This window comes from Pseudomonas sp. 14P_8.1_Bac3 (genome assembly GCF_025466085.1).
In the GTDB taxonomy this organism is placed as follows: Bacteria; Pseudomonadota; Gammaproteobacteria; order Pseudomonadales; family Pseudomonadaceae; genus Aquipseudomonas.
Window position 1 is genome coordinate 1 of the sequence record NZ_JANLOD010000002.1, and the last position, 56,511, is coordinate 56,511.

The 56,511-nt window shown below is 61.1% G+C and carries 53 protein-coding genes; 21 read left to right on the forward strand and 32 right to left on the reverse strand.

All coding sequences use genetic code 11. The features are described from left to right. Positions 1-54 precede the first annotated feature (54 nt). The 9 genes from NTD84_RS00335 to NTD84_RS00375 all read right to left on the reverse strand — a co-directional run bounded on the left by NTD84_RS00335 (position 55) and on the right by NTD84_RS00375 (position 10,600). On the reverse strand, positions 55-819 hold the full coding sequence (locus NTD84_RS00335) for an ABC transporter ATP-binding protein (protein ID WP_262162628.1): 765 nt from the start codon (positions 817-819) through the stop codon (positions 55-57). A 13-nt stretch (positions 820-832) separates the two neighbouring features. Beyond that, positions 833-1,951 (reverse strand): succinylglutamate desuccinylase/aspartoacylase family protein, encoded by a 1,119-nt coding sequence (locus NTD84_RS00340; protein ID WP_262162629.1) that lies wholly within the window; start codon positions 1,949-1,951, stop codon positions 833-835. A gap of 26 nt (positions 1,952-1,977) precedes the next feature. Next, positions 1,978-2,688 carry an ABC transporter permease gene (locus NTD84_RS00345; protein WP_262162630.1) on the reverse strand — a complete coding sequence of 237 codons (711 nt, stop codon included), beginning with the start codon at positions 2,686-2,688 and terminating at the stop codon, positions 1,978-1,980. After that, positions 2,685-3,413, reverse strand: coding sequence for an ABC transporter permease (locus NTD84_RS00350; protein ID WP_262162631.1), 729 nt, complete (start codon positions 3,411-3,413; stop codon positions 2,685-2,687). The genes NTD84_RS00345 and NTD84_RS00350 overlap by 4 nt, the downstream gene beginning before the upstream one ends. Positions 3,414-3,469: 56 nt before the next feature. Then, on the reverse strand, positions 3,470-4,252 hold the full coding sequence (locus NTD84_RS00355; RefSeq protein ID WP_262162632.1) for a transporter substrate-binding domain-containing protein: 783 nt from the start codon (positions 4,250-4,252) through the stop codon (positions 3,470-3,472). 217 nt (positions 4,253-4,469) lie between these two features. Then, positions 4,470-6,158: an ATP-dependent DNA ligase gene (locus NTD84_RS00360; protein ID WP_262162633.1), complete on the reverse strand. Its 1,689-nt coding sequence runs from the start codon at positions 6,156-6,158 to the stop codon at positions 4,470-4,472. After that, a complete protein-coding gene (locus tag NTD84_RS00365) occupies positions 6,155-7,189 on the reverse strand; it encodes a ligase-associated DNA damage response exonuclease (protein WP_262162635.1) in 1,035 nt (344 codons plus the stop codon). Before NTD84_RS00365 ends, NTD84_RS00360 begins: the two co-directional genes overlap by 4 nt. 179 nt (positions 7,190-7,368) lie before the next feature. Then, positions 7,369-9,819: a penicillin acylase family protein gene (locus NTD84_RS00370; RefSeq protein WP_262162636.1), complete on the reverse strand. Its 2,451-nt coding sequence runs from the start codon at positions 9,817-9,819 to the stop codon at positions 7,369-7,371. Between the two features lie 136 nt (positions 9,820-9,955). Next, positions 9,956-10,600 carry a glutathione binding-like protein gene (locus NTD84_RS00375; RefSeq protein WP_262162638.1) on the reverse strand — a complete coding sequence of 215 codons (645 nt, stop codon included), beginning with the start codon at positions 10,598-10,600 and terminating at the stop codon, positions 9,956-9,958. A gap of 146 nt (positions 10,601-10,746) precedes the next feature. Here NTD84_RS00375 and NTD84_RS00380 point away from each other — a divergent pair, with 146 nt between their 5' ends. Then, positions 10,747-11,298, forward strand: a complete 552-nt coding sequence (locus NTD84_RS00380; RefSeq protein ID WP_262162640.1) for a cysteine hydrolase family protein — start codon at positions 10,747-10,749, stop codon at positions 11,296-11,298. Between the two features lie 147 nt (positions 11,299-11,445). On the opposite strand, the gene NTD84_RS00385 is transcribed toward NTD84_RS00380, so the two are convergent. From NTD84_RS00385 to NTD84_RS00400, 4 genes are read right to left on the reverse strand one after another with little or no spacing between them, the layout of a single operon-like run. Next, on the reverse strand, positions 11,446-11,655 hold the full coding sequence (locus tag NTD84_RS00385) for an SEC-C metal-binding domain-containing protein (protein WP_007906737.1): 210 nt from the start codon (positions 11,653-11,655) through the stop codon (positions 11,446-11,448). Next, positions 11,652-12,146 carry an LEA type 2 family protein gene (locus tag NTD84_RS00390; RefSeq protein ID WP_262162641.1) on the reverse strand — a complete coding sequence of 165 codons (495 nt, stop codon included), beginning with the start codon at positions 12,144-12,146 and terminating at the stop codon, positions 11,652-11,654. Before NTD84_RS00390 ends, NTD84_RS00385 begins: the two co-directional genes overlap by 4 nt. Before the next feature lie 46 nt (positions 12,147-12,192). Beyond that, complete coding sequence (locus NTD84_RS00395; protein WP_262162642.1) at positions 12,193-12,669, reverse strand: YchJ family protein; 477 nt, start codon at positions 12,667-12,669, stop codon at positions 12,193-12,195. Positions 12,670-12,673: 4 nt separating this feature from the next. Continuing rightward, positions 12,674-13,171 carry a DUF6231 family protein gene (locus tag NTD84_RS00400; RefSeq protein WP_262162643.1) on the reverse strand — a complete coding sequence of 166 codons (498 nt, stop codon included), beginning with the start codon at positions 13,169-13,171 and terminating at the stop codon, positions 12,674-12,676. Between the two features lie 189 nt (positions 13,172-13,360). Here NTD84_RS00400 and NTD84_RS00405 point away from each other — a divergent pair, with 189 nt between their 5' ends. From NTD84_RS00405 to NTD84_RS00420, 4 genes are all read left to right on the forward strand, one after another. Next, entirely contained in the window at positions 13,361-14,056 is a 696-nt protein-coding gene (locus NTD84_RS00405; RefSeq protein ID WP_262162644.1) for an OmpA family protein, read from the forward strand. A 91-nt stretch (positions 14,057-14,147) separates the two neighbouring features. Beyond that, complete coding sequence (locus NTD84_RS00410; protein WP_262162645.1) at positions 14,148-14,867, forward strand: OmpA family protein; 720 nt, start codon at positions 14,148-14,150, stop codon at positions 14,865-14,867. Positions 14,868-15,013: 146 nt separating this feature from the next. Then, positions 15,014-15,292 carry a DUF1145 domain-containing protein gene (locus tag NTD84_RS00415; protein ID WP_262162646.1) on the forward strand — a complete coding sequence of 93 codons (279 nt, stop codon included), beginning with the start codon at positions 15,014-15,016 and terminating at the stop codon, positions 15,290-15,292. Beyond that, the gene (locus NTD84_RS00420) at positions 15,285-16,043 is read left to right on the forward strand and encodes a collagen-like protein (RefSeq protein WP_262162647.1); all 759 of its coding nucleotides are present in this window, start codon (positions 15,285-15,287) and stop codon (positions 16,041-16,043) included. Before NTD84_RS00415 ends, NTD84_RS00420 begins: the two co-directional genes overlap by 8 nt. Before the next feature lie 95 nt (positions 16,044-16,138). On the opposite strand, the gene NTD84_RS00425 is transcribed toward NTD84_RS00420, so the two are convergent. Beyond that, positions 16,139-16,603 (reverse strand): CopD family protein, encoded by a 465-nt coding sequence (locus tag NTD84_RS00425; RefSeq protein ID WP_262162648.1) that lies wholly within the window; start codon positions 16,601-16,603, stop codon positions 16,139-16,141. Between the two features lie 99 nt (positions 16,604-16,702). Here NTD84_RS00425 and dinG point away from each other — a divergent pair, with 99 nt between their 5' ends. From dinG to pdxH, 5 genes are all read left to right on the forward strand, one after another. Then, complete coding sequence (dinG, locus tag NTD84_RS00430) at positions 16,703-18,847, forward strand: ATP-dependent DNA helicase DinG (protein WP_262162650.1); 2,145 nt, start codon at positions 16,703-16,705, stop codon at positions 18,845-18,847. A 96-nt stretch (positions 18,848-18,943) separates the two neighbouring features. Then, a complete protein-coding gene (locus NTD84_RS00435; protein ID WP_262162652.1) occupies positions 18,944-21,451 on the forward strand; it encodes a beta-galactosidase in 2,508 nt (835 codons plus the stop codon). Between the two features lie 240 nt (positions 21,452-21,691). Next, positions 21,692-22,837, forward strand: a complete 1,146-nt coding sequence (locus NTD84_RS00440) for a serine hydrolase domain-containing protein (protein ID WP_262162656.1) — start codon at positions 21,692-21,694, stop codon at positions 22,835-22,837. 113 nt (positions 22,838-22,950) lie between these two features. Further along, entirely contained in the window at positions 22,951-24,060 is a 1,110-nt protein-coding gene (locus NTD84_RS00445; protein ID WP_262162657.1) for an OmpA family protein, read from the forward strand. A 24-nt stretch (positions 24,061-24,084) separates the two neighbouring features. After that, positions 24,085-24,732 carry a pyridoxamine 5'-phosphate oxidase gene (pdxH, locus tag NTD84_RS00450; RefSeq protein ID WP_262162658.1) on the forward strand — a complete coding sequence of 216 codons (648 nt, stop codon included), beginning with the start codon at positions 24,085-24,087 and terminating at the stop codon, positions 24,730-24,732. A 5-nt stretch (positions 24,733-24,737) separates the two neighbouring features. On the opposite strand, the gene NTD84_RS00455 is transcribed toward pdxH, so the two are convergent. Further along, positions 24,738-24,974 carry a hypothetical protein gene (locus NTD84_RS00455; RefSeq protein WP_262162659.1) on the reverse strand — a complete coding sequence of 79 codons (237 nt, stop codon included), beginning with the start codon at positions 24,972-24,974 and terminating at the stop codon, positions 24,738-24,740. 167 nt (positions 24,975-25,141) lie between these two features. Between NTD84_RS00455 and NTD84_RS00460 the strand changes: the two genes are divergently transcribed. Then, complete coding sequence (locus NTD84_RS00460; RefSeq protein ID WP_262162660.1) at positions 25,142-25,606, forward strand: glycine zipper 2TM domain-containing protein; 465 nt, start codon at positions 25,142-25,144, stop codon at positions 25,604-25,606. Positions 25,607-25,919: 313 nt separating this feature from the next. Here the strand turns inward: NTD84_RS00460 and nhaA are convergent, their stop codons facing one another. Further along, complete coding sequence (gene nhaA / locus NTD84_RS00465) at positions 25,920-27,107, reverse strand: Na+/H+ antiporter NhaA (RefSeq protein WP_262162661.1); 1,188 nt, start codon at positions 27,105-27,107, stop codon at positions 25,920-25,922. A 238-nt stretch (positions 27,108-27,345) separates the two neighbouring features. Here nhaA and NTD84_RS00470 point away from each other — a divergent pair, with 238 nt between their 5' ends. After that, the gene (locus NTD84_RS00470; protein WP_262162663.1) at positions 27,346-28,440 is read left to right on the forward strand and encodes a PLP-dependent cysteine synthase family protein; all 1,095 of its coding nucleotides are present in this window, start codon (positions 27,346-27,348) and stop codon (positions 28,438-28,440) included. Between the two features lie 117 nt (positions 28,441-28,557). Here the strand turns inward: NTD84_RS00470 and NTD84_RS00475 are convergent, their stop codons facing one another. From NTD84_RS00475 to NTD84_RS00485, 3 genes are all read right to left on the reverse strand, one after another. Next, entirely contained in the window at positions 28,558-30,171 is a 1,614-nt protein-coding gene (locus tag NTD84_RS00475; RefSeq protein ID WP_262162665.1) for an NAD(P)/FAD-dependent oxidoreductase, read from the reverse strand. Positions 30,172-30,266: 95 nt separating this feature from the next. Next, positions 30,267-30,920, reverse strand: coding sequence for a COG3650 family protein (locus tag NTD84_RS00480; RefSeq protein ID WP_262162667.1), 654 nt, complete (start codon positions 30,918-30,920; stop codon positions 30,267-30,269). Positions 30,921-31,015: 95 nt separating this feature from the next. Beyond that, a complete protein-coding gene (locus NTD84_RS00485) occupies positions 31,016-31,615 on the reverse strand; it encodes a short chain dehydrogenase (protein WP_262162668.1) in 600 nt (199 codons plus the stop codon). A gap of 105 nt (positions 31,616-31,720) precedes the next feature. On the opposite strand from NTD84_RS00485, the gene NTD84_RS00490 reads away from it, so the two are divergent. Continuing rightward, on the forward strand, positions 31,721-32,629 hold the full coding sequence (locus NTD84_RS00490) for a LysR family transcriptional regulator (RefSeq protein WP_262162669.1): 909 nt from the start codon (positions 31,721-31,723) through the stop codon (positions 32,627-32,629). A 182-nt stretch (positions 32,630-32,811) separates the two neighbouring features. Here NTD84_RS00490 and NTD84_RS00495 read toward each other — a convergent pair whose 3' ends face one another. The 5 genes from NTD84_RS00495 to NTD84_RS00515 form a co-directional block, all read right to left on the reverse strand. Then, on the reverse strand, positions 32,812-33,513 hold the full coding sequence (locus tag NTD84_RS00495; RefSeq protein WP_262162670.1) for an ABC transporter ATP-binding protein: 702 nt from the start codon (positions 33,511-33,513) through the stop codon (positions 32,812-32,814). Next, positions 33,514-34,281: a high-affinity branched-chain amino acid ABC transporter ATP-binding protein LivG gene (gene livG / locus NTD84_RS00500; protein ID WP_262162671.1), complete on the reverse strand. Its 768-nt coding sequence runs from the start codon at positions 34,279-34,281 to the stop codon at positions 33,514-33,516. It abuts the gene before it with no gap. Continuing rightward, positions 34,278-35,534, reverse strand: coding sequence for a high-affinity branched-chain amino acid ABC transporter permease LivM (locus NTD84_RS00505; RefSeq protein ID WP_262162672.1), 1,257 nt, complete (start codon positions 35,532-35,534; stop codon positions 34,278-34,280). Before NTD84_RS00505 ends, livG begins: the two co-directional genes overlap by 4 nt. Then, on the reverse strand, positions 35,531-36,454 hold the full coding sequence (livH, locus tag NTD84_RS00510; protein ID WP_262162673.1) for a high-affinity branched-chain amino acid ABC transporter permease LivH: 924 nt from the start codon (positions 36,452-36,454) through the stop codon (positions 35,531-35,533). The genes NTD84_RS00505 and livH overlap by 4 nt, the downstream gene beginning before the upstream one ends. Before the next feature lie 232 nt (positions 36,455-36,686). Next, positions 36,687-37,814, reverse strand: coding sequence for a branched-chain amino acid ABC transporter substrate-binding protein (locus NTD84_RS00515; RefSeq protein WP_262162675.1), 1,128 nt, complete (start codon positions 37,812-37,814; stop codon positions 36,687-36,689). Positions 37,815-37,994: 180 nt separating this feature from the next. Here NTD84_RS00515 and NTD84_RS00520 point away from each other — a divergent pair, with 180 nt between their 5' ends. Both NTD84_RS00520 and NTD84_RS00525 read left to right on the forward strand, forming a co-directional pair. After that, positions 37,995-38,156 carry a hypothetical protein gene (locus NTD84_RS00520; RefSeq protein ID WP_262162676.1) on the forward strand — a complete coding sequence of 54 codons (162 nt, stop codon included), beginning with the start codon at positions 37,995-37,997 and terminating at the stop codon, positions 38,154-38,156. Next, the gene (locus NTD84_RS00525) at positions 38,153-38,458 is read left to right on the forward strand and encodes a DUF2288 domain-containing protein (RefSeq protein ID WP_262162677.1); all 306 of its coding nucleotides are present in this window, start codon (positions 38,153-38,155) and stop codon (positions 38,456-38,458) included. The genes NTD84_RS00520 and NTD84_RS00525 overlap by 4 nt, the downstream gene beginning before the upstream one ends. Positions 38,459-38,756: 298 nt before the next feature. Here the strand turns inward: NTD84_RS00525 and NTD84_RS00530 are convergent, their stop codons facing one another. Next, positions 38,757-40,958: a hypothetical protein gene (locus NTD84_RS00530; protein WP_262162679.1), complete on the reverse strand. Its 2,202-nt coding sequence runs from the start codon at positions 40,956-40,958 to the stop codon at positions 38,757-38,759. Positions 40,959-41,156: 198 nt separating this feature from the next. Here NTD84_RS00530 and NTD84_RS00535 point away from each other — a divergent pair, with 198 nt between their 5' ends. Further along, positions 41,157-42,053, forward strand: coding sequence for an NAD(P)-dependent oxidoreductase (locus tag NTD84_RS00535; RefSeq protein WP_262162681.1), 897 nt, complete (start codon positions 41,157-41,159; stop codon positions 42,051-42,053). On the opposite strand, the gene NTD84_RS00540 is transcribed toward NTD84_RS00535, so the two are convergent. Then, positions 41,944-44,226: a putative bifunctional diguanylate cyclase/phosphodiesterase gene (locus NTD84_RS00540; RefSeq protein WP_262162683.1), complete on the reverse strand. Its 2,283-nt coding sequence runs from the start codon at positions 44,224-44,226 to the stop codon at positions 41,944-41,946. The genes NTD84_RS00535 and NTD84_RS00540 overlap by 110 nt on opposite strands. A 290-nt stretch (positions 44,227-44,516) precedes the next feature. On the opposite strand from NTD84_RS00540, the gene NTD84_RS00545 reads away from it, so the two are divergent. Continuing rightward, positions 44,517-45,866 carry a spinster family MFS transporter gene (locus NTD84_RS00545; RefSeq protein ID WP_262162684.1) on the forward strand — a complete coding sequence of 450 codons (1,350 nt, stop codon included), beginning with the start codon at positions 44,517-44,519 and terminating at the stop codon, positions 45,864-45,866. Between the two features lie 160 nt (positions 45,867-46,026). Here the strand turns inward: NTD84_RS00545 and rapA are convergent, their stop codons facing one another. Continuing rightward, a complete protein-coding gene (gene rapA, locus NTD84_RS00550) occupies positions 46,027-48,873 on the reverse strand; it encodes an RNA polymerase-associated protein RapA (RefSeq protein ID WP_262162686.1) in 2,847 nt (948 codons plus the stop codon). A 255-nt stretch (positions 48,874-49,128) separates the two neighbouring features. Here rapA and NTD84_RS00555 point away from each other — a divergent pair, with 255 nt between their 5' ends. After that, entirely contained in the window at positions 49,129-49,470 is a 342-nt protein-coding gene (locus NTD84_RS00555; RefSeq protein WP_262162687.1) for an aspartate-semialdehyde dehydrogenase, read from the forward strand. On the opposite strand, the gene NTD84_RS00560 is transcribed toward NTD84_RS00555, so the two are convergent. The 3 genes from NTD84_RS00560 to NTD84_RS00570 all read right to left on the reverse strand — a co-directional run bounded on the left by NTD84_RS00560 (position 49,467) and on the right by NTD84_RS00570 (position 52,082). Next, a complete protein-coding gene (locus NTD84_RS00560) occupies positions 49,467-50,654 on the reverse strand; it encodes an aminotransferase class V-fold PLP-dependent enzyme (RefSeq protein WP_262162688.1) in 1,188 nt (395 codons plus the stop codon). The genes NTD84_RS00555 and NTD84_RS00560 overlap by 4 nt on opposite strands. Next, positions 50,651-51,121: a RidA family protein gene (locus NTD84_RS00565; RefSeq protein WP_262162689.1), complete on the reverse strand. Its 471-nt coding sequence runs from the start codon at positions 51,119-51,121 to the stop codon at positions 50,651-50,653. Before NTD84_RS00565 ends, NTD84_RS00560 begins: the two co-directional genes overlap by 4 nt. An 88-nt stretch (positions 51,122-51,209) precedes the next feature. Continuing rightward, positions 51,210-52,082: a LysR substrate-binding domain-containing protein gene (locus tag NTD84_RS00570; protein ID WP_262162690.1), complete on the reverse strand. Its 873-nt coding sequence runs from the start codon at positions 52,080-52,082 to the stop codon at positions 51,210-51,212. 186 nt (positions 52,083-52,268) lie between these two features. Here NTD84_RS00570 and NTD84_RS00575 point away from each other — a divergent pair, with 186 nt between their 5' ends. Then, complete coding sequence (locus NTD84_RS00575) at positions 52,269-52,430, forward strand: hypothetical protein (protein ID WP_262162692.1); 162 nt, start codon at positions 52,269-52,271, stop codon at positions 52,428-52,430. Between the two features lie 145 nt (positions 52,431-52,575). Then, a complete protein-coding gene (ccoM, locus tag NTD84_RS29865; protein ID WP_315975554.1) occupies positions 52,576-52,692 on the forward strand; it encodes a cytochrome c oxidase subunit CcoM in 117 nt (38 codons plus the stop codon). 155 nt (positions 52,693-52,847) lie between these two features. On the opposite strand, the gene NTD84_RS00580 is transcribed toward ccoM, so the two are convergent. Both NTD84_RS00580 and NTD84_RS00585 read right to left on the reverse strand, forming a co-directional pair. Then, positions 52,848-54,323, reverse strand: a complete 1,476-nt coding sequence (locus NTD84_RS00580; RefSeq protein WP_262162695.1) for an inorganic phosphate transporter — start codon at positions 54,321-54,323, stop codon at positions 52,848-52,850. A 377-nt stretch (positions 54,324-54,700) separates the two neighbouring features. Beyond that, a complete protein-coding gene (locus NTD84_RS00585; RefSeq protein ID WP_007935837.1) occupies positions 54,701-54,901 on the reverse strand; it encodes a hypothetical protein in 201 nt (66 codons plus the stop codon). A 658-nt stretch (positions 54,902-55,559) separates the two neighbouring features. Here NTD84_RS00585 and pcaR point away from each other — a divergent pair. Then, positions 55,560-56,402, forward strand: coding sequence for a pca regulon transcriptional regulator PcaR (pcaR, locus tag NTD84_RS00590; protein WP_262162698.1), 843 nt, complete (start codon positions 55,560-55,562; stop codon positions 56,400-56,402). Positions 56,403-56,511: the final 109 nt, after the last annotated feature.

Consider the following 56,511-nt stretch of genomic DNA (forward strand, 5'->3'; position numbering starts at 1 on the left):
CAAAATCCACCCCCCCCCCCCCCCCCAACCCCGGGCTCCTGCAGGGTCGGCGTATTACTTGAGATTGCCGCTGAGGAACTGCTTCAACCGCTCGCTCTTCGGGTTGCCCAGCACGTCTTCCGGCGCGCCTTCCTCCTCGACCAGTCCCTGATGCAGAAATAGCACCTGACTCGACACCTTGCGGGCGAAACTCATTTCGTGGGTCACCATGATCATGGTCCGGCCTTCTTCAGCCAGGCCCTGGATCACTCGGAGCACCTCGCCGACCAACTCCGGATCGAGCGCCGAAGTGGGTTCGTCGAACAGCATCACTTCCGGTTCCATCGCCAGGGCGCGGGCAATCGCAACCCGTTGTTGCTGGCCACCGGAGAGGAACGCCGGGTACTGGTCCGCGACCCGTGCCGCCAGGCCGACCTTGTCCAGATAACGGCGAGCACGGTCTTCGGCTTCCTGCTTGCTGCAACCCAGCACCCGGCGAGGCGCCATGGTGATGTTTTCCAGCACAGTCATGTGGCTCCACAGGTTGAAGTGCTGGAACACCATGGCCAGGCGGGTGCGGATCCGTTGCAGTTCATCGGCATCGGCCACGTGCATGCCGTGGCGATCCTTGATCATGCGGATGTTCTGGCCGTCCAGGCTCATCGAGCCGTCGTTGGGTTGTTCGAGAAAGTTGATGCACCGCAGGAAGGTACTTTTACCCGAGCCGCTGGCGCCGATCAGGCTGATGACGTCGCCCGTGTTGGCCTTGAGGGAAACGCCTTTGAGCACATGGTGATCGCCATAGCTCTTATGCAGGCCTTCGATGGTCAGTTTGTACATGGGGCATGCATCCTCAAGGCGAAAGTAGATAACCGCTGCGATAGGCTTCGGTGCCCGCGACGTGGGCGATCACCATGCCGGCAGTGGCCATGCGCCGTAGCGAGCGGGCGTACATCAGCCCGGCGACGGTGCAGTGAATGGGGGTGACGCGATCGTTGATCGGATCGATGACTTCGGCGATCAGTTGCCCGGCTTCCAGGTGTTCCCCCGGCAGCGCGGTGAACACCAACAACCCGCCCACGGGCGTGGCCACCGGTTCGACGGCGGCCAGCGGCGTGGCGGGATACGGCAGTGTCGGCAAAGGCGCCGATACGCCGGCAATCGCCCCGAAGTGAATCAGGTAGTCGAGCAGCGCCTGGCAATCAAGGCTGGCCAACGGATGATTGACGTCGCCCTGGCCGCGCAATTCGACCGTGACTGAAAAACCGCCCAATGGGATGTTGAAATGCTCGCCGAAGCGTTCTTTCAATTCCCACCAGAGCAGGGTGAAGCATTCGTCGAACGACTGACCGCCAGAGTCAGTGGCCAGCAGGCTGGCTTCGGCACCGATGTAGCGCGCCAGGGGCTCGACCTGCGGCCAGGCCTCGGGCGTGGTGTAGAGGTGCGCGACCGCTTCGAAATCGCAATGCAGGTCCAGCACCATGTCGGCATCACAGGCCAGGCGCTGCAGGATCAGGCGCTGGGATTGCAGTTGCGTGCTGGCGCTCTGCCGCGCGAGCGCATGGCGCAGGCTGCTGCGGATCAGTTCGAGGTTATGGTGCGGGTCGTCGCTGAGCTGGCCTTCAATCTCGTTGCCGACTTCTTCGCTAAGGTCGACGAACCAGCGGTTGAAGTTCTGTCCGCTTTCCAGTTCGTAGCGGCCCAGCGGCACATCCATCAGCACTTGTTCGAGGCCGATCGGGTTGGCCACCGGCACCAGCACGATTTCGCTGCGCAGGCGGCCGGCGGCTTCAAGCTCCGCCAGACGCTGCTTGAGGTGCCAGGCAACCAGCATGCCGGGCATTTCATCGGCGTGCAGGGACGCCTGGATGTAGATCTTGCCTTTGGCCGACTGCGGGCCGAAGTGGAAGCTGTGAATCTGTCGTGCTGTCCCCGGCAGCGGGGCCAGCAGGTCATGTTTCTGGTGGCGCATTTGTCTTATTCCAGGAAGCTTGGGCCCTAGTGCGTCGGCCCGAGGAAGGCCAGCCATCGGCGTTCGGCGAGGCGGAACAGTCCGACCAGCGCAAAGGTAACGGTCAGGTAGATCAGCGCGGCGATGCCGAACGACTGGAAGGTCAGGAAGGTCGCCGAGTTGGCGTCCCGCGCGACTTTCAGGATGTCCGGGATGGTTGCGGTGAACGCCACGGTGGTCGAGTGCAGCATCAGGATCACTTCGTTGCTGTAATACGGCAACGAGCGACGCAGGGCTGACGGCATGATCACGTAGGCATACAGCTTCCAGCCGGTCAGGCCGTAGGCCTTGGCCGCTTCGACTTCACCATGGTTCATGCTGCGGATCGCCCCGGCGAAAATCTCCGTGGTGTAGGCGCAGGTATTCAGGGCGAACGCCAGGATGGTGCAGTTCATCGCGTCGCGGAAGAAGCTGTCGAGCAGCGGCTGTGCCCGCACCGCCGCCAGGCTGTAGATCCCGGTGTAGCAGATCAGCAACTGGATATACAGCGGCGTACCGCGGAACAGGTAGGTGTAGAACTGCACCGGCCAGCGAATGTAGAAGTGCGGCGACACCCGGGCGATGGACAGCGGGATCGACACCAGAAAACCAAAGAAGATCGAGGCGCTGAGCAGCCACAGGGTCATGGCCAGGCCGGTGATGTTGTTGCCGTCGCTGTAGAGGAACGGTCTCCAGTATTCCTGCAGAAGTTCGATCATCGTACGGCCTCCCGGGCACCGGCGGCGTAACGGCGTTCAAGCCAGCGCAGGATGACGTTGGAGGCACTCGTGATCAGCAGGTAGATGACGGCCGCCAGCACCAGGAAGTAGAACAGTTGATAAGTGCTTTTGCCGGCATCCTGGGCGGCCTTGACCAGGTCGGCGAGGCCGATGATCGACACCAGGGCCGTGGCCTTGAGCATGACCATCCAGTTGTTACCGATGCCCGGCAGGGCGAAGCGCATCATCTGCGGGAACACCACGATCCAGAAACGCTGGCCGCGCTTGAGGCCATAGGCCGTGGCCGCTTCGATCTGACCCCGTGGTACCGCGAGAATCGCGCCACGGAAGGTTTCGGTGAAATACGCACCATAGATGAAGCCCAGGGTGATGACCCCGGCGCTGAACGGGTTGATCTCGATGTATTCCCATTCCATTAAATCGGTGAACGACGTCAACCAGGTTTGCAGGCTGTAGAAAATCAGCAGCATCAGCACCAGGTCCGGCACGCCGCGAATCAGCGTGGTGTAGACCTGCGCCGGCACGCGCACCAGTTTGACTTTGGACAGTTTGGCACTGGCGCCGAGCAGGCCGAGCAAGACGGCCACCAGCAGCGACAACGCCGATAATTTGATGGTCATCCAGGTGCCTTCCATCAGCAACGGGCCGAAGCCCTTGAGGCTGAAGGCAGAGAGCCCCAGATTTTGTAAGAGGTTTTCGAACATAAATCAGCAACCTGATCGGATGAAAAAAGCGCCCATCGCGAGATGGGCGCCGGGCATTATTTGCCGCTGTACAGATTCAGATCGCCAAAGTGTTTCTTCTGAATGGTGGCGTAGGTGCCATCGTCGTGTAACGCTTTGATACCTTTATCCAAAAGTGCCTTGAGGTCTTTGTTACCTTTAGAGATACCGATAGCTGTTTTGGCTGGCAGCAGGGCATCGTCAAGCGGCTTGCTGACGTCGTAGTCGGCACCTTGTGGCGACTTCAAAAAGCCCAGTTCGGCTTGCAGCATGTCCTGGATGCCGGCGTCGAGACGACCGGAAGTCAGGTCGGAATACACCTGATCCTGGTTCTGATAGGCCTGGGTTTTCACCCCAGCCTTGTCCAGAACGGCCTTGGCGTAGGCTTCCTGGATGGTGCCTTGCTCGTAGCCAACGGTTTTGCCCTTGAGCGAAGCAACGTCGGCAGTGATGCCCGAGCCTTTCTTCGACACGTAGGCGGTTGGGCCGGAGAACAGTTCGCTGGAGAAGTCGATGACTTTTTCGCGGGCCGGGGTGACGGTCATCGAAGAGATCACACCGTCGAATTTATTGGCCTTGAGGCCCGGAATCATGCCGTCGAAATCGCTTTCGACCCATTTGCACTTGACCTTCAGCTCGGCGCAAATCGCGTTCCCCAGATCGATGTCGAAGCCCACCAGGCTGCCGTCGGCCGCTTTCGACTCGAACGGTGCGTAAGAAGGGTCAACGCCGAAACGCAGTTCCTTGTATTCCTTGGCCAGCGCGGAGCCGGCAGCCATGCACAACGCCAGTGCAGAAAGGGTCAGCAATGCTTTTTTCATTATTCAATCCCTAAAAACCAATATGAGCGCTTGTGGCGCAGAATTATTGTTACTGGAAAGCGTAAGACCCATTGAAAGTAGCAATTTCCGAACCAGAGTGCCGAACAAGTGTTTTAAAAGCGATTCAAGAAATGGCTGGGCGGGATTTATGCACGAAAACGGGCGAAGGGAAATAGCTGCACCAAATTCGAGCCTGTGACTCCTGCAGGAGCGCGTGTCAGCCAAGCAAATCCTGCAAAGTCGCGAGGTTGTCGGCCTCCTCGACGGTTTTGTCCCGGCGCCAGCGCAGCATCCGCGGAAACCGTACGGCAATCCCGCTTTTATGACGCTTGGACAGGGCGATCCCTTCGAATCCCAGTTCAAACACCAGGCTCGGCTTCACGCTGCTGACCGGGCCGAATTTTTCGACCGTGGTCTTGCGCACGATGCTGTCGACCTGGCGCATTTCTTCATCGGTCAGCCCCGAATACGCCTTGGCGAACGGCACCAACGTGCGCTCGCTGGCGTCGGGCGGCCCGTCCCACACGGCGAAGGTGTAATCGCTGTAGAGACTGGCCCGGCGACCGTGGCCGCGTTGCGCGTAAATCAACACCGCGTCGACGCTGAACGGGTCGACTTTCCATTTCCACCACACGCCCATGTCCTTGGTCCGGCCGACGCCGTACATCGCGTCCCGAGCCTTGAGCATCATGCCTTCGACGCCGAGGCTGCGGGAGGCTTCGCGCTGGCGGGCGAGGTCCAGCCAGTCTGTGCCGGTGAGCACCGGGGAGGGCAGCAACACCGGGTTGTTGCAGGTCGCGATCACCTGCTCCAGCTGGGCGCGGCGCTTTTCCTGAGGCTGGTTGCGCCAGTCCGCACCCTGCCATTCCAGCAAGTCGTAGGCGAGGACGACCACCGGCACTTCATCGAGGATTTTCTTGCCCAACGTTTTGCGACCGATCCGCTGTTGCAGCAGTGCGAACGGCTGCACCGCGGGTGTCGTGGGCGCCAGGGGATCGAACGCGTCTTCAGTGTTCGGCTGTGGGCTTTTCCAGACTACGATCTCGCCGTCGATCACCGTACCGTCGGGCAGGCCGTGGACCAGACTGTCGAGTTCGGGAAAACGCTCAGTGACCAGTTCTTCACCACGGGACCAGACCCACAGTCGCCCGTCGCGCTTGACCACTTGCGCGCGGATGCCGTCCCACTTCCATTCCACCTGCCAATGGCTGGCCGGACCGAGCAGCGTTTCGAACTGTTCGACCGGTTGCGACAGCGCATGGGCGAGAAAAAACGGGTACGGCTGGCCACCGCGCTGAGCATGTTCATCAGAGGATTCGGCGGCGATCAGCTTCTGGTAGCTGGCCGCGCTCGGGCGGTTGGACAGGTCGGTGTATCCCACCAGCCGCTGGGCCACGCGTTTGCTGTCGAGCTGCGCCATGGCGGCCAGGGCACGGGTGACCAATAACTTGGAAACGCCGACGCGAAAACTGCCGGTGATGAGTTTGATGCAGAGCATCAGGCTGGAGCGGTCCAGCTGCGACCAGAATTCGGGCAGGCGTTGCGCGAGTATTTCCGGGGCTTCGCCGCGCAGGGGCAGCAGCTTGTCTTCGATCCACACCGCCAGGCCGTCGGTGGAACTGTGAGACGCTTCGGGCAGGACCAGCGAGATGGTTTCCGCCAGGTCGCCGACCGCTTGATAACTTTCTTCGAACAGCCACGGTGACAGGCCGGAATATGCCACGGCGAGTTCACGCAGGACCCGCACCGGCACCAGTTGCCGAGGGCGCCCGCCAGACAGAAAGTACACCGCCCACGCTGCGTCTTCCGGCGCGGCTTGCGCGAAATAGTGTTGCATCGCCGCCAGCTTGGCGTTGCTCGACGTCGTCGCGTCGAGTTCGGCATACAGCTCGGCGAAAGCCTTCATGGCAACACCTCGGCGCGTTCCGGCTCGGCACTGGCGTTGTCTTCCTCATCGTCGCCGTATTCGGTGGTGAACCCTTGGGCGTCGAGGCCTTGTTCGCGCAAATGGCGGACCAGCACGGCCACGGAACCGTGGGTGACCATGACCCGTTCCGCGCCGGTCTGCGCAATCGCCCAGAGCAGGCCTGGCCAGTCGGCGTGGTCGGACAGCACAAAGCCACGGTCGACACCGCGCCGCCGACGGGTGCCGCGCAGGCGCATCCAGCCGCTGGCAAAGCCATCGCTGTAGTCGCCGAAGCGGCGCATCCAAGTACTGCCGCCGGCCGAAGGCGGCGCGAGGACCAGCGCCTTGCGCATCATCGGATCAGTTTTTTTGACGTCGCCGGCGTAGATCGTTGGCGGCAGGTAGACACCACTGTCGCGGTACACCCGGTTGAGCGGTTCGACCGCGCCATGCACCAGAATGGGACCGAGGCTGGCGTCGATGCCGTGAAGAATCCGTTGGGCCTTGCCGAAGGAGTAGCAGAACAGCACGCAGGCTTTGTCTTCAGCGGCATTGGCTTGCCACCACTGATTGATCTCGGCGAAGACTTGCGCCTGCGGCTGCCAGCGGTAGATCGGCAGGCCGAAGGTCGATTCGGTGATGAAGGTGTGGCAGCGCACCGGTTCGAAGGGCGCGCAGGTGCCGTCGGGTTCGATCTTGTAATCCCCCGAGGCGACCCAGACTTCGCCGCCGTATTCCAGGCGCACTTGCGCCGAGCCGAGCACATGGCCGGCGGGATGAAAACTCAGGGTGACGCCGTGATGCAGCAAGCGCTGGCCATAGGGCAGGGTTTGCAGGTTGATGTCCTGACCCAGTCGCGCACGCAGGATGCCTTCGCCGGGCGCGGCCGCCAGATAGTGCTGGTTGCCGCCACGGGCATGGTCGCCGTGGGCGTGGGTGATGACCGAACGCTCGACCGGCCGCCACGGGTCGATATAGAAATCCCCGGCCGGGCAGTACAAACCTTCGGGACGCGCGATAACAAGGTCCATGGATTGACCAGAATGGAGGACTTGTTAGCTATGAGATTGGCGCGAGGGCAGAAGTTCTATCGAGATGTACGGCGATCCCCTGTGGGAGCGGGCTTGCTCGCGAAAGCGGTGTATCAGACACATGAACGTTGACTGACACACCGCTTTCGCGAGCAAGCCCGCTCCCACAGGGCGTTGCGTTATTTCCCGGGTGTCAGCGTCAACCGCTTGGTCCCATACACCTTGTCGAAGTTCTGCGGCTGCATCGGCAAACTCACGTATTGCCCTTTCAGCCACGGTTCGACGCTGTCGAGGTAATTCGGGCTCGCCGGGTTGCCCGACTGGCCGGTGCCGTTCTGGCCCATCAACGGTTCGGCCTGGCCGAAGTCGACGATGAAGCGCATGGCCGGTGCCAACGTGGTGTTGAAATCCTGGCCCCAGGCAAACGCCGCCGTGTTCAGGGTCGTGTGATCGCCACCCGCCGCGACAGGACCGCGCACGGTTTGGCCATTGGCATTCTTCCACTCGTAACGGTGCAATTTGCCCCATTGCCAGGCCTTGTGATCGCCGCCCAACAGGCTGTCGCCCGTGGTAATGGCCGCCGCCAGGCTGCGGGCGAGAATCGCCGGTTTGTCTTCTTTCTGCGGTGTGCGCACGTCATCCCAGAAAGGGCTGTCTTCGCGGCCCAGCAGGTGATCGGCTTGCGCCGCGTAGGACAGCTGACCGTTGGCGATAAAGGCCTTCCACGCCGGGCTGCTTTGCGGGCCGAGCTCGTCGAGGAATATCTGCCGGGTGCTTTCCTGCAGGAATAATTCGTAGATCGCCGCATCGGCAGAGGTCGGTGCCAGTTTGCCGTCGAACGCCATCAGGCGGGTCAGCGCTTCCCGCGCCTTGCCGCGATCGGCCACCGGCAACGCTTCGATTGCTTGCTTCAGCGGCTGGGCCATACCCGGTGCTTCGAACATTTTTTTCAGTTTGGCGGCGAAGGTAGTGGTCTGGTCGTATTGCATGGCGATCAGGCTGCGGGTGTCGTGTTTGCCCACGCCGGCCAGTTCGGCCATGCGTTCGCCACGCTCCGGTGCCGCCCACGAGTTGGACAACTGCATGCCGTAGCCATGGGGAATGACCCGTTGGTTGGCCGTGCCGAGCCAGCCTTGGGCCGGGTCCTGATCGTAGGGGTGCAGCATCGGGTCGGCGTAACCGTCCCAGTCGTAGCGACCTTCCCAGCCCGGCGACGGCAGCAGGCCTTCGCCTTCGCGCCGGTTCGGGTAACGACCGGTGACCTGCCAGCCGATGTTGCTGGCGTCGGCGAAGACCAGATTCAGGGTGATCGCACGGATTTCCCGGCTGGCGTCCGAGGCTTTCTCGACGTTCTGCGCGCGGGACAGGTCGAAGAACGCGTCCAGCGATTTGTCATCGGCCAGGCTCGGTGTCTGCAACGCAAGGCCGAAGCCGTTGCCCAGCGCGGTGCCCTGGGCACTGTTGAGCAGCGGCCCGTGGCGGGTTTCATACACCGCTTCGCGAACCGGCCGCTGGCCTTTGATGAAATAGGTTTCGTTGCGAACGATGACCGGTTGCCATTTGCCGCATACTTCGTAGGTCAGGCCGTTGCCCTGGCGTTTGATTTTTTCCAGGAACAGGTCCTGGTTGTCGCCCATGACTGAGGTCATGCTCCACGCCACTTTGCCGTTGAAACCGCCCAGCACCATCGGCAAACCGGCGATAGTCACGCCGGACGCCTGGTATTTCGGTGCGCGGATCTGCACGTAACTGAACAGCGACGGCACCCCCAGCGGGCCGTGGCTGTCGCTGGCCAGCAGGCTTTTGCCGCTGCGGCTGCGTTGCGGGGCGATCGCCCAATTGTTCGAGGAGGTGGCGCCCAGCAGATTCAGCTCGGACAGCTGGCCGGTGGCTTTGCTGATTTCACTGAGGCCCGGAATGGCGCCGTTGAGCTTGAGGCCCTGCCATTTCTCGGCTTCGGCCACCGGCAGTTTTTCGTCAGGGGCGGATGGGGTCAGCCAAGGCAGTTTGTCGGTGCTGACAGTCTGGGCCAGCACCAGCGAGGCAATTTCCTCGGGCAGGTTGGCCGACTGGCTGAAGTTCAGCAGGCAGAAAATCAGCGCTGAATCTTCCGGCTTCCAGTATTCGGGCTTGTAGCCGCTGGCGGCGAGGTCGGCCGGCAGCTTGTCGCGGTAGCGGAACAGGTAGGCGTTGACCCCGCGGGCGTAGACCTCGAAGAAACGTTTGAGGCGCGGTGAAGAGGCCTTGTACAGCTCGTCGGCGCTTTTCTTCAGGTTGACGGCGCGCATGTAGCGGTCGGCGTCCAGCCGATCCGCACCGGACATCTCCGACAAACGGCCCTGGGCCAGCAGGCGCAGGGTGACCATTTGCGTAATGCGGTCGGTCGCGTGTACGTAGCCGAGCGTGAACAGCGCGTCGTGGAAGCTGTTGCTTTCGATCAACGGCATGCCCATGGCATTGCGTCGCACCGATACGTTCTGCGCCAAGCCCTTGAGCGGTTGCACGCCGGTGGTCGGCGGAAGAGTGTCCTGGGCGTCCCAGGTCTGACAACCGGTCAGGCTCAAGACACCGGCCACTGCTGCGGCAACGCCGAACCGGGGAAGAAAATGTGTGAGGGCTGGCGAGGCCATGGCAAAGCTCCTGCGGGGGGTAGCGTCAGTAAAGGCGCTACGTTAGTGAGCAGGAGAGGGCCGCGCAAGCGGCGGCGGGGTTATTTCTTTACCGGTGATCGTTCCCGCGCAGCGCAGGAACGACCTTCGAGAACACTCAGGACTTCGGCGGATTGATCTTCGCCGCCAAGGCATAGGCCTTCACCGTCGCCGGGCGGTTCTGGATGTGGGTGAACCAGCGCAGCACATTCGGGAAATCCTCGAGGTTCTGGCTCTGCCACTTGTGGGAAACGATCCACGGGTAGATCGCCATGTCGGCGATGCTGTATTCGTCACCGGCGACAAACGTGTGGTTGGCCAGCTGTTTGTCGAGTACGCCGTACAAACGTGCGGTCTCGTCGATGTAGCGCTTGATCGCGTAAGGGATTTTTTCCGGCGCAAACTGGCTGAAGTGATGATTTTGCCCGGCCATCGGCCCCAACCCGCCCATCTGCCAGAACAACCATTGCAGCGCCAGCTGACGACCACGCAAATCCTTGGGCAGGAATTGACCGGTCTTTTCCGCCAGGTACAACAGGATTGCCCCGGATTCGAACACCGATAGCGCCGCGCCCCCATCGGCCGGCTCATGATCGACGATGGCGGGAATCTTGTTGTTCGGGGAGATTTTCAGAAACTCAGGCTGAAATTGCTCGTTCTGGCTGATGTTGATCGGGTGGACGTTGTACGGCAGGCCGGCTTCTTCCAGGAAGATCGAGATTTTGTGGCCGTTGGGGGTGGTCCAGTAATACAGGTCGATCATGAAGTACTCCACATCAAGGGACGTCGTATGGGATGGACAGCAACCGTGGGCATCAGGTCGTCCTGTTTGCGATCGATGGCTTGCCTGTAAGAGGAGGTGATGCTGAAGTGCGTGAAATTCAATGACCTTGTGTGAGAAAAGTCGGCATGGAGCTCAAGACCAACGCGGCACTGATCATCATCGATCAGCAAAAAGGCATCCTCGAGCCGAGGCTCGGTCGGCGGAATAATCCCCAGGCTGAAGCGCGGATCCTTGACTTGCTGGGGCTTTGGCGACGCACCGGACGCCCGGTTATTCACGTCCAGCACCTGTCCCGTTCGCCGGATTCGGTGTTCTGGCCGCAACAATCGGGGGTGGAGTTTCAGGAGCGGTTTCTGCCATTGGCCGGTGAACAACTGATCCAGAAGCAGGTGCCGGATGCGTTTTGTGCCACCGGGCTAGAGGCGAATTTGCGTGAGGCGGGGATCGGGCAGTTGCTGATTGTCGGCGTTGCGACCAACAACTCGGTGGAGTCTACGGTGCGAACGGCCGGCAACCTGGGGTTTGACGTGTGGGTCGCGGAGGATGCGTGCTTTACCTTCGACAAGGCCGATTACTTTGGCCATGCGCATTCAGCGGAAGAGGTGCATGCGATGTCGCTGGGTAACCTGCAGGGTGAATATGCGACGGTCGTCAGCACTGCGCATATCCTGAATTAATCGTGCGTTTGCGGGCCTCTTCGCGAGCAAGCCCGCCCCTCATCGATCTTTTGTAAACACAAAATCGTGAACGACGCAGATCAAATGTGGGAGCGGGCTTGCTCGCGAAAGCGTTTCAACGGGCGAAAAAAATATCGGCCCGAAGCATCAAGCGCCGTGGCACTTCTTGAATTTCTTGCCATTGCCGCACGGGCAAGGGTCGTTGCGGCCGACGTCTTTCAGGGCGTTGCGGACCGGTTCCTGGTGCGCGTGGCCGCAGTTCGGGCCGTGAACGTGGCCATGGTCGTGATCATGGTGGTCGTGATGGTCATGATCGTGATTGCAGTCAGGGCCATGGACGTGGGGTTGCTGGGTCATCGGGTGTGCTCCGGAATTAAATCGGCGGCGATTATCACGCCATTACGCGCCAGGTGCACGTAGTGCGCGATGAATAAACCGGTTTCCAGTTCACCTTCCAGACGATAGGGGATGGGGTGATCGGTGTTTTTCAGCAGTTTCACCAGCTCCTTGACCTTTGGCCACAGGTTCGTCCGGATCGGCACCTTGAAGAAGCCGCTGCGCTTGGGACCGATGGTGAACCAGTGTTCGTGCTCGCCCTCGGCCAGCAGCATGTCGCCCAGATGAATCCGGTAGTCGAGCCCGCGCACCGTCAGGTCGCTGTCACCGGGATTGTCCACGCGAAAATACAGCATGAAACGTTGCTGCATCAGCTTGGCCTGCACGACTTCGACCTTCACCAGATGCACGGCGGGGTCCGGCTCATCGTCGCTGAACCAGGACGCGCAGCCGCCGAGCCCGAGGAACAGGAACAGGGTGAACAGATGCAGTGCATGCCGATGGGTGATCATGGTCGTCTTTCTCCCTTGACCCCAGTCTAGCCCTTCACGGATCACCTCAACTGCCGAAATATCCCGCACAACATTTCTTGAACTTCTGCCCGCTGGCGCAAGGGCAGGCATCATTGCGTCCGGCCTTGAGCGGCACGGTGGGGTCGATGAAATACCAGTGGCCGGCGTTCTGCACGAACGACGAGCGCTCGCGGTGACTGTGCTCGCCGCTGCCGTCGTGCCAGCGCGCGGTAAACGTCACGAAAGCATGTTCCGGCTGGCCGCCAAACACCTCGGAGCTTTCCACCTCGAGGCCCAGCCAGGTGCTGCGGGCGCTCCAGTCGCTGATGGACTGTCGATCCAGCCCGGCTTGCTGCGCGGGCAGGGTGGTCGCCACCAGATAATCGATCAGGCCCAGCACATAGGCGCTGTAGCGCGAGCGCATCAAGGCTTCGGCGCAGGGGGCCGGATGGCCTTCATGGTAATGGCCGCAGCAGGCGTCGAGCAGGGTGCCGCTGCCGCAAGGGCAAATGGATGTACTCATTGCGTTACCACCAATATTTCCCGAAGTTTTCCGGATTGGCCCAGAAGCGTGAGTTGAGCCAGTCGGGGACTTGTTTGTAGTCAAGCAGATCGTAGGTAAACAGGGTCAGCACTTGATCGTCGCGCTGGAAACGTTCGCTGGCTTGCAGGGCCAGGGAGAAGAAATCGGTTTCCTGCCAGCCGCTGGCCGGCAAGTCCGCGAGCACCGCAATGCGACTGGCATTGAGGTTGCGGATCCCGCCCAAGAGATTCAGACCGTCGCGTTTGGGTAAGTGTTCGAGGCAATCGACTACCAGCGCCAGGTCAAACCGCTGCGCCGCCAGCTCGGCCGGCAACGGCCCCGGCGTCGCATGCGCAACGGTGGTGTCCGGGTGCGCGAGCCTGAACGCCTCGAGCGCCGGGAATTCGCTGGCGCCAATCAGCAACAGGCGCGGCGGGGCGTAACGGTCGAGCAAAGCGGCGAGCGCCTGCTGCGGCGTGCGCGAAGAAATACCTGCAATCATCGAAGATCCTCAATCAGAGCGCCAAGACTAGCCTGCTCAAAGGCCCAGATATAGAGCCGCCTCGCGCCAAAAGTGCCGATCACCCGCGAACGCGGGACAAAACTGCAATGGCCTATTGCTGGCGGAGATTAAAACTCGGGTCTTTACTCCCTGAATCGGTTCTAAGCCGATCCCTCAGGAGAAAACTAGATGAGCATAGTTCGGACAGCATTACCCTTGGTTCTGCTAACCAGTGTGTTAACTGGTTGCGCAGGTTTGCAGAAAACCGACTGGCCGACCTGTGCGGCAGTCGGCGGTGTCGTGGGTGCTGGCCTCGGCGCGACCGAAAGCTCGGCATGGGCCGGGTACGGTGCGCTGCTGGTCGGCGGGACGGCCGCGGCCTATTGCTGGGTTCACGGTGACGGCGACGAAGACGGCGATGGTGTGCCGGACAGCCGCGACAAGTGCCCGCATACGCCTAAAGGCGTGCAGGTCGATGCCGATGGTTGCCCTCCGCCAGTCCCTGCACCAGTGGTTGAAGAAGCGGTTGTGGTCAAGGAAGAAGTCATTGTCATCCGCGATGTTCACTTCCAGTTCGACAAGGCCACGCTCACTCCTTCCGACAAAGACGTCCTGAATAAAATCGCTACCCGACTGAAACAGGAAGCCTCCACCGCACAACTGACCGTGACCGGTCACACCGACAGCGTGGGCAGCGATGCTTATAACAAAAAACTGTCGGATCGTCGTGCGCACTCGGTGGTCGAGTACCTGATTGGCCAGGGCGTACCTCGTAGCGAGTTTGTGTCTGTGACCGGTGCCGGTGAAAGCCAGCCGGTGGCCGATAACAAAACCGCTGACGGCCGTGCGTTGAACCGTCGCACGGAAATCAAAATCAACCGCTAACCCCCCTCGCACTCCGCGGCTTGTGCAGTCGCGGATGCGGGTCTTTACTCCTGTGTGACCGGTATCTTCCGGTGACACAGGAGCTTTCAATATGAGCCTACTCCCAAGGACCGTCTTGCCGGTTCTGCTGCTTGGCAGCCTCTTGACCGGTTGCGCCACTCACAGCGATGGCACTGCCCCCCTCAATCAACGTACCTGGCCGGTCTGCAGCGTGATCGGCGGCCTGGTCGGTGGAGGCCTGGGCGCTTTGGAGAGTGGCGGTTGGGCGGCTGGCGGAGCGGCGCTCGGTATCTTGACCGGCGGCCTGATCTGTTACGCCCAGGACGGCGACGAAGACGGCGACGGCGTTTTCGATCGGCGTGATCGCTGCCCCGATACACCGGCCAATACCCCGGTCGATCATCATGGTTGTCCGCTCCCGCAGTATCCGGCCAGCGTGAAACCCGCCGAACCGGTCCCCACTGAAGTCATCACACTGAGCGATGCGGGCAACGTCCTGTTTGCTTTCGACAAGTCCGACCTGACGCCTTCGGCACAGAGTCAGCTGGATGCGTTGATGCCCAAACTGCAAAGCCCTGACGTTGTGAGCATCAAGGTGATCGGCCATACCGACAGCAAAGGGACGGACGCCTATAACCAGGCGCTCTCGGAACGTCGCGCCAGCAGCGTAGCGGCCTACTTGCTGAGCATGGGGCTGGCACCGAACAAACTCACCAGCGAAGGCAAGGGCGAAAGTGAGCCGGTGGCCGATAACGAAACAGACGAAGGCCGCGCGAAAAACCGTCGGGTGGAGTTGCATATCAATCGTTGAGCACTGTAGTAGAGCTGTCGGGCAGTCATCGTCACTGCCCGATGGCCATTCGGCGGCCCCATGAAGAATTTTCCGTTGCCCTCTGGCTTATCCCGCGTGGAAGCCGGTACTGTGCGCGCAAAGAATAATTCTCAACGGGGGCGCGTATGAAGGTGTTTTGGGGGCTGGGAAAGTTATTGACCCTGCTGTTCTGGCTGGTGGTGCTGGTCAATCTGATGACGCCGTTTGTCAATCCGCTGCACCTGTTGGTCAATCTGGCCGGTGGCGTGCTGGCGTGCCTTCATCTGCTCGAGGCGCTGTTCTGTTTCCGCAGCCTCCGGGGTCGTGCCCACCCTTGGCGTGATCGCTTGAGCATTCTGTTTTTCGGTGTTTTCCACCTGCAAACCATTCCGGCTCCTGCCCTTGCGAAGGCTTCCCATGCGTAAACTCTGTCTGCTCGCCGCACTCGTCAGCCCGTTCGCCTGTGCCCAGGTGGTCAGTGTCGAAACCAACTCCCTGATGCGCCTGCCCAACACCGCCAGTACTTTGCAGCTGGAACGCCTGGAAGTCGCCGACTATGGCACCTTGTTGATTCCCTCGAACGTGACGGAAGTCACCGTGGGGGAGTTGCACTTGGGACGTGAGGCGCGGATCGCCATCGTGCCGAGCGAGAACGCCCTTGCGTTGAAGGTCAATCGGGCCGAGCTGTCCGAAGGCAGCCAGATCACCGCGCGCGGTGCGCCGGGCACCTACCTCAAGGCGGCCCGTGCGGGGCGCAATCTGAATGTGCAGATCAAGGCGCTGAATGCACCGCTGTTGGCGGTCGATGCGCGCGGCGGTGCGGGGGCGCCGGGGTTCGTGGGTCTCGACGGCGCCAACGGTCAGGCGCCGGGCTGCACCTGGGGCCAGGCCGGTCGCGGTGCCGATGGCAGCAATGGCAGCGACGGTCAGCCGGGCGCACCGGGTGCATTGGTCCGACTGGAGGTGCCGCAGGATTATCCGGCGGAGCGGATCAAGGTTCAGGTGGCTGGCGGTGCCGGTGGTCTGGCCGGTCCTGGCGGCAAGCCGGGAGCGGGTGGCAAGGCCAAGGGTTGCATCGTCTATAAGGCCGATGGCGGCAAGAGCGGCAAGCCGGGCGCTGATGGGCAGCCGGGACCTGCGGGTGCAGCGGGGGCTGTGACGGTGCAGCGGTTGTAAGTGATTTCGGAAAATTTTGTTGGCTGATCAAATGTCTTCGCCAGGCCACGCTCCCACGTCGTAGGAGCGTGGCTTGCCCGCGAAGCTTTTGACTTTTAAAACATCGGCCGCGCCGCAGCAATCGCCACCAACACCAGCCCGACGATCAGATTGATCCCCACCAGCTTGCGAATCTTCCCCAGCACCGCAGCCCCCACCGGCCAATCCTGCGCCGCAACCGCCGCGCGCAACTCCGGCAACAACAACGCCTGAATCCGGATAAACAGCGCCGTCATCACCACGTACAAGCCCATCATGACCTGCACATAACGCGGTGCGGTCTCAAAACCGCTGTATTGCAAATGGATCATGCCCACGCCGCTGATCGGCAACAGCACCACCGCCACCCAGACCCAGCGGAAAAAACCCTGAAACACTTCAACCCACAGATTCAAGCGAGCCGGGCCCTCCAGGGCCTTCATCGCCGCAGGTCGCAAGACCATCCAGGCGAAAAACATGCCGCCGACCCAGACCAGGGCGGACAGCACATGCAGGGTATAAACGATGCCAAAAGGTGTCATTGGGGTACTCCGTTCTGCGCGGGATTAATTAGCGGGGTATGATAGCCGCCGAACCAAACCACTGAAAATTTATCCAGCGTTTTTTGCGCCCGACAATTCATGATCAGCACCGAACTCAAAACCACGATCCAGGGCGCCTACTCGCGTTTTCTCGAAGCGAAGAGCCTCAAGCCGCGCTACGGCCAACGCCTGATGATCGCCGAAATTGCCAAGGTCCTCGGTGACATCGACACCGACGACGAAGGCCGGCGCAGTGGCGATCCCGCAATTGTCGCGGTGGAAGCCGGCACCGGTACCGGTAAAACCGTGGCCTACAGCCTGGCGGCGATCCCGACGGCCAAGGCCGCCGGCAAACGCCTGGTGATCGCCACGGCCACCGTGGCCCTGCAGGAGCAGATCGTCTACAAGGACCTGCCCGACCTGATGCGCAACAGCGGGCTGAATTTCAGTTTCGCCCTGGCCAAGGGCCGGGGGCGCTACATGTGCCTGTCCAAGCTCGACATGCTGCTCCAAGAGGGCCACGCACAAACCGCCACGGCGCAGCTGTTCGAAGAAGAAGGCTTCAAGATCGAGGTCGACGAGGCCAGCCAGAAGCTCTTCACCAGCATGATCGAGAAGCTCGCCGGCAATAAGTGGGACGGCGACCGCGACAGCTGGTCCACCGCCCTGGAGGACGCCGACTGGGCGCGCCTGACCACCGATCACAGCCAATGCACCAACCGCCATTGCCCGAACTTCGGCCAGTGCGCCTTCTACAAGGCCCGCGAAGGCATGGGCAAGGTCGATGTGATCGTGACCAACCACGACATGGTCCTGGCGGACCTGGCATTGGGCGGCGGCGCCGTGTTGCCGGACCCGCGCGACACCATTTACGTGTTCGACGAAGGCCATCACCTGCCAGACAAGGCCATCGGCCACTTCGCTCATTACACGCGCCTGCGTTCCACCGCCGACTGGCTGGAAACCACCGCCAAGAACCTCACCAAACTGCTCGCCCAGCATCCGCTGCCCGGCGACCTGGGCAAGCTCATCGAGCAGGTGCCGGAGCTGGCCCGCGAGATCAAGACCCAACAGCAATTCATGTTCACCGCTTGCGAGCAGGTCGCCGATTTCAAACCCGGCGAGGACGTGGAAGGTCGCGAGCGGCCGCGTCATCGGTTCGTCGGCGGGGTGATTCCCGAGCACATGCGGGAAATGGGCGTCGAGCTGAAAAAAGGCTTCGCCCGCCTCACCGACCTGTTCACCCGCCTCACCGAATTGCTGAAGGAAGGCATGGACGGCGAGGTCAACATTGGTATCGCCAGCAATCAGGCCGAAGAGTGGTATCCGTTGTTCGGCAGCCTGTTGTCACGCTCTTCGGGCAACTGGGAGTTGTGGGGCGCGTTCACCGCGGAAGACCCGGAAGACAACCCGCCCATGGCCCGCTGGCTGACCCTGGCCGAAAGCGGTTCGCTATTCGACATCGAGGTCAACGCCAGCCCGATCCTCGCGGCGGAGATGCTCCGGCGCAATCTGTGGAACGTGGCCTATGGCGCGCTGGTGACGTCGGCGACCCTGACCGCGCTCGGCACCTTCGACCGATTCCGTATGCGTGCCGGCCTGCCGAAAAAAGCCGTGACCGCCGTGGTCCCGAGCCCGTTCCATCACGCTGACGCTGGCGTGCTGCGGGTGCCGGACCTGAAAGCCGACCCACGGGATGCACCGGCCCACACCGCGGCGATCATTCGCGATCTGCCGCAATTGGTGGAAGGCTCGCGCGGCACGCTGGTGCTGTTCTCTTCGCGTAAACAGATGCAGGACGTGTTCGACGGCCTCGACCGCGACTGGCGCAAGCAGGTGTTCATTCAAGGCAACCTGTCGAAACAGGAAACCCTGAACAAGCACAAGGCGCGAGTCGATGGTGGTGATTCCAGCGTGCTGTTCGGCCTGGCGAGTTTCGCCGAAGGGGTCGACTTGCCCGGCGCCTATTGCGAACACGTGGTGATCGCGAAGATTCCGTTCTCGGTGCCTGATGATCCGGTCGAGGCGGCGTTGGCCGAGTGGATCGAGGCGCGGGGCGGCAATCCATTCATGGAAATCTCCGTGCCGGACGCCTCGCTGAAGCTGGTCCAGGCCTGCGGTCGCTTGCTGCGCACCGAGGAGGACCGCGGCACCATCACGTTGCTCGATCGACGCCTGGTCACCCAGCGTTATGGCAAAGCCATTCTCAATGCGTTGCCACCGTTTCGGCGTGAAATTTCCTGATACACCGGTGGGCAAAATTGCCCGCCGCGTTGTCTACCTCTCTGCCATCGCTTTTCCATCTGGCCATTGTTGGTCGTTAGGGAGAACTTCGTTCTTATGATCCGCCGTTCGTTGCCTGCCGTTTTTGCCTTGCTGTTCGCAGCCCCTGTCCTGGCGGCCCCGGCCGGTCAGCAGACGCTGTTCAATTTTGTGCGCCCCGCTGACGTGGTCCAGGTGGCGACCCAGGACGCCAGCCTGCCGCAATCGAATGCCGAGCAGACCGCCGAGGGCGAAGTGCTGCGCCGGGTGACGTTCAACCCGGTCGCACAACCGACCCTGCGCCTGAGTCCGCAAACCGGCGCCTGGGATTGGTCGCAGTCGGGTGCGATGAGCCTGCGGATCCAGAGCGCAATGAGCTGGGCCGTGACGCTCTACGTGAAAGTCCAGAGTAACGATGGCAAGACGCTGACCAGCCGCGTCGACCTGCCAGCCGGCCCCGCGCAAACTTTGCTGGTACCGCTGCAGCCGAGTTCGCCGCTGAGCCTGGGCATGAAGGCCGGGCCACCAATGCCGATGACCGTCGACGGTCAGCGCATCCTGCTGGCCAGCAGCACCGGGGAGCTGGATCGCAGCCAGGTGGTGTCGGTGACCCTGTCGATGGACCAGCCGAAAGTCGCGCAGAGCATCCTGCTGGAGCGCTTCGGTGTGCAGGAAGGCGAGGCCGTGACCCAGGCCGTCTACGCCAATCTGGTGGACGCTTACGGGCAATCGACCCGGGCCAAATGGCCGGAGAAAGTCAGCAGCGACGAACAACTGAAAAGCGCCGCCGCCAAAGAACAGCAACAAACGAAAACCTGGCTGGCCGAGCGCGAGAAGGCGTCGCTGGATAAATTCGGTGGCTGGACCAAAGGCCCGGTGTTCAAGGCCAGCGGTTTTTTCCGCACCGAGAAACGCGATGGACGCTGGTATCTGGTGACGCCTGAAGGGCATCCGTTCTATTCGCTCGGGGTCAACACGGTGGCCCCCGACGTCAACCAGACGTACATCGCCGGTCGCGAGTGGATGTTCGAGTCGCTGCCTAAACCCGACGAGCCGCTGGCCGCTCACTTCGGTGAAGGCGACAACCGAGGCGGCAACGGGGTCGATCAGGGCCGTGGCTATAACGCCGGGCGCTGGTACGACTTCTATGGCGCCAACCTGCAACGTCTGTATGGCAATCCTTGCGCCCCGGCCAGCGCGACCAAGGCCGGTGTCGCGGAGGCGGCCAAGGCTGATGCGGTTGAAGCGACGGCCGAAAAAGCGGCTGAACCACCGGTCGCCGCGTCGACCGAATCCGGCGTCGCTGAAGCCGCCAAGTCCGGCGCCGAGGAGGCGACTGTCGCGAAAGCAGCCGAGCAGAAGCCTGCGGCACCGTGCACGGCGGTGGTCGACGAACAACGCTGGGCCAGTCATACCCTCGATCGCCTGCAAGCCTGGGGCTTCAACACCGTCGGCAACTGGAGCGCCCCGGCGCTGGCCAATGCTGATCGCGTACCGTACACCTTGCCGCTGTCGATCGTCGGCGATTACGCCAGCATCAGTACCGGAACCGACTGGTGGGGCGGTATGCCTGACCCGTTCGACCCGCGTTTCGCCATGGCCACCGAACGTGCCGTGGCCATCGCTGCCCGCGACCATCGCGACGATCCGTGGTTGATCGGCTATTTCGCTGACAATGAACTGGCCTGGGCCGGTCCCGGCGATGACCCGAAAGCCCGTTACGCACTGGCCTACGGCACCCTGAAAATGACCACGGACGTGCCGGCCAAGCGCGCGTTCCTCAAGCAGCTGCGCGACAAGTACCGCAATCAGGCGGGTCTGTCCAAAGCCTGGGGCATTGATTTACCCGCCTGGGAGTTGATGGAAGACCCGGGCTTCGTGCCGCCGCTGCCCAGCGCCGAACACCCGGAAATCGAGGCCGACTTCAAATATTTCCAGAAGGTCTTCGCCGACACGTACTTCAAGACCCTCTCTGACTCGCTCAAGTGGCACGCGCCGAATCAACTGCTGCTCGGCGGCCGTTTTGCCGTCAGCACGCCGGAAGCCGTGGAATCCTGCGCGCAGTATTGCGACGTGTTGAGCTTCAACATGTACACCCTGCAACCGCAGGACGGTTATGACTTCGCCCGGCTGCGCGACCTCGATAAACCGGTGCTGATCACCGAGTTCAACTTCGGTTCGGCCGATCGCGGCCCGTTCTGGGGAGGCGTGACGCAACTGGCCAGGGAAGAAGACCGTGGCCCGGCGTACGCCAATTTCCTCAAGCAGGCACTGAGCGAGCCGTCGATTGTCGGCGTGCACTGGTTTCAGTACCTGGATCAACCGGTGACCGGTCGTCTGCTGGACGGTGAAAACGGTCACTTTGGCTTGGTCGGCGTGACCGATCTGCCGTTCCAGGGCTTTGTCGACAGCGTGCGCAAGAGCAATCTCGCGACCGTTGATCAGCTCGGTAAAGAGGCGGAGAAGGCCAAGGCCGAGGCGGATAAGGCCAGTCATGACGCCGCGGGCGGTCGTAAGGGCGAGGCCGGGAAAGGCGCGGAGCAGGGCGCCGGGCATGCGGGTGGGCATTCCGGGAACGGGCACTGAGGCCTGCGACACCGCGTTATCATTCTTCGCGGACAAGCCCGCTCCCACACTGGATCGTTGGTGCTGCAATGATCCCATGTGGGAGCGGGCTTGCCCGCGAAGGCGCATTCAAAAACACCACCCACCTTAAGGCTCACACCCAGGCCAAAGCGACCGCCCAGCCCAACCCTGTTCCCAAAACCGCCAATGGCTGGAACAATGCCCGCCACTTTATGTAACGATTGTCCGAGGAAGTCGCGGGTGCAGATTCAGGGTCATTACGAACTCAGGTTCGAAGCGGTGCGCGAAGCTTTCGCCGCGTTGTTCGACGATCCCCAGGAGCGTGGCGCAGCGTTGTGCATCCAGGTCGGTGGCGAAACCGTCGTCGACCTCTGGTCCGGCACCGCCGACAAGGATGGCCTCGAAGCCTGGCACAGCGACACCATCGCCAACCTGTTTTCCTGCACCAAGACCTTCACCGCGGTCACCGCGTTGCAGCTGGTCGCCGAAGGCAAGCTGCAGCTGGATGCCCCGGTCGCCCGCTACTGGCCCGAATTTGCGGCCGCCGGCAAGGAGTCCGTCACGCTGCGTCAGTTGCTTTGCCATCAGGCCGGCCTGCCGGCGCTGCGCGAGTTGCTGGCCCCGGAAGCACTCTACGACTGGCAAACCATGGTCGATGCCCTGGCGGCTGAAGCGCCCTGGTGGAAGCCGGGCACCGCCCATGGTTACGCCGCGATTACTTATGGCTGGCTGGTCGGCGAGTTGCTGCGGCGTGCCGACGGTCGTGGGCCGGGGGAGTCCATCGTGGCCCGCATCGCCAAGCCTTTGGGGCTGGATTTCCATGTCGGCTTGGCGGACGCAGAATTCCATCGTGTGGCGCACATCGCCCGTGGCAAGGGCAATGTCGGCGATGCCGCGGCCCAGCGCCTGCTGCAAGTTACGATGCGCGAACCGTTGGCCATGACCACGCGGGCGTTCACCAACCCGCCGTCGGTCCTGACCAGCACCAATAAACCCGAATGGCGGCGCATGCAGCAACCGGCGGCCAATGGCCACGGCAATGCCCGCAGCCTGGCCGGGTTCTACGCCGGACTGCTCGACGGCAGCTTGCTGGAAAGCGAAATGCTCGACGAGCTGACCCGCGAACACAGCCTCGGCGACGATAAGACCCTACTGACCCGAACCCGATTCGGCCTGGGTTGCATGCTCGATCAACCGGACGTTCCCAACGCGACCTACGGCCTCGGCCCACGGGCGTTTGGCCATCCGGGGGCGGGCGGTTCCATTGGTTTCGCTGATCCGGAGCACGACGTCGCTTTCGGTTTTGTGACAAATACCCTGGGGCCTTACGTTTTGATGGATCCGCGCGCGCAAAACCTAGCGCGGGTATTGGCCACTTGTCTGTAAATCGCGCTCAAGGGTTCCAGGGCCGGAACCCGAAGGCCTTTATGTTTTCCAAGCGTCTGTTTATCCGGGTCATGCCGGCCTTTTTTTTATGACTTCATTTTTGTGGGTATCCAATGTCATTCAATAAAACCACCCTTGCTTTGGCCCTGTGTGTTGCAGTCACCGGTTGTGCACAGACTCCACATAATGATTCGGATGGCAGCAGCTGGTGGCCGTTCGGTTCCTCCGACAAAGTCGCGGCGAAAACGCCGGCTCCTGCTCCCGTCCCGGCTCCCGTGAAACCCGTGGCTGCGGCACCGGTTGCCAAGACAGAAAGTTCCAACCCTTGGTACTGGCCTTTCGGTTCTGAAGACGTTCTGGATAAGAAACCTGAGGTAAAACCGGAAGCCAAACCGGTCGAAGTGGCCAAGGCTGATGCCGAGGCGGGTGGTAAATGGTGGTGGCCGTTCGGCGGCAAAGAGCAGAGCACCGCCAAGGTCGTGCCGATGCCTGATCCAAAAGTCACCCAAGCCTGGCTCGACGACTACGAACCACGCCTGCGCACGGCGATCAAGGACAGCAACCTGCAACTCGAGCGCCGTGAAAACGTGCTGGTGGTCACTGCGCCGGTAGAAGGCTCGTTCAACCCTGACCGTCCGGCCATGCTGCTTCCGGTGACCCTCGGCCCGTTCACCCGCGTAGCGAAAATTCTCGAAGTCGACCCGAAGACCGCTGTGCTGGTCCTCGGCCATAGCGATACCTCGGGCGCGGCACCGGCCAACGTGAAACTGAGCCAGGAACGTGCGCAAGCCGTGGCGGCGATCTTCCGCCTCAGCGGTCTGCAGCGCGATCGCCTGATGCTGCGCGGCATGGGTGGCGAAGCCCCGCGTGCGGCCAACGACAGCGTTGAAGGGCGTGCCTTGAACCGTCGTGTTGAACTGCTGGTGACTCCGCAAAACACCATGGTTGCGCTGCTGAGCAAATACAACATGCCGGCCCCGGCGCCGGTGAAAATGGTTGCGGCCCAGGACGTCAAGCCAGCAGCCGTGCCGGTTACCCCGGCCCCGGCCGCGAAGAAAGCTGACGTGTCTGCGGCGAAAAAAGCCCCGGCCAAGAAAGCGGCCGCCAAGGCTCCCGTCAAGAAGGCACCGGCCAAAGCTGCAACGCCAGCGAAAAAGACCACGCCGGCCAAAGCCGCCACCGCCGACAAGAAAGTCGCCGCCGCCGATGCCGACAAAAAGTGATTCGTTAATCAAAAGGAATGCGCCATGACCCAGGGCCTGGCTGATATGCGTCGCGACTACACCCGAGACGGCCTGACCGAGGCGCAAGCCCCGGCCGAGCCCTTCGCGCTGTTCCATCAGTGGTTTGCCGACGCGGTGAAAACCGAACAGGCGCCGGTGGAAGCCAACGCCATGACCCTGGCCACCGTCGACCAGGACGGTCGGCCGCACTGTCGCGTTCTGCTGCTCAAGGGCCTGGACGAGCACGGCTTCACCTTCTTCACCAACTACGACAGCGCCAAGGGTCAGCACCTGGCCGCGAACCCTTTCGCGGCCATGACCTTTTTCTGGCCGGCCCTGGAGCGTCAGGTGCGTATCGAGGGGCGGGTGGTGAAGGTCACGCCGGAGGAGTCCGACGCCTATTTCCAGGTCCGGCCGCTGGGCAGCCGTCTTGGCGCCTGGGCGTCACCGCAAAGCCGGGTCATCGCCGATCGTGGCGAACTGGAAGCGCTGCTCAAGTCCACCGAGCAACGTTTCAGCGATACACAACCCCATTGCCCCGCGCATTGGGGCGGTTATCGCCTGCTACCTGAGCGCATCGAATTCTGGCAGGGCCGTTCGAGCCGTCTGCACGACCGCCTCAACTATCGTTCCCAGGGCGCCGAGTGGATTCTTGAACGTCTGGCACCCTAGGCAGTCTACCGTCCGGGATAGCCTGCCGCAGCGGCCTCCAGCCACTGAGGCAGGTCCTGACGCTTGATCTTCTGCGCTCGCGCGTTCGCCAGTTGCCGAAGCATAAAGACTTTCTTATGCTCGTCGTTACCAGCCAAGGCTAACGCCAGATCGCGGTCCATCCAGCGTTTGATCCGTACGTACAACCATCCGTGGAAGTACAGACCGGCGACAGTGGTGACGACAACGATGAAGTAATCCATGACAATCCCTGGGTCAGCGGCGCAAATTCGATATTTGCCGCTACTGTTTGTTGAGTTCGTGGAGGCGCCTGTACCTGGCCTGAATCAAACCAATCTTATCCGGGCCACGTCGTGACAGGCGTCAAGCTGCGGGGTTTAATGAATACCTGTCTTTTGGAGTTGATGCTATGCGTAAGTCTGTTCTGCTGGTTGCTTCCTTTTCCACGATGGCAATGTTGCTCACTGGCTGCCAATCGAGCTTGACCGGTGACTCCTATTCCCGTGACGAAGCGCGTCGTGTGCAGACCGTTCGCATGGGCACCATCGAATCCCTGCGTCCGGTGAAAATCGAAGGCACCAAGACCCCGATCGGCGGCGCTGCCGGTGCAGTTGTCGGCGGTGTGGGTGGTAGTGCCATCGGCGGCGGCCGTGGCAGCATCGTCGCAGCCGTCATTGGCGCGGTGGCTGGTGGTCTGCTCGGTTCGGCCACTGAAGAAGGCCTGACCCGTACCCAGGGCGTGGAAATCACCGTTCGCGAAGACGATGGCAGCATGCGCGCCTATGTGCAGCAGGTTCAGGAGAATGAAGTGTTCCGCGTTGGCGAGCGGGTGCGGATTTCGACCGTGGACGGCACGAGTCGCGTTTCGCACTAAGCGGGAAACGGATATGAAAAACCCCGATCAGGTAACTGGTCGGGGTTTTTTATTGATAGCCAACTTTCTCCCTGTGGGAGCGAGCTTGCTCGCCAGGGTCGTTAACGATAACGCGGAAAACCAGGCACCCTGCGGCGCACTTGAATCCATCGCCAGCAAGCCGGCTCCTACAGGATGTTGTGTAACCGAGCCCATCACACTGTAGGAGCGAGCTTGCTCGTGAGGGTCGTCAACGATAACGCGAAAAACCAGACACCCTGCGGCGCACTTGAATCCATCGCCAGCAAGCCGGCTCCCTACAGACAGATCACAGCTAGCTGCGTTGCAGCGCGCTTTTCCGACTCGCCGCCGCCGTCACCGCATAACCGATCAACGCCGCCAGTATCGAACCGGTCAAGATTCCCATCCGGTCCATCCCGGCGTAGTCGCTGACGCCCGGCTCGAACGCCAGGGAGCCGACGAACAAGCTCATGGTGAAACCGATCCCGCAAAGGATCGCCACACCCAGCACCTGGCCCCAGTTGGCGCCTTGGGGCAGGGCGGCGATGCCGGTTTTCACCGCCAGCCAGGTCAGGCCGAACACGCCGAGGGTCTTGCCCAGCAGCAGGCCGACCGCGATACCCATCGGCACATGGTGGGTGAAGCTTTCGAGGGTGACGCCGCTCAGGGACAGGCCTGCGTTAGCGAAGGCGAACAGCGGCAGGATGCCGTAGGCCACCCATGGATGCAGGGCGTGTTCCAGGGTCAGCAATGGCGAAGGTTCGGCGTTTTTCGTGCGCAGCGGGATGCAGAATGCAAGGGTGACGCCGGCCAGCGTTGCGTGGACACCGCTCTTTAGCACGCATACCCACAGGATCAACCCGATGATCATGTACGGCCCGAGCTTGACCACGCCCAGCCGGTTCATCGCCACCAGCGCGACAATGCACGCCGCGGCCAGTGCCAGCGAAAGGGTCGACAGTGCGCCGGAATAAAACACTGCGATGACGATGATCGCGCCGAGGTCGTCGATGATTGCAAGGGTCATCAGGAACAGCTTCAGCGACACGGGCACGCGCTTGCCCAGCAGGGCGAGTACACCGAGGGCGAAGGCAATGTCGGTGGCCATTGGAATGGCCCAGCCACCCAGGGCCGCGGGGTTGTCACGGTTGAAAAACCAGTAGACCAGCGCCGGCACGACCATGCCGCCAATCGCTGCCGCACCGGGCAGGACCACCTGCGAAGGTTTCGACAGCTGACCGTCGAGGACTTCGCGCTTCACTTCCAGACCGATCAGCAGGAAGAACAGGGCCATCAGACCGTCGTTGATCCACAGCAGGGCCGGCTTGGCGATTTGCAACGCACCGATCTGCGCCACCACCGGGGTATCCAGGAAGCTGCTGTACAGCCACGACAGCGGGGAATTGTTGATGATCAGAGCCAGGGCGGCAGCGGCGATCAATAGCAGACCGCTGGCAGCTTCCAACTGAAAGAAACGCGTGAAAGTGCTACGCAGAGGCAAGGTCGCTCTCCATCGATAATCAAAAAGGTGGCACACCCTAACCCGTACCGTTAGTTGTTAAAACAAAAGTTATATTCTTTTTTGTTATATGCCGTTACAACGCAAACGCTCGACACGGACCAGAGCCTAGCAGTTGCCGAACGTATTGAGGCTCAGCTGTATCTGTGCGGGCTGTCGGATTTTTCCTAAGCTTCAGGGCTGAGCCTTGCGCCAAGGCCGACTCAACGAGAAAAACACCATGAGCGACAACCGACAGTGGGCCCGGGAAGCCATCCGGATCATCGAAGCTGACTTCCAGCGCAGCGCCGACACCCACCTCATTCCGTTACCCCTGCCGGGTTTGCCGGGCATCGAGTTGTATTTCAAGGATGAGTCGAGCCATCCCACCGGCAGCCTGAAACACCGCCTGGCCCGCTCATTGTTCCTGTATGCGCTGTGTAACGGCTGGCTCAAACCCGGTGCGCCGGTGATCGAAGCGTCCAGTGGTTCGACGGCGATTTCCGAGGCGTACTTCGCTCGATTGCTGGGCTTGCCGTTTATCGCAGTGATGCCGGCGACCACCTCCAAGGAAAAGATCTCGCAGATTGCTTTCTACGGTGGCAAGAGCCATCTGGTGGACGATCCGACGCAGATCTACGCCGAATCCGAGCGCCTGGCCCGCGAGCACGACGGGCATTTCATCGACCAGTTCACCTATGCCGAGCGCGCCACTGACTGGCGAGCGAACAACAACATCGCCGAGTCGATCTTCCATCAGATGCGTTTCGAGCAGCACCCCGAGCCGAGCTGGCTGATTTCCAGCCCCGGCACCGGTGGCACCACGGCGACCCTCGGGCGCTACGTACGTTATCGCCAGCATTGCACCCGTGTGCTGTGCGCCGACGCCGAGCGTTCGGTGTTTTTCGATTACTACCTGACCGGCGATGCCGGCCTGCGTCTGGACTACGGTTCGCGGATCGAAGGCATCGGTCGGCCTCGGGTCGAGGCGTCGTTCTTGCCGAAAGTGATCGATGCGATGGTCAAGGTGCCGGACGCGCTGTCCCTGGCGGCCATGCATTACCTGGCGCAGCGTTTGGGACGACGTGTGGGCGGGTCGAGCGGGACCAATCTGATCGGCGCCCTGGTGGCGGCCCGGCAAATGGTGGCGGCGGGGGAGTCGGGGTCGATCGTGGCGATTCTGTGTGACGGCGGCGAGCGTTATGAGACGAGCTATTACGATCAGGATTGGCTCAAGGCTCAGGGATACGAGTTGAGCGGGTTGATGGAGGTGGTGGCCGCCAGCGTCGAGCGCGGCGAACCTTTGCCGGACACCGTGTTGCGCGCCAACATCTGACACACCGCGCAAACCCAAGTGGGAGCGGGCTTGCTCGCGAATGCGGTAGCACATCCAACAGAAATGCTGGCTGATCCACTGCTTTCGCGAGCAAGCCCGCTCCCACATTGAATTGCGTCAGGCCTGCAGGCCAAGGATGTCCCGCGCCACTGCTTCAGCAATACGAATCCCATCCACCCCCGCCGACAGGATCCCGCCGGCATAACCCGCGCCTTCACCCGCCGGGAACAGGCCTTTCACGTTCAGGCTCTGCATCGATTCGTTACGGGTAATGCGCAACGGCGACGAGGTGCGCGTTTCGATGCCGGTCAGTACGGCGTCATGCAACGAGTAACCCCGGATCTGCTTCTCGAACGCCGGCAAGGCTTCGCGAATGGCTTCAATGGCGAAGGCCGGCAAGGCCAGCGCCAGGTCACCCAGCGCAACACCGGGCTTGTAGGACGGTTCAACGCTGCCCAGCTCGGTGGACGGTTTACCGGCGATGAAGTCGCCGACCAGTTGCGCCGGCGCTTCGTAGTTGCTGCCGCCCAGGACAAAGGCGTGGGACTCCAGGCGCTCCTGCAATTCGATACCGGCCAGCGGGCCGCCCGGATAATCGACTTCCGGGGTGATGCCGACGACGATCCCGGAGTTGGCGTTGCGCTCGTTCCGCGAGTACTGGCTCATGCCGTTGGTGACCACGCGATTCGGCTCGGATGTCGCCGCGACCACGGTGCCACCGGGGCACATGCAGAAGCTGTAGACCGACCGGCCGTTCTTGGCGTGGTGCACCAGTTTGTAGTCCGCCGCGCCGAGTTTCGGGTGGCCGGCGTATTTGCCCAGGCGCGCGCGGTCGATCAGCGACTGTGGGTGTTCGATGCGGAAACCCACCGAGAACGGTTTCGCTTCCATGAACACACCGCGGCCGTGGAGCATGCGAAAGGTGTCGCGGGCGCTGTGGCCAAGGGCCAGGATCACGTGCTTCGAGTGGATCTGCTCGCCGCCGTTGAGCTCGACGCCGACCAGTTGGCCGTCCTCGATCAACACGTCGGTGACGCGCTGCTGGAAGCGTACTTCGCCACCCAGGGCGCGGATCTGCTCACGCATGTTTTCCACAACGCCCGTCAGGCGGAACGTACCGATGTGCGGTTTGCTGACGTAAAGAATTTCTTCCGGCGCGCCGGCCTTGACGAACTCGTGCAGGACTTTGCGGCCGATGAATTTCGGGTCCTTGATCTGGCTATAGAGCTTGCCATCGGAGAAGGTCCCCGCGCCGCCTTCACCAAACTGTACGTTGGACTCGGGGTTGAGCACGCTTTTGCGCCACAGGCCCCAGGTGTCCTTGGTGCGTTGGCGCACTTCGGTGCCGCGCTCGAGGATGATCGGCTTGAAGCCCATCTGCGCCAGCAGCAGCCCGGCGAAAATCCCGCACGGACCGAAACCGACCACCACCGGACGCTGTTCCAGATCGGCCGGCGCCTGGCCGACCACCTTGTAGCTGACATCCGGCGCCACGTTGACGTTACGGTCGTCGGCGAACTTGTGCAGCAGCGCCGCCTCATCCTTCGCGGAAAGGTCGATGGTGTAGATGAAGCACAGTTCGGAGGACTTTTTGCGCGCATCGTAGCTGCGCTTGAACAAGGTGAAATCGAGCAGGTCATCACTGGCGATGCCCAGGCGCTGCACGATGGCAGGGCGCAGGTCTTCATCGGGATGGTCGATTGGCAGCTTGAGTTCAGTGATTCGTAACATGACGGGATCCGGTTCGCGGGGCGCACAACTGCGCCAGGGCGTTTGAAGGCCGCGATTATAAGCCTCAAAGAATGATTCCCGTGAGGCTTAAACGATCAGTCGTCGCGGGATCCGCCGAAATACCCGCAGCCCCGTTGCACCTGGCCATCGATGCGCAATTCGGCGCTCATGTGCTGAACGCTGCCAGTGCTGCTGTCGACGCAACGTTGCGGCGCGACCCACAATTCGATGTGCTGGTTGTTGGCTTCGGAGCTGAGGTTGAAGCGGCCATCGCCCAGTTGTTCTTCCACATAGGGCACGGCGAGGGGCGGTTGACCCGCACGGTCGATGACCATGCCTTTGCCACTGACCTTGACGTTCCACTCCGGGCCATGGCCGGCGGCACGCAGGATCAGCAGTTTGAAATTCGGATCGTCGCACGCAGTGCCCGAACGTTCGACGCGGTACAGCTGCTGTAGATCGAGACGGTTGTCGACGATTCGCCCGCGCACATCGGCGAAGAGCTTGCCCTGAGCGTCGGCGAGGGTTGCGGCCTCTTGCAGGATGCTGGTGCCGCCGCTGTCGTTGACCACGAAACTGCGCTGCTCATTACACGGCTGCAACACCAGCTTTCCATCGGCCGCGGTCAGCTGACCCTGCATACGGGCCTGGCCCACGTGGGACGCATTTTCACGCGCGCCATCGAGCAACTGGCACGCGGCGAACAGCGGGAGCAGGGCAACAAGGACTAAGGAACGGGCAACACGCATCTTTGGCTCTCCAGACAAGTGCCGCCACGTTACTCAGCCTGACCGTTCATCACAACCCCGCATATTGAAGGCCATCTCCTGCCGGAGCGAGTGGTTCAGCCGATGTGAAAGGTCTGACCGGTTTGCAGGCCTTCCACGCTTTTGGCGTAGGCCAATGCGACATCGGCGGCCGGAACCGGTTTGTAGCCGCGGAAGTACGGCGCATATTTGTCCATGGCTTCGAGCAATACGTTAGGGCTCACCGAGTTCACCCGCAGACCGCGCGGCAGTTCAATCGCGGCAGCCCGCACGAAGCTGTCGATGGCGCCGTTGACCAAGGCCGCCGAGGCGCCGCTGCGGATGGGATCGTGGCTGAGCACGCCAGTGGTGAAAGTGAACGAGGCGCCATCATTGGCGAATTCACGGCCAATCAGCAGCAGGTTGACCTGGCCCATGAGTTTGTCTTTCAGGCCGAGGGCGAAACTGTCGCCGGTCATTGCGTCCAGCGGGGCGAAGGTCACGTTACCCGCGGCGCAGACCAGCGCGTCGAATTTGCCGGTCTGTTCGAACAGTTTGCGAATCGAAGCGCTGTCGCTGATGTCCACGTGGAAGTCACCGCTGTTGCGACCGATGCGAATGACCTCATGACGCTCGGACAGCTCTTTGTCGATGGCCGAACCGATGGTGCCGCCTGCGCCGATCAAAAGTACTTTCATGGTGCTGATCCTCATGTGTGTGCAATGTGGGTTCAGTCTAGAGTGGTTTTTTCTGCGGATAAGCGCGCTAATAGGCAACCTTTGGTTTTCAAATGGAAACAATCCATGAGCGAGATGGATGATCTGGCGGCGTTTGCGGTGTTGATCGAAGCGGGCAGTTTTACCCTGGCGGCGCAGCAACTGGGGTGCAGCAAGGGCCAGTTGTCCAAGCGCATCAGCCTGCTGGAGACGCGGTTTTCCGTGGTGTTGCTGCAACGCACCACTCGCCGCTTGAGCCTGACGGCGGCGGGGGCGGCTCTGTTGCCGCAAGCCCAGGCGTTGGTGGTGCAAGTGGAACGTGCGCGTCAGGCACTGGCGCGATTGAAGGACGATATGGCCGGACCAGTGCGCATGACGGTTCCGGTGTCCCTGGGAGAAACCTTTTTCGATGGACTGTTGCTGGAGTTTTCCCAGCAATACCCCGAAGTGCAGATCGAGCTCGACCTGAGCAACAGCTTCCGGGATCTGTCCCGCGACGGATTCGACCTGGCGGTGCGTTCCGAGGTCGGCAATGACGAGCGCCTGGTCGCGAGGCCCCTGTTGGCCTGGCACGAGTTGACTTGCGCCAGCCCGGCCTATCTGGAGCGTCACGGTGAACCGCTGACCCCGCAGGCCCTCGCCGAGCATCAGTGCCTGCTCAACAGCCACTACAGCGGTCGCGAGGAATGGCTCTATCACCAGCAGCATGAGTTGTTGCGGGTGCGCGTGTCGGGGCCGTTCGCCAGCAACCATTACAGCCTGCTGAAGAAAGCCGCATTGGCCGGCGCCGGCATCGCGCGGTTACCGTCCTACCTGCTGCAAGCGGAATTGGCTGACGGGCGTTTGCGTTGGCTCCTGCGCGACTATCAGACCCGTCGCATGCCAATGTACCTGGTGCATCCGTACCAAGGCGGGTTGCCCAAGCGCACGCAGGTGCTGGCGGATTATCTGATTGGTTGGTTCAAGCGCAGCGGGGAGGCGTTGGACAGGCTTTGAGTCTGTACGCCGATTCTGTGGGAGCGGGCTTGCTCGCGAAAGCGGAGTATCAGACACATCCATGCGGACTGACTCACCGCTTTCGCGAGCAAGCCCGCTCCCACAGTCGAACTCCGTTGTTTTGGGATTGTGGCGGGTATAAAAAAACGGCCCGAAGGCCGTTTTCTGTTTAACGCAACTACTTAGCCACCGAGGTACGCTTCACGCACTTTCGGGTCGGTCAGCAGCGCTTCACCGGTTCCTTGCATCACTACCCGGCCGTTCTCCAGAACGTACGCGCGGTCAGCGATTTTCAGCGCCTGGTTGGCGTTCTGCTCCACCAGGAACACCGTCACGCCATCCTTGCGCAGCTGTTCGATGATGTCGAAGATCTGCTGGATGATGATCGGCGCCAGACCCAGCGACGGCTCGTCGAGCAGCAACAGCTTGGGCTTGCTCATCAGCGCGCGGCCGATGGCGAGCATTTGCTGTTCGCCGCCGGACATGGTGCCGCCGCGTTGGCTGAAGCGCTCCTTCAGGCGTGGGAAAAGTTCGAGAACCTTGTCCATCTGTTCCTGATAGTCGCCCTTTGCGGTGAAGAAGCCGCCCATGGACAGGTTTTCTTCCACGGTCAGGCGGGCAAACACCCGCCGACCTTCTGGCACGACCGCGATGCTCTTGCGCATGATCTGCGACGAGTCCTGGCCGACGAGTTCCTCACCCATGTAGCGGATGCTGCCGCTGTGGGCTTGCGGCGAACCGCAGAGGGTCATCAGCAGGGTCGACTTGCCGGCGCCGTTGGCACCGATCAGGGTCACGATCTCGCCCTGGCGGACTTCGACGTTGACGCTGTGCAGGGCCTGGATCTTGCCGTAGAAGGTGGAAACGTTTTCGAATTGCAGCATTTACGCTTCCCCCAGGTAGGCTTTGATCACTTCAGGATTGTCGCGGATCTGTTCCGGCGTGCCGTCGGCCAGAGGCGTGCCCTGGTTGATCACGACGATGTGATCGGAAATGCTCATGACCAGCTTCATGTCGTGTTCGATCAGCAGCACGGTGACGTTGTGCTCTTCACGCAACATGCTGATCAGCGCCTTGAGGTCCTCGGTTTCCTTCGGGTTCAGGCCGGCGGCCGGTTCGTCGAGCATGAGGATCCGCGGACGGGTCATCATGCAGCGCGCGATTTCCAGGCGACGTTGCTGGCCGTAGGCCAGGGTCCCGGCCGGACGGTTGGCGAACGCGGTGAGGTTGACCTTGTCCAGCCAGTACTCGGCGAATTCCATCGCCTCGCGCTCGCTCTTGCGGAACCCCGGCGTTTTGAACAACCCGGACAGGAAGTTGGTGTTGAGGTGACGGTGTTGCGCGATCAGGAGGTTCTCGACCGCGGTCATGTCCTTGAACAGCCGCACGTTCTGGAAGGTACGCACGACGCCTTTGAGGGCAATCTTGTGGCCGGGCAGGCCCTGGATCGGCTCGCCATCCAGCAGGATGCTGCCACCGCTCGGTTTGTAGAAACCGGTGAGGCAGTTGAACACGGTGGTCTTGCCGGCGCCGTTGGGACCGATCAGTGCAACCACCTGTTTTTCCTTGACGGTCAGGGCCACGCCGTTGACCGCCAGCAAGCCGCCGAAGCGCATGCTCAAATTATCGACTTTAAGGATCTCGCGGCTCATTTGCGCAGCTCCATGTGAGGACGTTGCATGGGCAGCAGGCCTTGAGGTCGCCAGATCATCATCAACACCATCAAGGCGCCGAACATCAACATGCGGTACTCACTGAACTCACGCATCATTTCAGGCAGCAGGATCATCACCACGGCCGCGAGGATCACGCCCAGTTGCGAGCCCATGCCACCCAATACGACGATGGCGAGAATGATCGCCGACTCGATGAAGGTGAACGACTCCGGTGTCACCAGGCCCTGACGGGCGGCGAAGAAGCTGCCGGCAAAACCGGCGAAGCTGGCGCCCAGGGTGAAGGCCGACAGCTTGATGACAGTAGGATTGAGACCCAGTGCGCGGCAGGCGATTTCGTCTTCACGCAGCGCTTCCCACGCACGGCCGATCGGCATGCGCAGCAGGCGGTTGATCACGAACAGCGCACCAAGGGCCAGCAACAGGGCAACCAGGTACAGGAAAATCACCTTGTTGATCGAGTTGTATTCCAGGCCGAAGTACTCGTGGAACGTCTGCATGCCTTCGGCCGCTTTACGTTCGAAGGTCAGGCCGAAGAACGTTGGCTTCTCGATGTTGCTGATGCCGTTCGGGCCGCCGGTGAGGCCGGTGAGGTTACGCAGGAACAGACGGATGATTTCACCGAAGCCCAGGGTCACGATCGCCAGGTAGTCACCGCGCAAACGCAACACCGGGAAGCCCAGCAGGAAGCCGAACGTGGCCGCCATCAGGCCGGCAATCGGCAGGCAGATCCAGAAACTCAGACCGAAGTAATGCGACAACAGCGCATAACTGTAGGCGCCGACGGCATAGAAACCGACGTAACCGAGGTCGAGCAGGCCGGCGAGGCCGACCACGATGTTCAGGCCGAGGCCGAGCATCACGTAGATCAGCACCAGGGTGGCGATGTCCACCGCGCCGCGGGAGCCGAAGAATGGCCAGATCAGGGCACCGGCGATCAGCGCAATGATGATCCAGCGCTGGGTGGTCGGCAGGGTCAGGAAGTTGCTGGCCTTGGCCGGAATCAACGGCATGTTTGGCGAGGAGCGCCAGGCCGAGCTGATCTGTTGATCGAACAACACCCGCAGGAACATCAGGACCGAGCACACCGCGATAGTGATCAGCGTGGCAGTGCTGGTGCCGTGGACTTCGAGGTTGATCCCGACGATGGTCAGTTTCAGACCGAGTACCGGGTAGGCCACCGCCCACACCAGCAAGGCGCTGAACAGCGCCTGTTTAAGATTCCTAGTCATACTTTCTCAACCTCCGGACGGCCCAGCAGGCCGGTTGGCCGGAACAACAACACCAGAACCAATAGGCCGAACGCCACGACGTCCTTGTATTGGTCGCCGAAGATATCGGCACCGAAGGCTTCCGCGACCCCAAGCACCAGCCCGCCGAGCATGGCTCCGGGGATGCTGCCGATGCCGCCCAGTACCGCGGCGGTGAAGGCCTTGAGGCCGACCAGGAAACCGGCGTTCGGGTTGATCACGCCGTATTGCATGCTCAGCAGTACCGCGGCGATGGCGGCGAGTGCGGCACCGATGACGAAGGTCAGGGCGATGATGTTGTTGGTGTTGATACCCAGCAGGTTGGCCATCTTGATGTCTTCGGCACAGGCGCGGCAGGCGCGACCCAGGCGAGAGCGGGAGATGAACAGCGTCAAGCCGAGCATGGCGACCAGGGTCACCACGAACACCACGATTTGCATGTAGGAAATCAGCACTTCGTGTGCACCACCTGGCCCGATGGAGAAGTTGCCGGGGATCAGGTTGGGGATGGATTTGTCCTTGGAGTCTTGCGCCAGCAGAACCGTGTTCTGCAGGAAGATCGACATACCGATGGCGGAAATCAGCGGGATCAGACGGTTGCTGCCGCGCAAGGGGCGGTAGGCGATCCGTTCGATGCTGTAGCCGTAGGCACTGGTCACGACAATGGTCGCGATGAAAGCGGCGGTCATCAACAGCGGAACACTGTCGAGTCCCATCATGGCCAGCCCGGCGATGGCGATGAACGCCACGTAGGAGCCGATCATGTACACCTCGCCGTGGGCGAAGTTGATCATTCCAATGATGCCGTAAACCATCGTATAGCCGATGGCGATCAGGGCATACGTGCTGCCAATGGTCAGACCATTAACCAGCTGCTGGAAGAAGTGATAGATGTCAGGCATTACAGCGCTCCTAAAAACCTGATACGCATTTCACTGGTGGAGTCATTTTCCCGCTCGAGCCCCGTGGATCTGCATCCACTTCGAACGCGAGGTTTGCCAGCGAACCGCTGATGACGGTTTTGAGATTTTCAGGTGGGGAGACTGGCGGATCACGCCAGCGCGGCCCAATACGTTCGTAAAACAAAGCCCACGGCACGCCGTGGGCTTTATTGGCAGTCAGTCAGGCAACGCCTTACTGAGGCGAAACTTCAGTTTTAGGTTTGCCGAAGTGCCACTCGTAAACCACGAATTTGAAGTCTTTCAGGTCGCCCTTGGCGTCGAAGCTCAGGTCGCCAGTCGGAGTTTTGAACGTACCGGCGTGGATGGCGGCAGCCACTTTCGCAGGGTCTTCGCTCTTGGCGGCAGTGATACCGCCAGCAATGACTTCCACAGCCGAGTAGGCCGGGAACACGAACGGACCGCTCGGGTCTTCTTTCTTCGCTTTGAAGGCGTCAGCCAGTGCGATGTTGGCAGGGTCCTGGTCGAAAGACTTCGGCAGGGTTACCAGCAGGCCTTCGGAAGCGTCCTTGGCGATCTGCGAAATGGAGTCGTTACCCACGCCTTCCGGACCCATGAACTTGGCTTTCAGGCCTTTTTCCTGGGCTTGACGCAGGATCAGACCCAGCTCCGGGTGGTAGCCGCCGTAGTAGACGAAGTCGACGTTGGCTTGCTTGAGCTTGGAGATGATCGAGGAGAAGTCCTTGTCGCCGGCGTTGATGCCTTCGAAAACGGCAACCTTGGTGCCTTTCTTCTCGAGCGTCTGTTTAACGGCAGTGGCGATGCCTTCACCGTATTGCTGTTTATCGTGCAGGACCGCAACGATTTTCGGCTTCACGTGATCGGCAATGTAGTTACCCGCGGCAGGGCCCTGGGCGCTGTCGAGGCCGATGGTGCGGAACACCATTTTGTAACCACGGTTGGTGATGTCCGGGCTGGTGGCAGCCGGGGTGATCATGATCACGCCTTCGTCTTCGTAGATGTCCGAAGCCGGTTGGGTGGAGCTGGAGCACAGGTGACCGACCACGAACTTGACGCCGTCGTTGACGACCTTGTTCGCCACTGCCACGGCTTGTTTTGGATCACAGGCGTCGTCGTATTCAACGGCTTCGAGCTTCTTGCCGTCCACGCCGCCTTTGGCGTTGATTTGTTCGATGGCCATTTTGGCGCCACTGAACTGCATGTCACCGTATTGGGCTACAGGACCGGTCTTGGGGCCGGCGATGCCGATCTTGATGGTGTCAGCTGCGAACGAATGGCTGGCAACCCCGGCCAGAACCATAGCGGCAAACAGTTTGGAAATCTGCTTAGTAGCCTTAGTCATAGTGCTCCACTCTTACTGTTGTAGTTTTTATAGTCCTGGCGCCGTAGCAGCAGAACCGGGTCAGATATCGTCGATATTCCCCGGAAAGTGCCCCCGGCAACTGTACCGGTACAGTGTAGAGCGCCGATTGTCAGCCTGGGAAGCTGGCGCCGAGGGGCAAAATCAGAGGGTGTCGCTTTTTTGAAAGAAAAAGACAGAATTGCGGCGGGGTTTCAGCTGAACGATCAGCAATCCTTGGCGTTCCTGCGGTTTTCAATCGGTAACTCAATTGCTTCCGGGTTTTTCTGCCAGACCACCAACGTTATCATCCACGTCGATTTCTTTTCCGGACAGGACCCATGACTCAAGAACCTAGCACCCTCTATGCCAAGCTGCTTGGTGAAACCGCATCTATTTCCTGGAAAGAGCTGGAGCCGTTCTTCGCCAAGGGTGCCCTATTGTGGGTCGACCCGGGTCTGGATTTGATCGCCGCCGCGGAGGCCGTGGCAACGGACGAGGGCGAGAAAGTCGCCGCCTGGCTGGCCGCCGATGAACTCTCCAAGCTGTCTGAAACGCGGGCGCTGGATCTTTTCGAGCGCGATCCGGAGTTGTGGGCCGTGGTGGTTTCGCCGTGGATTCTGATCCAGGAAAGAGCGACGAACTGAAGCCTCGCACCGAATAAGTGCGCAGCGTTGCCGAGGAAAAGTGTGTAGCCGAGTAGCGTGATGGCATGTTGCCGTAGAGAAAGGCCACAGCTTCACGGTGACGTAAACGTCACGGGCACAGTTGGGGGGGCTGAAGGAGGGCTGCTCAATTGTTTCTGGACGTTGATTTGAGCTGTTCCTAAGGACCTCATCGCGAGCAGGCTCGCTCCCACAGGTTCGGGTGTGTTCATCAATTTTGTGAACAACCCAGAACGTTGTGGGAGCGAGCCTGCTCGCGATGGGGGCGACGCTATTCCAGTCAGGCCGAGTAAGTCTTGCCGGTGTGGTTATTCAGCGAAATGACCTTGGTCTTGCCAATCCGGTGACGGTAGATCTCGCGCAGGTACTTGATCGCCTTCTTCACGCAATCCCGCGACAGACGAATGTCATTGATCGAGACGAACTTCTCCTTGTCGTTGATCAGCTCGCGGTACTTTTTCTCGTACATCGGTTTGATCGCATACCAGTTGGTGTCGAGGATCTTCGCCGGGTTTTCGAATTCGTTCAGCAAGTCGTCGATCAACTCTTCGTTGAACTCCTCGTTGATGATGAAATCGAGGATCGAGTTATCCAGCGTATCGTCGAAGCGGTAAGGGGGTTTCGCGAAGCAGCGCTTGATGAACGCGACGATGAGGGTCAGGAAGTCGTCCGACAGGCACGGGCTCTTGGCGATCAACGTGGTCAACGACAGGTTGGCCGATGCTCCGATCACCAGCGCATAACGCTTGAGCGTGGTATTCGGGAACAAGCTGTTGAGGTGGGTCTTCAAGCGGTTCAGGTCCATGTAGGACAGTTTGTAGTCCTTCGGCAACGACACGATCGACACCACCGACGAGCAGTTCTTGAAGAAATGCAGGTCGTGCAGCGCGGCGGCGTCGTAACCGGAATTCTTGTACTGCTCCAGGGACGCGCGATAGCGCTTGGATTCGATCGGCAACAGACTGATGCCTTCGATTGCCTGGGTCACTTTATTGAAGTGCGGCAGGTCGATGGAACGGAAGAACAGGTCATCGATGTTCAGGCGCTGTGGCTCTTTCTCGAACACCTTGAACTTGTCGTTGCTCGGCGGCGGTGTTTCCGGCACCACGGATTCGGCGTAGGCAATCGCCACCGGGCCGGCCAGGCTCATGAACAGGTCGTTGGCGTCGAGGCGAATGGTTTCGCCGATGTCGATGCCGGCGCGACGGAAATAGTTCTGGTCGTAGTCGGTCGTGACCGCCTGCGCCGTCAGAATGTTGAAGATTTGCTGTGAGATGTATTGGTTGGCGTGCTTTTCCATCGCGTTGACGTCGATGTTCTGGATGTTGCCGTCATCGCTTTCTTCGGCATAACGCATGATGTCGTTGGAGATCAGCATCATCGCGTTCCATGGGCGGATACGGCCCATGACGCTGGCTTCACTGCTGTCTTCGTTGGCGAAGTTGTAGGAGAAGTCCCACTCTTCCGACAGGTATTTACACAGCAGGCGACCGGCGTTGATGTGCAGCGCTTCGGACATTTCACTGCGGTGATCGGAAATGTTCGGCAGCACGCAGATGCCGCTGGTGAAGATCGGTTCGAAGACGAAGGAATGACCGCTTTTGCCGTCATGCTCGTCCATCGGCTTGGTGTCGAACGTCTTGTTCATGTACGAGTGCTGCTGCGCCAGGCCGAATTCCGAGGCCATGCCCGAACCGGTACCGCCACCGGCACTGAAGATCGAGAAATACAGGCGCGACTGGTTGGCCTTGATGCCACAGCTGTCGATCAGGTACGAGTGAATCATCTTCCAGTCAGGGCTGGAGAAACGCTGGGTGTCCTTGTTCAGGATAATCTTCGCCAGGTACTGGCCGAGGATCGGCGCGTTACCGGCGCCACCGGCGTGGACTTCCGACAGGTCCATGATTTTCATTTTGCTGTAGTCACGCAGGAAGCCGCTTTTTTCGCCCTTGCGCGAGAAGCGGATGCGACCGGCGATGTCTTTGTCCAGGTCGCCGAGCATCACCAGCGGCTCGACCAGGAACACCGGCTTGGCGCCCTTGTTTGGCCCCAGGCGCAGGTTGTTGCGAATCCACTGAGCCGGGCTGTAGCCCTTTTCGGCGTAGCGTTTGTCCGGCGACAGGCGATCTTCGTTGTTGAATTCGTTGAGGTAGAACTTGCGGGCGTTGTACACCAGTTCGGCAACGTCCAGCGCAATGTTCGAGCCGCAGCGACCGAGGCCGATCAGGCACACCGACGGGAATTCCTGGTCGTTGTGCTGCTCGTTATCGCCTTCCAGATGCGGTGCACGCGGGAACACCATGTCGCGCAGGCCGTCGAGGTTATCGAGGATGCGGTCAGTGTTGGTTTCAGTGAAATACAGGTATTGCTGAGTCGCCAGCGGGCGCGACGGCGTCAATGGCTTCGACGGTGCGGGGCTGTTCGCCGCAGGGCTCAGCGTCAGATCGGATATCGCGGTGGCCGGGTTGTTTTTGGAAGTCATTGTGCGCCATGTACCTGGGCTGGTTGGTCGGGCGACGGGGTGTCGCCGGGCCGTCACGGATGGGGTCTCGCGTCTTTCTTCAGCGCGTCATTGGCCCAAGCGTCAGGGGTGTGGCCTGAGCATCACTCGGGGGAATCCTTTCCTTAGTCATGATGGATCGGCCAATATTTGGCGATCTTTAATCAGAAAGGAGGCCAAATGATGTCAACCCTACCTTCGTTGGGTTTTGCCGGAATCGGCCTGATGGGCTTGCCAATGTGTCGCCGCCTGCTGGCTGCGGGGTATCCGCTGACGGTGTGGAACCGCAATCCGGCCAAATGTGCGCCGCTGGTGGAGGCCGGTGCCCGACAGGTCGCCACGGCGGCCGAACTGTGCCAGCACGCCGATGTGCTGATGTTGTGTCTGGCGGACACCGCCGTGGTGCGTGAAGTGGTGTTTGGTCCGGGCGGCGTTGCCGAGGGTGGGAAAAGCGGTCAGTTACTGGTGGATTTTTCCAGCCTGGAACCCACCGCGACCCGGGAAATGGCGGCGCAGTTGGTCAGCCAGACCGGCATGAGCTGGCTGGACGCTCCGGTGTCCGGCGGCGTTGTCGGCGCCGAAGCCGGTAGTCTGGCGATCATGGTGGGTGGCGAAGCGGCGGACCTCGAACGCGTCCGGCCGGTGCTGCTGAGTCTTGGTCAGCGCGTCACCCATATGGGCGCGGTCGGGGCAGGGCAGGTGACCAAGGCCTGCAATCAGATGATCGTGGCCTGCAACGCGCTGGTCATCGCAGAAGTGGTGGCGCTGGCCGAGCGCTCCGGTGTGCAGGCCAGCCTGATCGCCGAAGCGCTGGCGGGTGGTTTTGCCGATTCGAAACCCTTGCAGATCCTCGCTCCGCAGATGGCCGACAGCCGCTTCGAACCGGTGAAATGGCACGTGCGCACACTGCTCAAGGACCTCGACACCGCGGTGAAATTTTCCCGTGAACAGGGCTCGGCCACACCGATCAGCGGATTGGCAGCACAACTGATGCGCCTGCATGGGAGCCAGGGATTTCTGGAAAAGGATCCTTCGACGTTAGTGAAGCTGTACCGCGAGCCAGGCTCAGAGGGCTGAAGGCATGCGCCTGTTTGCGCTGGTTGAGTTCGTGCAGCACCGGGCGTAGGTCGGCCAGTGGCACCGGGCGGCTGAGCAGGTAGCCCTGGACGAAATCGCAACCGTTACGCTCGAGAAACGCGTATTGCTCGGGCGTTTCGACCCCTTCGGTGACCACCTGCAAATGCAGCGTGTGGGCCATGACGATGATCGCCTGGACGATCTCCATGTCCTGGGTGGCCATGGGGATGTCCTGGATGAATGAGCGATCGATCTTCAGCGTGTTGAGCGGCAGGCGCTTGAGGTAGGCGAGCGAGGAATAACCGGTGCCGAAGTCGTCGATGGACAGCGAAACGCCAAGGGCGCGGATCTGGCGCAGCAACACCAGGGTGTCGGCGATGTTGTTCATCAACGCGTTCTCGGTCACTTCCAGCTCCAGCCGTTGCGGCGCGACGCCGGCCGCCCGTAGCGCGTTTTCAATTTCCTCGGCCAGGTCCTCGCGCGCCAGGTTCAGCGGCGAGCAATTCACGGCGATACGCAGGGCCTCGCAGCCTTGGCGCGACAATTCGGCCAGGTCCTCGCAGGCTTTGCGCAGGACCCAGTTGTCCAGCTCGGCGATCAGGCCGTTGTTTTCCGCGATGGCGATGAACCGGTCCGGCGCCAGCAGTCCGTGAAGCGGATGTTGCCAGCGCACCAGCGCTTCAAGCTTGCTGACCCGTCCGGTTTTCAGGTCATAGATCGGCTGGTAATAGAGCAGCAGCCCGGTGTTTTCGCGCAGCGCATGACGCAGCTCTTCCTCCAGCTGCAGTTCCATCGTGGCACGGGTCTTCAGGTTTGGACTGAAGAAATTCAGGCCGTTGCGACCGCTACCCTTGGATTGATACAGCGCCAGGTCGGCGTGTTTCAGCAGTTCTTCGCAGGTCGTGCCGTCGTGTGGAAACAGGCTGATACCAATGCTGGTGGTCATGACCATGCGCCGCCCCGCCAGCTCGATCGGCTCCTTCATTTTCAACATGATGCGCTGGGCCATGTGCCGCGCTTCTTCACGATCATGCAGGCTGATCAGCAGGCAGAACTCATCGCCACCGAAGCGTGCCACCACATCATCGTGGCTGCGTACCGAGCTCTTGATGTGCTGGGCCAGGACCTTGAGCAATTCGTCGCCGGCATCATGACCGAGGCTGTCGTTGATCCGCTTGAAGTGGTCGATATCGAGGAACATCACCCCGAGCATGCCGCCTTCATTGGTTTTCTCGAGCAGCTTCTCGGCGAATATCTGATTGAAGCCACGGCGGTTGATCAGGTTGGTGAGGGCGTCGTAGTTCGCCACGTGTTGCAGCGACATGCGCGCCTGATCCAGTTGGCTGAGCAACGTATTGACCCGTTGCAGGTCGCGCTCCTTGTGTTGCAGTTTCTTGTCCGCCAGGGCGGCACTGATGCTGCTGCCGATGATCAGCAGCGTGATCACTGCCACCGTCAGCCCCAGTTGCAGGTGATCGTTCTCGCCGGGCAACGTCAGCGGGCTGCCGCTCGGCAGCACCAGGCGGAAGGCGGCCATGGCGGTGAAATGCATGCTGATAATGCCCGCCCCGAGGATCAGGCTGGCGCTGAATTTGAACAGTTGGTGCAGCACGCCGGAGCCGTTGCGCAGACGACTCGACAGCAACAGCGCCGCGAGGCTGGCGCCAATGGCGATCACGATGGAAAGACCGAACAGCGCCGGTTGGTAATAGGCGACCGCGTTTGAACGCATGGCCGACATGCCCACGTAATGCATGGCGGTGATGCCCAGGCCAATGCAGATCGAGGCCTGGACGTATTGCCGCGTGCTCAGGCACGGGTGACTGAGGGCGTGCATCGCCAGCCATGAGGCGAGCAGGGCGATCAGCAGGGAGGCCAGGGTGACGGGCAGCTCGTAGTGAATTTCGACCGGCGCCTGAAACGCCAGCATGCCGATGAAATGCATGGCCCAGATCCCACCGGCGAGACAGGCGGCGCCGACCCAGCGCCAGATCCGCTGGGAGGCAGGCTTTTCCGAATGACCGACGCGTTCGGCCATGTCCAGCGTGGCGAAGCCGCCCACGCAGGCCACCAGATAGGCCAGCAGCACCAGAAAGGGATCATGTGTGCAATTGAGGACGACTTGTCCGTTCGAGGTCAGCTCGGTGACAAAATGCAAACCAAGCCATTCCATAGCATGCCCCGTGTTCGTCCTGGTTCACGCCATTGAATGTTGGCGAATGCGTTGGAGTATAGAGCCCGTACAAACGGCGCAAGGCATAGTGGCACATTGGTTCAAATTATTTTGGAATGAGACTTAGAGCGATTGGAAATAATTTGTTGCATTCGCCGCGGCGACTGCCATGAAGCGGTATCAGCTTTACAAATAATGACAGACAGGTCCGCTAGGCCTCACTAGATTGCAGGTTCCGGGCTCGGATGCGACGGCAGTGAAGCCCAATAACAATAAAAAGAGACGGACCCATGCAGAACTCGACCCAAGCGGCGAATGCCTGGCGCATTCTGTTCCTGCTGTTCCTGGCCAACCTGTTCAACTTCTTCGATCGCACGATTCCGGCCATCATCATCGAGCCGATCCGCATGGAATGGCACCTCAGTGACTTTCAACTGGGGATCATCGGCACGGCATTCACCATCGTCTACGCAATTGCCGGGCTGCCGCTGGGGCGGATGGCCGATACCGGTTCGCGCGCCAAACTGATGGGCTGGGGCCTGGCCGCCTGGAGCGGGCTGACCGCCGTCAACGGCCTGGTCGGCAGCTTCTGGAGTTTCCTGCTGGTGCGCATGGGCATCGGCATCGGTGAGGCCAGTTATGCACCGGCCGCCAACTCGCTGATCGGCGACCTGTTCCCCGCTCACCGCCGAGCGCGGGCGATGGGTATTTTCATGCTGGGGCTGCCATTGGGGTTGCTCCTGGCGTTCTTCACCATCGGCTGGATGGTCAAGGCGTTTGATAGCTGGCGTGCACCGTTTTTCATCGCGGCCGTGCCGGGGCTGATCCTGGCGATCTTCATGTTTTTCATCAAAGAGCCGAAACGCGGTGCGGCGGAAACGGTGCAAGTCTCCCAGGAACGTGTGGACCGGCCGATCCGCCGGGTGCTGGCGGTGCCGACCTTCCTGTGGCTGGTCATGGCGGGGCTGTGCTTCAACTTCGCGACGTATGCGTGCAACTCGTTTCTGGTGCCGATGCTGCAGCGGTATTTCCTGATGCCGTTGCATGAGGCGGCCGTGGCGACGGGCGTCATCGTCGGGGTGACGGGGCTGTTTGGCCTGACATTGGGTGGTTGGGTCGCGGACAAGATTCACCAGCGGGTGGCGAACGGGCGACTGCTGTTTGCCGCGTTCAGCCTCATCGTCTCGACGGTTTGCACCGCGTGGGCACTGCACGCCGGGCGCATCGAAATCGGCGTATTCGTGGCGGTGTTCAGCGTCGGCTGGTTGTTCGCCTACAACTTCTATACCTGCGTTTACACGGCGATTCAGGACGTGGTCGAACCGCGCCTGCGCGCCACGGCCATGGCGCTGTTCTTTGCCGGCTTGTATTTGCTCGGCGGTGGTTTGGGGCCTGTGGTGGTCGGTGGCCTGTCCGATCATTTCGCACACACGGCGATGCTGGCGGCCGGTGCCGAGCAGATGACCGAAGCGTTCAAGGCCATCGGCTTGCATGACGCGATGTACCTGATCCCGGTGGCGCTGTTTTTCACCATGGTGTTTCTGTTCCTGGCGTCGCGGTGTTTTGTGCGTGATGCCAAGCGGATGAAAGAAGGGTTGGTGGCGGTGGTTGAGCCAGGGGGTTGCGTGGTGACTGCTTGACCGCCTTCGCGAGCAAGCCCGCTCCCACAAGGAAAAATGCATTCCAAATGTGGGAGCGGGCTTGCTCGCGAAGAGGCCATAGGCAGCAGCGCAAAATTTGACCCAATAAAAAGGCCCGCATCACTGCGGGCCTTCTTCTTCAGCGGCGAAGCAGGGCGGCTTAACCCGCCACCAATACCCGAATCGCTTCCAGTCGCAGTGCTGCCTTATCCAGCATGGCCAGACCCTGCTCACGTTGATTGCGCAAGGCGACCAGTTCACTGTCGCGCACGGTCGGGTTGACCGCTTGCAACGCGGTCAGGCGCGCCAGTTCTTCGTCGGTATCGGCGGCCAGGCGACGCTTCGCCTCGTCCACCCGCTCGGCGTGACGCGGGGCGATTTTTTCTTCGCCGGCGTTGATCCGTGGCGTCAGTTGATCGCGCTGGGCCTGGATGAACTTGTTGGCGCTGGCACGCGGCACGCTTTCCAGTTGATCGTTCAGGGTCTCGAACGACACCCGGGCCGACAGGTCATTGCCGTTGGCATCGAGCAGGCAGCGCAGAGCGGCTGGCGGCAGGTAGCGGCCCAGTTGCAGCGAGCGCGGCGCCACCACCTCGCTGACGTACAGCAACTCCAGCAACACGGTGCCCGGTTTCAGCGCCTTGTTCTTGATCAGCGCCACGGCGGTGTTGCCCATGGAACCGGACAGCACCAGGTCCATGCCGCCCTGCACCATCGGGTGTTCCCAGGTAATGAACTGCATGTCTTCGCGAGACAGCGCCTGGTTGCGGTCGTAGGTGATGGTCACGCCTTCGTCGTCGCCCAACGGGAAACTGGCGTCGAGCATTTTTTCGCTGGGCTTGAGGATCAGCGCGTTTTCCGAATGGTCTTCGCTGTCGATGCCGAATGCATCGAACAGGGTTTCCATGTAGATCGGCAGGGTGAACTGATCGTCTTGCTCAAGAATGTCCTCGACCAGCGCATCGCCTTCGCCAGCGCCACCGGAATTGAGCTCCAGCAGGCGGTCGCGACCGGTGTGCAGCTCGGCTTCCAGACGTTCGCGCTCGGCGCGGGCTTCGTCGATCAGCGCTTGCCACTCGCCGTCATCGGCATTTTCCAGCAACGGCAGCAGGCGCGGGCCGAACTGATGCTGCAGGGCATTGCCGGTCGGGCAGGTATTGAGGAACGCGTTCAAGGCTTCGTGATACCACTGGAACAGGCGCTCTTGCGGGCTGGTTTCCAGGTAGGGCACGTGCAGTTCGATGATGTGTTTCTGGCCGATCCGGTCCAGACGACCGATCCGCTGTTCCAGCAGGTCCGGGTGGGACGGCAGATCGAACAGCACCAAGTGATGCGAGAACTGGAAGTTGCGACCTTCACTGCCGATTTCCGAGCAGATCAGCACTTGCGCGCCGAATTCTTCGTCGGCGAAGTAAGCGGCGGCGCGGTCACGCTCGAGGATGTTCATGCCCTCGTGGAACACCGTCGCAGGGATGCCGGAGCGCACGCGCAGGGCGTCTTCCAGGTCCATCGCGGTTTCGGCGTGGGCGCAGATCACCAGCACTTTGGTGCGCTTGAGCATCTTCAGCGTGTCGATCAGCCATTCGACGCGCGGATCGAATTTCCACCAGCGCTCTTCTTCATTGGCGTCCGGCTGAGCCTGGAAGCTGACTTCCGGGTACAGCTCCGCATGATCGCCCAGCGGCAGTTCGAGGTATTCGTCCGGGCACGGCAGCGGGTAGGGGTGAAGTTTGCGTTCCGGGAAACCCTGCACCGCGGCGCGGGTGTTACGGAACAGCACGCGGCCGGTGCCGTGGCGGTCCAGCAGTTCGCGGACGAGGCGGGCACTGGCTTCGGTGTCGCCGTCATTGACCGCGGTCAGCAAGGCTTCGCCTTCGTTGCCGAGGAAGCCGTGAATGGTCTTGTGCGCTTCGGGCGACAGGCGCCCTTGGTCCAGCAGCTCCTGAACCGCTTCGGCCACCGGGCGATAGTTTTCGCTTTCGGCGCGGAAGGCATGCAGGTCGTGAAAACGGTTGGGATCGAGCAGGCGCAGACGCGCGAAGTGGCTGTCCTGACCCAGTTGTTCCGGGGTTGCGGTCAGCAGCAAGACGCCAGGGATGACTTCGGCGAGTTGTTCGACCAGCGAATATTCCGGGCTGGCCTTGTCTTCGTGCCACACCAGGTGGTGCGCTTCGTCGACGACCATCAGGTCCCAGCCGGCGGCGAACAGCGCGTCCTGGGCCTTCTCGTCTTCCACCAGCCACTCCAGCGCCACGAGTGCCAGTTGGGTGTCTTCGAACGGGTTGGCGGCATCGCTTTCGATAAAGCGTTCTTCGTCGAACAGCGCGACCTGCAGGTTGAAGCGGCGGCGCATCTCCACCAGCCACTGGTGCTGGAGGTTTTCCGGGACCAGGATCAACACGCGGTTGGCGCGACCCGAAAGCAGTTGGCGATGGATCACCAGGCCGGCTTCGATGGTCTTGCCCAGACCGACTTCGTCCGCCAGCAGAACCCGCGGCGCAATGCGGTCGGCGACTTCACGGGCGATGTGCAACTGGTGCGCGATCGGTTGTGCACGCACGCCGCCCAGGCCCCAGAGCGAGGACTGCAATTGGCGGCTGGTGTGTTCCAGGGTGTGGTAGCGCAGGGAGAACCAGGCCAGCGGGTCGATCTGCCCGGCGAACAGACGGTCGCTGGCCAGACGGAACTGAATGAAGTTCGACAACTGGGTTTCCGGCAGGGTAACCACTTCGTTCTGCGCGTTGAGGCCGTGATAGACCAGCAGGCCATCGACGTCGTCGACTTCCTGTACGGTCAGTTTCCAGCCTTCGAAGTGAGTGATCGAGTCGCCCGGCGAAAACCGCACGCGGGTGAGGGGCGCATTCCGTAGCGCGTACTGGCGAGTGTCGCCAGTGGCCGGGTAGAGCACGGTCAACAAGCGGCCGTCCTGTGCCAGAACGGTGCCTAAACCCAGCTCGGCTTCGCTGTCACTGATCCAGCGTTGCCCCGGTTGATACTGCTGCGCCATGCTGCCTGACTCCCACCTTGAAAAAGCGGGCTATCTTAACGGAATGAGGGCTTCAGGGCCAAAGGATAACTCCCGTAGGGGCGCGCTTGCTCGCGAAGGACGTTAACGTGGCGCGTGCAACCTGTAGAAATACGTTTTCCTGAATTTTTCGCGAGCAAGTTCGCTCCTACAGTGTGTGATGGGTCACAGTTTGCGACCGGCGGCTCAAGTCGCCATCCTCGCAGCCGACACCCTGCTGACAGGAGACTGATAATTATGCTGCCACCGATGCTCCCCTTGAGTGCCGTGCCGATCACTTCACAGCAGGACCCGATCCGCCAGCGCCCGGACATTCCGCCGGTCGTGCCGGTGCAGGAAAGCTCCAGTGACAGCACCATCGACCTGCAACAGCGCGACCCGGAAGAGGCGGCTTTTCAACTGCGCGAAGAGCAGCGCCGCAAGCAAGAGCAACAGCGCCGCCGCCGTGAAGCCGATGAAGATCCGGCCGAACACCTGGCGATTCCAGGCGACGAACTCAACGCCGACAACACCGTCCCGGTGGCGCCGCTGATTGAAGACCAGCCGCGCCAGGGCTTGTGGGTCGACATCCAGATCTAGCTTCGTGGGGTGGACAACTCGCGCAACGCGTTCAGCAATAGGTCCAGTTCATCTTCGGTGTTGAGGTAGCTGACGGCAATCCGCGCGAGGCTTTCCAAGCCGCGTGCCTGCATGTCCAGCGGCGTATAGGCCACGCCATTGGCGCCGATGTTGATCCCTCGCCGGGCCAGTTGCTGCTTCAAATCGACACTGTCCCAGCCCTTGAGCGTGAAGGCGATCAAGCCCGATTGCCGATCCGCTGGCCCTAGATTGTGTAGCGTCAGCCCGCTGATCGCCGCGAGGCGTTCTCGCAGCTGCCGGGACAATCCGTCGATGCGCTGGCGAATGCGCGTTGCCCCCAACTGGTTGAATTCCTCCAGCGCATTGGCCAGACCGGCCAACAGCGCCACCGACACTTCGCTGGTTTCAAAGCGCCGCGCATCGTCGCGCACCGTGAAGCCTTCGCCGTCCCAGGGCGCGGACAGCACGTCCAGTTGGCCGGGAACCAATCGTTCGAGAAATCCCGGCTTGATGTACATCAGCGCCGTGCCCCGCGGGCCCCGCAGAAATTTGCGCCCGGCGCCCTTGAGCACATCGCAGTTCAACGCCTGAACATCGCAGGGCAGTTGCCCGAGCGCCTGGCCGGCGTCGATGAAGTAGGGCACTCCGTGCTGGCGCGCCACGGCGCCAATCGCTTCGGCCGGGTTGATCAGGCCGCCGTTGGCCGGCAGCCAGGTCAGGGCGATCAGCTTGACCTTGGGATCGATCATCTGCTGGAGCGCGGTCACCGATACCGCGCCGGTTTCATCGCAGGGAATGATCTCCAGGCGCGCTCCGGCGTTGACGGCTCGGCTCATGCAGGCCAGGTTGCCGCCCCATTCATGGCGTCCGAGCAGAATCCGATCGCCTGACTGCCACGGGCCCAACGCATTGAACGCCATGCCCCACGCCGCCGAGCCGCTGCTGGCGAACGCGATGTTTTCGGTGTGGGCGTTGAGCAGTTGGGCCGCCGCGTTGCGGGCGCGGGCTTGGACACTCTGGTCGGCGGCTTCCATGGGGCCGGCGCTGGCTTCGCGTTGCAGCTGCTCGATGATGGCGTCGAGGGTGGCCTGGCTGGGCAACGAAGCGCCAGCGTGGTTGAAGTGAATCACGCTGGCGCAACCCGGTGTGGCCGCCCGCAACCGCTCCACTTCGGCGGCATTCATGGCTGCAACTCGAAAACCGCGTCAATTTCCACCGCCACACCGCCGGGCAGGCTCGAAACCCCTACGGCCGTGCGCACGTGCCGGCCTTTCTCGCCGAGTGCGTTGACCAGCAGGTTGGACGCGCCGTTGGCCACGGCGCCCTGGCGCTGGAAATCCGGGGCGCTGGCAATGAACACGCCGAGGCGGATGATGCGCGCCAAATTCGACAGGTCATCGCCGAGTGCGTCGCTCAGCTGCGCGAGCAGGCCCAGGGCCGCGAGTTCGGCGGCGTTAGCGCCTTCTTCATCGGAGATCGATTCGCCGAGCCGGCCGATGAACGCCGGTTTGCCATTCTGCATAGGGATCTGGCCAGAGATGAACAGTTGGTTCTGGCTGAACACATGGTTGACGTAATTGGCGATCGGCTGGCTCGGCGTCGGCAGTGTCAGGCCGAGTTGCTGGACGCGTTGGGCGAGCGAATGGGTCATGGTGAGTCCTCCGGAATGAGGGCTTCAGCATGTTGGCGTCCGGCAAGCGGGACAAACGGATAGATTTAATCCGATGTATCCAAATAACTCATGCGTCGGCGATTTCGCCGATCCACTGGCTGAAGCATTCGGCCGCCTCGCTCGCCGGGCGTTCGGGAGTGACCAGCCAATAACCGATTTCACTGATGAAGGGCGGGGTATCGAAGGCTTCCACCAGTGCACCTTCCTTGAGCCGACGGTCGATCAAATGACGACGGCCCATGGCGATGCCTTGGCCGGCCACGGCGGCTTCGACGACGATGTTGTAGTCGTGGAGCATCACGCTGGGGTAATGGCTGAGGTCGACGCCGTTTTGCGTGCTCCAGTCGATCCACTCGAAAGGTTGCTGGGACTTGGCCATGAGCAACGGGCCCTTGTCGTTGCCTTGGGCTTTGAACGTCGGGCTGCACACTGGCGTCAACGTTTCCACCATGAAACGGCGAGTCCGGACTCTCGGCCAGCCGCCCTTGCCATAGCGAATCGCCAGGTCAACTTCGCCGCCGCCAACGTCGGCCAATTCAACCGAAGGCAGCAGTTCGACATGGATGTGCGGATAACGTGCATTGAATCCGGCCAGGCGCGGTGCCAGCCACAGCGTCGCGAACGAGGCGAGGAGGCCGATGCGCAGGGTGGTTTCATGCCGATCGTGGCGGCGCAGTTCGCGAGTGGCCGAGGCAATGGCTTGCAGGGACGGTTGAATCTGCCGGTAGTACGCTTCGCCGGCCGGTGTCAGATCGATGGCGCGGGTGCGACGGATAAACAGCCGCTGGTTCAGGAACTGCTCCAGTTTCTGCACTTGATGGCTGATGGCGCTCTGGGTGACCGACAATTCATCGGCGGCCTTGATGAAGCTCAAATGGCGGGCCACGGCCTCGAAGGCGCGCAGGGCCATCAAGGGCGGCAGATCCTGGTGCAATTCCACGGCGCGGGTCCTTTGGGTCCATCGCAAAAACGCGATTGTGCGGGGAAAAAAACGCTCGGGCATATATTTTGTTAAGTCACCGTTACACGGGTGGCTGGTCAGCACCGACGCCAGACCGCATTATTGGCGTAATCCTGCCGAGGGATCGGGCAATCGACTTCCATTTCACACGACGCAATGAACGCCATGAGCCAAGACGACAAGCTGATCGACCTCAATTCGGAACGCGCCAAGCGTGTTCATGACCTCAATGAAAAACGCCTGAATGAAGTGCGTCAGGCTTTTGAGCAAGCCCTGCCGCTGGGTAAGGCGAAGAAGAAGCCGAAGAACAAACCGAAAAAGCGTTGACTCCCCCCGCATCTTTTTGATGCAGATCAGTTTTCCCCCCTTCTTTGCGCCCAGTCTCGGGCGACATTGACCCCGGTCAATTTTCTGCCCTGCCTGATGGGTTACCTTAGCTCCATCGCAACAAGGCAAGAGCAGGAGGCCAGTCATGTTTCTCGACAACGTGGTGATCGCCGGAGTGCTGACGGTCAGCCTCATGGTTCTGTTTTTCGCAGGGTTTGGATTTTTTATCTGGAAAGATGCGCACAAGCGGAGAAAACCGTAGGTCTTTCTTGAGCAATGAGCACGCAAGGCATTTTGGGCAACTTCGGTTGCCCTTTTTTTTTGCGCAGAAAAAACTCACGTCGTACGCAGCGGTTTATGCGGGCATGAAAAAGGCGCGAACCTCACGGAACGCGCCTTTTTCGTTGCAGCGATGTATCAGCTGCCCAGTGCCTTCGACGCTAGCCAGAACAGGCCAGCCGACAGGGCAACGGTGGCTGGCAGGGTCAGGACCCAGGCCAGCAGGATGGTTTTGACAGTACCGCCTTGCAGGCCGCTTTTGTTGGCGACCATGGTGCCGGCCACGCCCGAAGACAGGACGTGGGTGGTGGACACCGGCAGGCTGAAGATGTTGGCCAGGCCGATCAGGCTTGCGGTGGTGATCTGGGCCGACATGCCTTGTGAATACGTCATGCCTTGCTTGCCGATCTTTTCGCCGATGGTCAGGACCACGCGCTTCCAGCCGACCATGGTGCCCAGGCCGAGGGCCAGTGCAACCGCGAGGATCACCCAGAACGGGGCGTACTCGGTGGTAGTGGTCAAGTCCTTGCGCAGCTTGTCGAGGTCAGCCTTTTCACGGGCCGCAAGGCCTGGGAGCTTGCTGACTTTCTTCGCCGTGTCATCCAGGCAAAGCAGGTAGCGACGCACTTCGATACGGCTTTCCGACGACAGCGAATGGTAGTCGGCGACACCTTTGAGGGTGTCGAGCAGAGCGGCGATGGTCGGTTCGGTCTGTTGCGGGTTGCAACGGAATTTCTCCGGCAGATCGCCTTCCACGCTTTTGCCCAGCGCCAGGAATTCACCCAGGGTATCGCCGTTGCGCTTGTAGAACTGGCTCAGGTGCAGGGTTGCGTCGCGAGTCCGCTCGATCTGGTAAGTAGTGCTGCCGAGGTCGAGTACGAACTGCGCCGGGACAATACCGATCAGCACCAGCATGATCAGGCCGATACCTTTCTGGCCGTCGTTGGAACCGTGCACGAAGCTCACGGCCATGGCCGAAATCACCAGCACCAGACGGTTCCAGAACGGCGGATGCTTTTTGTCGTCAATCTTGCGGCGCTGTTCCGGCGTCTTGTGCATCTTCGACAGTGGGCGCCACCATTTCAGGCCGATCAAGATCAGGGCCGCGATCAGGAAACCGGCCATCGGCGAAAACACCAGGGAGGCGCCGATATCGATCGCTTTCTGCCAGTTCACGCCATCGGCCAACGGAATATCGTTGATCAGGGCGTTGGCCAGGCCCACCCCGAGGATCGACCCGATCAGCGTGTGGGAGCTGGAGGCCGGGATACCGAAGTACCAGGTGCCCAGGTTCCAGGCGATGGCGGCGGCCAGCAACGAGAACACCATTGCCAGTCCGTGACCGGTATTCACGTTGATCAGCAGTTCCACCGGCAGCAGGTGGACGATGGCATACGCCACACCAACACCGCCCAGCAGAACGCCGAGAAAGTTGAACACACCGGAAAAGAACACGGCCAGATGCGGCGGCATGGCTTTGGTGTAGATAACAGTGGCAACCGCGTTAGCGGTGTCATGAAAGCCGTTGATGAACTCGAAGGCGAGGACAAAGGCGAGGGCGAGCAAGAGGCTCACAAGCACCCAAGCATCCAGTCCGCTGAATAAATCGATCATGAAGGTTTTCTGACCCGGTCATAAGGGGGCGCGATTATGCCAGAAAAGACTGCCAATCGATGCACTAGCTGCTCATCGGTAACATTCTTCAACGAATTATCTTGCAGCAATACCCCAGCGACGGGGTCGTTGCGAGGTGTTGCAAGTACTTGAATTTCTTTGGAAAGGCCGCAGGCACACGGCTTTCTCTCGAAGACGCGAGGGGCGAAGGGACTTGTATGAAATATCTGAGAAGAGGGCCAGACATGAACCATTTGCCTCATCAGATAGATGAGGTGACCGCTGCCCGCTCGTAGCGGGCGCGAATGGCAACATCAATGCATCCCGCTTTTAGCGGTGGCAGACGCAGGCCCCTGGAAGGAATCAAGCCGAGGCAATCATGGCTCTTCGGCTTTGAGTTCCTTTTCCATCTTCTGCAGTTCCTGGGTAAACGCCTGATCCTGAACGGTGGCGCGTTTACGCCAGGGTTTGCGTTCCGGTTCGGGCTGAGCGGCGTAGGTGGTGACTTCCCCGCCGTAAACTTCCTTGTAACGTTGTTCCTGGCGCTCAAGTTCCGCGCGCAGTTCGTCTTTCGTCACAGTGCTACCTGTATGGGTTGAGATTAATTCTGGTAAATCGCGCTGCATCAAATCTACTGACCACGCTCGCCGACGGGACAATCCCGGTAAAGGCATCGTCTACGGTACGACAGTCAATACTTCCATGTTGCAGGCGGCCACGGCACCAGAGCAAAACAGCTGACGTAGCATCAGTTTCCTGTTTCAGCGAGCGCCTTGTCGGAGCATTTGAAATGAGCGTAAGGCGCTGCTGCGGGTAGCCACGATGGAACATCGCGCTACCAGTGGCGAACCGGTTGATAGAAAACCGGAGCGCCGCTGAGTTGCATTATAGCGGTCGATTTGAAGAACACTATCGGCAAACAGTTAAAAGTGGATCTTGATGTGTGATCGTTTTATTACTTGCAAGTTTTTTGGCGCCGCTGTCTTTCTGACGCCATTAAGTCGAGCAAGTTAAGACATAACATGGGGCCTTTAACGCCAGGTTCAAGCGCGGCAAACAACCTATTAAGAGGCGGCCAAAACCTGCTCCGCAAAAAAGTCGTGAATAAAAGACGTCGATTGCGATTATCGAGCGGCGGTTCGATAATCGCCCAATCTTGGCTGTTTGTGGCTTGTCTGGCGAACCGCAGCCGCTTGTAATAACCGTCACTGATCCGTGTGGGAAAAAGGACCTGATATGAACGAGCAAATGCGCAATTCCTTCGCTTCAGTGGCGCCGCCGATCGTCGCGTCGCCCGCCAAGCGGATTCAGGCCCTGACCGGCGACCCGGACTTCATGACGTCCCTGGCCCGTGGCCTCGCGGTGGTGCAAGCGTTCCAGGAACGCAAACGGCACCTGACCATCGCCCAGATCAGCCATCGCACGGAAATTCCCCGCGCCGCCGTGCGACGTTGCCTGCACACGCTGATCAAACTCGGCTACGCCACCACCGACGGCCGCACCTATTCGCTGCTGCCCAAAGTGTTGACCCTCGGCCATGCCTATCTGTCCTCGACCCCGCTGGCGGTGTCGGCCCAGCCGTATCTCGACCGCATGAGCGAGCAACTCCACGAGGCCTGCAACATGGCCACCCTGGAAGGCGAGGACATTTTGTACATCGCTCGCTCGGCGACCACCCAGCGGCTGATTTCCGTTGACCTGTCCGTGGGCGGGCGCCTCCCGGCGTATTGCACCTCCATGGGCCGCATTCTGCTCGCGGCGCTGGACGATACGTCGCTGCGTGAATACCTCGACCATGCCGATCTGCAAGCCAAGACCAGTCGAACCTTGCACACCCCCGAAGCGCTGCTCTCCTGCCTGCAGGAAGTGCGGCAACAAGGCTGGTGCATTGTCGATCAGGAACTGGAGCAGGGCCTGCGTTCAATCGCTGTTCCGGTATACGACGCCTCCGGGCAAGTGGTGGCGGCGCTAAACGTCAGCACTCACGCCGGCCGGGTCAGCCGCAACGAGCTGGAGCAGCGTTTCCTGCCGGGTCTGTTGGCGGCCAGTCGCAACCTCAGTGCGCAGCTGTTTGCCTAAGCTGTTCGATAATCGCCCAAACTCGTGTCGGATGAATTGACGCACTTTCCCCAAGATCACTAATGTCGCGGCAGCGCCAGCCTGGCTGGCACCTGTCCGACTGCGTTCT

Coding starts and splice junctions, on each gene's coding strand:
- NTD84_RS00335 (WP_262162628.1), bottom strand. CDS start 819: ATGTACAAACTGACCATCGAAGGCCTGCATAAGAGCTATGGCGATCAC.
- NTD84_RS00340 (WP_262162629.1), bottom strand. CDS start 1,951: ATGCGCCACCAGAAACATGACCTGCTGGCCCCGCTGCCGGGGACAGCA.
- NTD84_RS00345 (WP_262162630.1), bottom strand. CDS start 2,688: ATGATCGAACTTCTGCAGGAATACTGGAGACCGTTCCTCTACAGCGAC.
- NTD84_RS00350 (WP_262162631.1), bottom strand. CDS start 3,413: ATGTTCGAAAACCTCTTACAAAATCTGGGGCTCTCTGCCTTCAGCCTC.
- NTD84_RS00355 (WP_262162632.1), bottom strand. CDS start 4,252: ATGAAAAAAGCATTGCTGACCCTTTCTGCACTGGCGTTGTGCATGGCT.
- NTD84_RS00360 (WP_262162633.1), bottom strand. CDS start 6,158: ATGAAGGCTTTCGCCGAGCTGTATGCCGAACTCGACGCGACGACGTCG.
- NTD84_RS00365 (WP_262162635.1), bottom strand. CDS start 7,189: ATGGACCTTGTTATCGCGCGTCCCGAAGGTTTGTACTGCCCGGCCGGG.
- NTD84_RS00370 (WP_262162636.1), bottom strand. CDS start 9,819: ATGGCCTCGCCAGCCCTCACACATTTTCTTCCCCGGTTCGGCGTTGCC.
- NTD84_RS00375 (WP_262162638.1), bottom strand. CDS start 10,600: ATGATCGACCTGTATTACTGGACCACCCCCAACGGCCACAAAATCTCG.
- NTD84_RS00380 (WP_262162640.1), top strand. CDS start 10,747: ATGGAGCTCAAGACCAACGCGGCACTGATCATCATCGATCAGCAAAAA.
- NTD84_RS00385 (WP_007906737.1), bottom strand. CDS start 11,655: ATGACCCAGCAACCCCACGTCCATGGCCCTGACTGCAATCACGATCAT.
- NTD84_RS00390 (WP_262162641.1), bottom strand. CDS start 12,146: ATGATCACCCATCGGCATGCACTGCATCTGTTCACCCTGTTCCTGTTC.
- NTD84_RS00395 (WP_262162642.1), bottom strand. CDS start 12,669: ATGAGTACATCCATTTGCCCTTGCGGCAGCGGCACCCTGCTCGACGCC.
- NTD84_RS00400 (WP_262162643.1), bottom strand. CDS start 13,171: ATGATTGCAGGTATTTCTTCGCGCACGCCGCAGCAGGCGCTCGCCGCT.
- NTD84_RS00405 (WP_262162644.1), top strand. CDS start 13,361: ATGAGCATAGTTCGGACAGCATTACCCTTGGTTCTGCTAACCAGTGTG.
- NTD84_RS00410 (WP_262162645.1), top strand. CDS start 14,148: ATGAGCCTACTCCCAAGGACCGTCTTGCCGGTTCTGCTGCTTGGCAGC.
- NTD84_RS00415 (WP_262162646.1), top strand. CDS start 15,014: ATGAAGGTGTTTTGGGGGCTGGGAAAGTTATTGACCCTGCTGTTCTGG.
- NTD84_RS00420 (WP_262162647.1), top strand. CDS start 15,285: ATGCGTAAACTCTGTCTGCTCGCCGCACTCGTCAGCCCGTTCGCCTGT.
- NTD84_RS00425 (WP_262162648.1), bottom strand. CDS start 16,603: ATGACACCTTTTGGCATCGTTTATACCCTGCATGTGCTGTCCGCCCTG.
- dinG (WP_262162650.1), top strand. CDS start 16,703: ATGATCAGCACCGAACTCAAAACCACGATCCAGGGCGCCTACTCGCGT.
- NTD84_RS00435 (WP_262162652.1), top strand. CDS start 18,944: ATGATCCGCCGTTCGTTGCCTGCCGTTTTTGCCTTGCTGTTCGCAGCC.
- NTD84_RS00445 (WP_262162657.1), top strand. CDS start 22,951: ATGTCATTCAATAAAACCACCCTTGCTTTGGCCCTGTGTGTTGCAGTC.
- pdxH (WP_262162658.1), top strand. CDS start 24,085: ATGACCCAGGGCCTGGCTGATATGCGTCGCGACTACACCCGAGACGGC.
- NTD84_RS00455 (WP_262162659.1), bottom strand. CDS start 24,974: ATGGATTACTTCATCGTTGTCGTCACCACTGTCGCCGGTCTGTACTTC.
- NTD84_RS00460 (WP_262162660.1), top strand. CDS start 25,142: ATGCGTAAGTCTGTTCTGCTGGTTGCTTCCTTTTCCACGATGGCAATG.
- NTD84_RS00470 (WP_262162663.1), top strand. CDS start 27,346: ATGAGCGACAACCGACAGTGGGCCCGGGAAGCCATCCGGATCATCGAA.
- NTD84_RS00475 (WP_262162665.1), bottom strand. CDS start 30,171: ATGTTACGAATCACTGAACTCAAGCTGCCAATCGACCATCCCGATGAA.
- NTD84_RS00480 (WP_262162667.1), bottom strand. CDS start 30,920: ATGCGTGTTGCCCGTTCCTTAGTCCTTGTTGCCCTGCTCCCGCTGTTC.
- NTD84_RS00485 (WP_262162668.1), bottom strand. CDS start 31,615: ATGAAAGTACTTTTGATCGGCGCAGGCGGCACCATCGGTTCGGCCATC.
- NTD84_RS00490 (WP_262162669.1), top strand. CDS start 31,721: ATGAGCGAGATGGATGATCTGGCGGCGTTTGCGGTGTTGATCGAAGCG.
- NTD84_RS00495 (WP_262162670.1), bottom strand. CDS start 33,513: ATGCTGCAATTCGAAAACGTTTCCACCTTCTACGGCAAGATCCAGGCC.
- livG (WP_262162671.1), bottom strand. CDS start 34,281: ATGAGCCGCGAGATCCTTAAAGTCGATAATTTGAGCATGCGCTTCGGC.
- NTD84_RS00505 (WP_262162672.1), bottom strand. CDS start 35,534: ATGACTAGGAATCTTAAACAGGCGCTGTTCAGCGCCTTGCTGGTGTGG.
- livH (WP_262162673.1), bottom strand. CDS start 36,454: ATGCCTGACATCTATCACTTCTTCCAGCAGCTGGTTAATGGTCTGACC.
- NTD84_RS00515 (WP_262162675.1), bottom strand. CDS start 37,814: ATGACTAAGGCTACTAAGCAGATTTCCAAACTGTTTGCCGCTATGGTT.
- NTD84_RS00525 (WP_262162677.1), top strand. CDS start 38,153: ATGACTCAAGAACCTAGCACCCTCTATGCCAAGCTGCTTGGTGAAACC.
- NTD84_RS00530 (WP_262162679.1), bottom strand. CDS start 40,958: ATGACTTCCAAAAACAACCCGGCCACCGCGATATCCGATCTGACGCTG.
- NTD84_RS00535 (WP_262162681.1), top strand. CDS start 41,157: ATGATGTCAACCCTACCTTCGTTGGGTTTTGCCGGAATCGGCCTGATG.
- NTD84_RS00540 (WP_262162683.1), bottom strand. CDS start 44,226: ATGGAATGGCTTGGTTTGCATTTTGTCACCGAGCTGACCTCGAACGGA.
- NTD84_RS00545 (WP_262162684.1), top strand. CDS start 44,517: ATGCAGAACTCGACCCAAGCGGCGAATGCCTGGCGCATTCTGTTCCTG.
- rapA (WP_262162686.1), bottom strand. CDS start 48,873: ATGGCGCAGCAGTATCAACCGGGGCAACGCTGGATCAGTGACAGCGAA.
- NTD84_RS00555 (WP_262162687.1), top strand. CDS start 49,129: ATGCTGCCACCGATGCTCCCCTTGAGTGCCGTGCCGATCACTTCACAG.
- NTD84_RS00560 (WP_262162688.1), bottom strand. CDS start 50,654: ATGAATGCCGCCGAAGTGGAGCGGTTGCGGGCGGCCACACCGGGTTGC.
- NTD84_RS00565 (WP_262162689.1), bottom strand. CDS start 51,121: ATGACCCATTCGCTCGCCCAACGCGTCCAGCAACTCGGCCTGACACTG.
- NTD84_RS00575 (WP_262162692.1), top strand. CDS start 52,269: ATGAGCCAAGACGACAAGCTGATCGACCTCAATTCGGAACGCGCCAAG.
- ccoM (WP_315975554.1), top strand. CDS start 52,576: ATGTTTCTCGACAACGTGGTGATCGCCGGAGTGCTGACGGTCAGCCTC.
- NTD84_RS00580 (WP_262162695.1), bottom strand. CDS start 54,323: ATGATCGATTTATTCAGCGGACTGGATGCTTGGGTGCTTGTGAGCCTC.
- pcaR (WP_262162698.1), top strand. CDS start 55,560: ATGAACGAGCAAATGCGCAATTCCTTCGCTTCAGTGGCGCCGCCGATC.